This window comes from Pseudoflavonifractor sp. An44 (assembly GCF_002161675.1).
Taxonomy (GTDB): Bacteria; Bacillota; Clostridia; order Oscillospirales; family Oscillospiraceae; genus Enterenecus; species Enterenecus faecium.
The window spans coordinates 57,167-114,654 of the sequence record NZ_NFIH01000003.1 but is presented as its reverse complement, the minus strand read 5'-3'; the positions used below and the strand labels follow the sequence as shown (position 1 = coordinate 114,654).

The following is a 57,488-nucleotide window of genomic DNA, read 5'->3' as shown; positions in this document are numbered from 1 at the left end:
CTGCTCCAGCAGGTCTCGGCCAAAGTAGAGGGCCGCCAGAGCATAGCACACCACCGCCGTGTGGTAGCCAATGCTCACCAGCATCATGTCGATGGTGCCGGACACCACCGGTACCCCGTCCCGGTTCATGTAGTACACCTGGGCGGGCTGGCCTCCGGTGGCGGAGGGGGTGACGTTGCTGAAAAAGAACCCGGTGCACGAGTAAAAATAGCACCGGCGGAAGGGCTGGGCACAGCCCAGGGCCCCCAGCACCAGCCGGGTGGCCCCGGCCTCACAGGCGATGAACAGGGCCATCACCGGAAGGGCCAGCAGGAGCATCCGCACATCCGCCCGGGCCATGGCCGCCGCCAGCTCCCGGGGGGACTGCTGGCTCAAAATGGTGTAGGCGGTGGCACACAGCAGCAGGCCCATGACTCCAAACCACACCAGCTGTTTTTTGCTCCCCAGCTTCATGCGTACACCTTCTCTCCGGCCAGCTGCTCCACCACGGCGCATACCGCCGCCCGGCACATGGTGTTGGAGGCCTTCTCCATGGCTCGGCGCATACTGGCCAGCCCTGCCTCGTCGTACAAAGTGCTCTCAATGGCCCACAGGCAGGCCTCCTCCTCCTTGTCCGCCAGGCGGGCCATCCCCGCCTCCAGCAGGAACCGGGCGTTCTCCCGCTCCTGGTCCAGGAAGGGGGCCCACACCAGCATGGGCAGGCGGCTGGCAATGGCCTCAAAGACGGTGATGCCTCCGGGCTTGGACAGCATCAGGTGGGCCCGGGCCATGTACTGGTCCACCTGGGTGGTGAAACCCACCACCTCAATGTTCTCATATTTCCCGTGGAGGCGCTGATACAGCTTCTCATTGCGCCCGGTGAGAATGGTCACGTGGACCCCGGGCAGGTCGTTGAGCTGCTCATAGAAGCGGTCCCGCCGGGGCATCAGCCCCAGGCCGCCCCCCATGATGAGCAGTTCCCGCTGGCCCCGGTTGGGTTTCCCTCCGGTGAACTGCTGGCCCACGGGAATGCCGGAGACCAGAATCCGCTCTGCCTCCACCCCCTTCTCCACCAGCCCCTGGCGCACCTGGTGCGAGGCCACCAGATAGCAGTCGGTGCCGGGGTGGATCCACTCGCTGTGGCTGGTCACGTCGGTGATGCAGGTCACCAGGGGCATCACGCCCCCCTCCCGCTTGTACCGGGCCACCACCGAGGAGCACACGGGATGGGTGGACACCACCACATCCGCCCCCGTCTCAAAGAGCAGCTCTTCCAGATACTCCACCCACGCCCCGGCCAGGGGCATGTCCCCCTCCACGTTGCGGGTCAGGCGGTGGAACAGGTTATAGAGACCGCCGCCGTACTTCACCAGCCACCCAAACATCCGGTAGATGGTGGGGGCCAGCTCGGGCATGGCGTAGTCAAAAAAATCCACGGTGTGCACCTGGTGCCCCTCCCGCTCCAGCTGCTGCTGCAACGCTTGGGAGGCAGACCAGTGCCCCATACCAAATTTTCCAGTCAAAATCAGGACGTTCATGCCTTTGTTCTCCTTCATCCTAGTTCTCTCCTAGTGTACCAAAGGCATCTTAGATTTTCCCTCAGACCCGGTTAAGGTTTCCTTAAGGAGTGGTAAAAACTTCTACAAGATCCTCCAAGTTCACCCATTCGATGGTCTCCGGCGGAGTATCCTGGCAGCACACGGAGGCCCACCACCCCTCCCCCTCGTAGCTCTTGTGGGGACAGGGAGGGGGCACAGGCACCTTCCGGGGCGGGTACAGGGGGGTGTCTCCCAGCTTGCAAAAGCTCTCTTTCAGGGTCCACAGGCGGGTAAAACTCCCGTCGGTGCCGTCAAAGAGGGGCATTTCCTCCTCTGCAAAACAAAAGGCGGGCAAGCCGGGCCGATGGGACTTCACCAGCTCAATGTCCACCCCCACAGGACACTCCGACAGGGCGCACAGGGCGTAGCCCCCCGAGTGGGACAGAGACAGCCAGCGACCCTCCCCGGGGATGAGGGGCTTGCCCCGATCACTGTACTCCAGCTCCGGCAGCTCTCCCCAGCCGTACTTGCGGGCGGCTAAACGCAGCAGCGGGCGGCTGAGCTTACGCCCGTCCTCCCCTTTCACGCCATAAATTTTCGTGGACATATCCACACCTCTCTCCATAAAAACAGCCTGCGAACCACACCGATTCGCAGGCTGTGTCTTGGTTTCATACTATCCGGGGATTGGGCGCTTGTCAAGAGATGACTCTCACCCGGATGATGCCGTCAATGGCACGGATGTCGTCAATGACGCTCTCTTCTACGGCAGACCCCACATCCACCAGGGTGTAGGCGAAGTCCCCCCGGGACTTGTTGGTCATGTTCTCCACGTTCACCCCGTCGCCGGAGAGCTGGGCGGTGATGTTGGCCAGCATGGCAGGGATGTTGCGGTGGATGATGCACAGACGCTGCACCCCGGACCGCTCCATCTCCACGTTGGGGAAGTTCACGGAGTTTTTGATGTTGCCGTTTTCCAGGAAGTCCCGCAGCTGCTGGGCGGCCATGATGGCGCAGTTGTCCTCGCTCTCGGGAGTGGAGGCGCCCAGGTGGGGAATGGGCACCACGTTGGGGGCCAGGGTAATGGTATTGTTGGGGAAGTCGGTGACGTAGCGGGCCACCTTGCCGCGCTCCAAAGCGGCCATCATGGCCTCGTCATCCACCAGCTCGCCACGGGCCAGATTGACCATGCGCACCCCGTCCTTCATCTGGGCAATGGTGTCGGCGTTGATGGTGTGGCGGGTGTCGGGGGTATAGGGCACGTGGATGGTCACATAGTCGCTGACCCGGTACAGCTCGGCCACATCCTTGACCACATGCACGTGGCGGTCCAGGCGCAGGGCGGTGTCCACCGACAGGAAGGGGTCATAGCCGTACACTTCCATTCCCAGGGACAGGGCCGCATTGGCCACCAGAGCGCCGATGGCGCCCAGGCCGATGACACCCAGGGTCTTGCGGTACAGCTCGGGGCCCACAAAGGCGGACTTGCCCTTCTCCACGGCAGCGGCCACATCGGTGTCGGGGGTGGCGGCCTGGGCCTTCACCCATTCCACGCCCCCCACCAGGTCCCGGGAGGCCATGAGCAGGGCGGCAAGCACCAGCTCCTTCACGCCGTTGGCGTTGGCCCCGGGGGTGTTGAACACCACAATGCCCTTCTGGGCACACTCGGCCACCGGGATGTTGTTGGTGCCTGCCCCCGCCCGGGCGATGCCCCACAGGGTGTCGGGGAAGGGGTAGTCGTGGAGTTTGGCGGAGCGGACCAGAATGCCCTCCTCCCCCTCCACGCTGTCCCCCACCTGGTAGTCGGCGGGGAACTGGTTGAGCCCAACTTGGGCAATTTTATTCATGGTTTTGATACGAAACATGATGGTTCCCCCTGTCTCAGCCGTTGACCTGGTCAAAGGCCCGGATGAAGTCCGCCAGCTTCTCCACCCCTTCGGTGGGCATGGCGTTGTAGATGGAGGCCCGCATGCCTCCCACATTGCGGTGGCCCTTGAGGTTGACAAAGCCCGCCGCCGTGGCCTCGGAGACAAACTTGGCGTCCAGATCGGCGTTTCCGGTACGGAAGGTGACGTTCATGTCGGAACGGCTCCCCTTCTGGGCCGGGCAGGTGAACAGCTTGGAGTCGTCCAGCACGTCATAGAGCAGCTGGGCCTTGGCGTGCTTGATCTTTTCCATGCCTTCCACACCGCCCCGCTCTTCCAGCCACTCCAGCACCAGCCCCAGCATGTAGATGCACCAGCAGGGGGGCGTGTTGTACATGGAGTCCTTGTCGATCATGGTCTTATAGTTCATGATGAGGGGGGTGTAGGGCAGCTCGTGGCCCGCCAGGTCCTCCCGGACAATGGCGATGGTGAGACCCGCCGGGGCCAGATTCTTCTGAGCGCCGCCGTAGATGATGCCATACTTGGACACATCCACCACCCGGCTCATGAAGTCGGAGGACATGTCGCACACCAGAGGCACGTTCCCGGTGTCGGGCACATACTGCCACTCGGTGCCGTAGATGGTGTTGTTGGCGCAGTAGTGGAAGTAGCTGGCCTCCGGGTCCAGCTTCAGCTGGTCCTGGGTGGGAATATAGGTGTGGTTTTGGTCCTCGCTGGAGGCGGCCAGATTGATCTGGCCGTACTTTTTGGCCTCCTTATAGGCAATGTTGGAGAAGTTTCCGGTAACGGCATAGTCCGCCTTCCCCGTCCTGCCAATGAGGTTCAGGGGCACCATGGAGAACTGGCCCGAAGCACCCCCCTGCAAAAACAGCACCTTATAGTTGTCAGGCACATGGAACAGGCGAATGAACCGCTCCTTGGTGTCCTGAAAAATCTTGTCAAAAACCTTAGATCGGTGGCTCATCTCCATCACTGACATGCCGGAGCCCTGATAATTGGTGATCTCTGACCCGGCTCGGGTGAGGACTTCCAGCGGGAGCATGGAAGGGCCTGCGGAAAAGTTGTATACACGTTGATTGCCCATGAGCAGTTTCTCCTCTCTGAGATTTTTCACACTATCATGTTATCGCTTTAGTGTGTTATATGACATTATAGTTCCAGGAAGGACATCTGTCAACGTCAAAAACACATCTGTGGTCTTTTTGGCAAACTCCCCTCGAATTGACGATCTCTCCCTGTCTTTTTTGTACAAAGCACCCATGGTTTTCGGGCAGCATCCCAGTGTATGCCGAGAGAAAGGAACCGTTGCATAAAAAAGCCGCCCCCAGGTTTCACTGGGAGCAGCTTTCTCGTGCTCTGCCAAAGCCTCGCAGAGTTTTCCCGCCCGCAGGCGGGAAAATAAATTGAAATCCTGTTATTTTCACGCCACATGTGCCGGGAAAATAACACTTCTCATGGGAAATGGGGTGACTTTTTCGTAAGAAATCGAGCCCCATTTCCCATGCAATCCCCGTTCATTTTGGAAGGCCCATCCGGGCCTTTCAAAATGGGCTCAGCCCGGAGGCCAGGTCATATCCCGGCCGGACAGGACGTGGAAGTGCAGGTGATGCACGCTCTGGCCCGCCTGCTCGCCGCAGTTGGACACCACACGGTAGCTGTCCAGGCCCAGGTCCTTTGCCACCTTGGCGATGACGGCCAGCATGTGGCCTGCCAGGGCGGCGTTGTCCTCGCTAACCTCTGCCACAGAGGCGATGTGCTGGCGGGGAATCACCAGGAAGTGGGTGGGTGCCTGGGGGTCGATGTCGTAGAAGGCCACGCACACCTCGTCCTCATACACCCGCTTGGAGGGAATCTCCCCCGCTGCGATCTTACAAAAGAGGCAATCAGACATGGTATCAACTCCTTTTCGATTGCATTTTACGGGATTGCTTACAGGCCCAATTTCATAGAGACAACGTTATCCACCATAGCCAGGGCATTGTCCCCCATCAGGGGGTCTTTGCCGCCGTTCCCATTCCGTCAGGCCGGAATGGGGCCCTTGATTTTATTTTGCTTGGGCGAAGTGAATTCGCCCTGCGCCAATTGCGGCCACAGGGCCGCAATTGACACGCCGAGGGCGTGGCTCGCTTGCGCTCGCTGGGCGGCGGCTTACAGCCCCAATTTCATAGAGACAACGTTATCCACCATAGCCAGGGCGTTGTCCACCATGAGAGGATCCTTGCCGCCGCCCATGGCGGAGTCAGGCTTGCCGCCGCCGGAGCCGCCAGCGATGGCGGACACCTGCTTGATGATGTCGCCGGCCTTGATGCCCAGGCCCACGGCCTCCTTACCGCAGGCGGCCACAAAGGTGATCTTGCCGCCGTTGACGGCTGCCAGCACGGCCACCACGTTGGCGGCCTTGTCCTTGATGGCATCGCCCATCTGGCGCAGGCGGTTGCCGTCGGCGTCGGGCACGGTGGCGGTGATAACCTTCAGGGGGCCCACGTCGTGGGCGCCGAAGAGGATGCGGTCGGCCTCGCCAGCGGCTTCCTTGCTCTTGTACTGCTCAATGGCCTGACGGGCGGCCTTCAGGTCGGCCACCTGCTGCTCCAGCTTGGCAGCCAGGTCGGCGGGGTTGGTCTTGAGAATCTGGGCAGCCTGGAAAATGAGCTCCTGATTGCGGTTCATGGCCTCCAGGGTCAGCTTGCCCACGGTGGCCTCGATACGGCGCACGCCGCTGGCCACGGAGCCCTCGGACTTGATGCGGAAGGTGCCCACCTTGGCAGTGTTGTCCAGGTGGGTGCCGCCGCAGAACTCCATGGAGAAGTCGCCCATCTCCACCACGCGCACCACGTCGCCGTACTTCTCGCCGAACATGGCCACAGCGCCCTTCTGCTTGGCCTCCTCAATGGGGAGCACCTCGGTGATGACGGGGTAGCCGTTCAAGATGGCGTCGTTGACCAGCTTGTCCACCTGGGCCAGCTCCTCGGCGGAGATGCCCTCGAAGTGGGTGAAGTCGAAGCGGATACGGTCGGGCTCCACCAAAGAGCCAGCCTGATGCACGTGGTCGCCCAGCACCTTTTTCAGGGCGGCATCCAGCAGGTGGGTGGCGGAGTGGGCACGGCGGATGGCCTGGCGGCGCTCCACGTCAATGGCGGCGGTGACAGTGTCGCCCACTTTCAGCACGCCCCCGGTGAGCTTGCCGTAGTGCATATACTTGCCGCCCTTGTTCTTCTGCACGTCGTGGACGGTGAACACGGCCTCGCCCAGGGTGATGGTGCCGTGGTCGCCCACCTGGCCGCCCATCTCAGCATAGAAGGGGGTGCGATCCAGCACCACGATGCCCTCCACGCCGCTCATCATCTCCTCGGCCTGGACGTTCTCCACCACCATGGCCAGCACCTTGGCGTCGTCGATGGTGTTGTGGTCGTAGCCCACGAATTCGGTCTCGGGCAGTTCCTTGCCGAACTCGATGCCAGCCCAGCCCAGATCGCCCAGGGCCTCACGGGCCTTACGGGCGCGGACCTTCTGCTCCTCCATGAAGGCGCGGAAGCCGGCCTCGTCCACGGTCAGGCCCTCGTCCTGGGCCATCTCGCTGGTCAGGTCGATGGGGAATCCATAGGTGTCGTAGAGCTTGAAGGTGTCCTCGCCGGAGAACACGGTCTCGCCCTTGGCCTTGTGCTGGGCCAGCATGTCGGAGAAAATCTTCAAACCGCTGTCGATGGTCTTGGCGAAGTTCTCCTCCTCCACCCGGATGACCTTGGTGATATAGCTCTGCTTCTCCACCAGGTCGGGGTAGGCGGTGGCGTTGACCTCGATGACGGTGTCACACACCCGGTACAGGAAGGGGTCGTTGACGCCCAGCAGCTTGCCGTGGCGGGCGGCCCGGCGCAGCAGACGGCGCAGCACATAGCCACGGCCCTCGTTGGAGGGCAGCACGCCGTCGCAGATCATCATGGTGGCGGAGCGGATGTGGTCGGTGATGATACGCAGAGACACGTCACGGCTCTCGCTCTGGCCGTAGTGGGCCCCGGTGATCTCGGAGACCTTGTTGGTGATGTTCATCACGGTGTCGGTGTCAAACAGAGAGTTGACGTTCTGGCACACACAGGCCAGACGCTCCAGGCCCATGCCGGTGTCGATGTTCTTCTGAATGAGCTCGGTGTAGTGGCCCTCGCCGTCGTTGTTGAACTGGGAGAAGACGTTGTTCCACACCTCCATATAGCGGTCGCAGTCACAGCCCACGGTGCACCCGGGCTTGCCGCAGCCGTACTCCTCGCCACGGTCGTAGTACACCTCGGAGCAGGGGCCGCAGGGGCCGGAGCCGTGCTCCCAGAAGTTGTCAGCCTTGCCGAAGCGGAAGATGCGCTCGGCGGGGATGCCGATCTCCTTGTTCCAGATCTCGAAGGCCTCGTCGTCATCCTGGTAGATGGAGGGGTACAGGCGGTTGGGGTCCAGGCCCACCCACTCGGGGCTGGTCAGAAACTCCCAGCACCAGGTAATGGCCTCCCGCTTGAAGTAGTCGCCGAAGGAGAAGTTGCCCAGCATCTCAAAGTAGGTGCCGTGGCGGGCGGTCTTGCCGATGTTCTCAATGTCACCGGTGCGGATGCACTTCTGGCAGGTGGTAACACGGCGGCGGGGGGGCTCCTGCTCGCCGGTGAACCAGGGCTTCATGGGCGCCATGCCGCTGTTGATGAGCAGCAGAGAGGCGTCGTTCTGGGGAATCAGGGAAAAGCTGGGCAGACGCAGGTGTCCTTTGCTCTCAAAGAAGGACAGGAACATCTCACGCAGCTCGTTGACCCCGAAGGGCTTGGGGTTGCTCATGGGTCTATACCTCCATTTTAAAAATTAACAAAATAAAAGCCCTTGCCAAACCACAGGGGCAAAGCCTACGCTTCACGGTACCACCCTGTTTATCCTCGGCAAGGACATCTCCAGTCATCCGATAACGGGGATGGGCCGCCCTGCTCCTCGCAGGAGACGAAACGGAGTGGCGCAGAGAAACCGCACTTGCCGGGGGCTCTCACTCTCCCCCCTCGCTTTGGGCCGCTGGTGGCTCTTTGGCTCCGCCATTGTCTTTAGCTGTTACATTTTATCACATTCTTGCCAGATGTCAAGGCAAGGGGCGGGATTTCCCCGCCCTTTGCTATTTGATTACGCCACATTGTCCGTCCACATCTCGCACTGGCTCATCACCGTCTGAATGGCATCCTCCACCCCTTCCGGGGGGTATTTGTACCGTCTCAACAGGCGTTTTACCATCTTTCGCATCCCGGCCCGGGCCGCTTCCTTCTTCTGCCAGTCAATGGTGCGGCTTTTGCGCAGCACCTCGGTGAGTTCCCGGGTCAGGGTCACCAGCTCCTCATTGGAATAGAAATCTTTCACCGCCTGGGGCTTGGTGAGGGCGTCGTAGAAGGCCAACTCCTCCTGGCTCAGGCCCAGCTGCTCGCCCAGCTGGTGGGCCTGCCGGATGTCCTGGGCCATCTTCATCAGCTCGGCGATGACCTCTTCATTGGTGATGAGGCCGTTGATGTAGCGCTTCATCAGCTCTTTCATCCGCTGGGAGAACTGCTCGGATTTGACCACGTTGGTACGGCGGTACAGGGTCACCTGCTCCGCCAGCAGCTTTTTCAGCAGCTCCACGGCCAGGTTTTTCTCCTTCATCCGGGCCACTTCCTCCAGGAATTTGGGGTCAAAGAGGGAGAACTCCGTGTCCGCATCGGAAAACAGGTTGATGACCCCCTCACTCTGGATGGAGTGCTTCAACAGCTCGTTGATGCGGGCGTTGACCTCCTTCAAGGAGTATTTCTTGCCCTCGCCCCCCATGGTCAGGCGCACCAACATGGTGCGCACCGCCTCAAAATAGGAGGCTTCGGCGCTGTCGTGGCGCTCCACCAAACTGGAGCACAGGGACAGGGCCTGACGCAGCAGCAGCGCCTGCTTGATGTACACGTTGGGGGTGCGCTCCTTCTCGGGCAGGTTCTGCTCGTCTCGCACCTTGCCCAGCAAAAAGTCTGTGCCCCCGGCAATGACCCGCCCACGGGCCAAATCGTCCCCAGTAAAGAAGGCGGAATAGTCGTAGCCATGGAACAGGTCCCGGCACACCTCCAGCTTCTCCAGGAACTTGGGGTAGGCAGTCTGTTTGATGTCGGGGTCCCCGTAGTTCTTCCGATCTCGGGCGGTGTAGTCGTTCATGGCCTGTTTCAAGGCCCCGGCAATGCCCACATAGTCCACCACCAGGCCGCCTTCCTTGTCTCCAAACACCCGGTTGACCCGTGCGATGGCCTGCATCAGGTTGTGGCCTGCCATAAACTTATACACGTACATGGTGGCCAGAGATGGCACGTCAAACCCGGTCAGCCACATGTCCACCACAATGGCAATCTTCATGGGGGAGTTGTTGTCCTTGAACTTCCGGGCCAGCTCCTCCTTGTGGGCCTTGTTGCCGATGACCTTCCGCCACTCCTCATCGTCTCCGTTGCCCTGGGTCATCACCACCCCCACCTTTTCCGTCCAGCCGGGGCGCAAATCCAGGATTCGCTGGTAGATTTTCATAGCGATGGGGCGGGAGTAGGCCACGATCATGGCCTTGCCTGTGAGCAAATCCGCCCGGTAATTCTCATAATGGTCCAGAATGTCGTCCACCAGAGAGTTCACCGTCTCGTCCGCTCCCAGAATGGCCTCCAGCTTGCCCAGCTCCTTTTTGCTCTTTTCAATCACCGCCGGGTCGGCGTTCTGGGCCAACAGGTCATACTCGGCGTCGATGAGCCGCAGGGTGTTCTCGTCCAGCTTCAAGTGGATGACCCGGCTCTCATAGAACACCGGGCGGGTGGCCCCGTCCTCCACCGCCTGGGTCATGTCGTAAATGTCGATGTACTCCCCGAACACCTCCCGGGTGCTCCGGTCCTTGGAGGAGATGGGGGTGCCCGTAAAGCCGATGTAGGTGGCCCCGGGCAGACTGTCCCGGATGAGGCGGGCAGTGCCCACCACCGTGCGGGCCTCCAGGGTTCCGTCCTCCCGCTTGTGGGTCACCACCTTGTCCGTCAGGCCGTATTGGCCCCGGTGGGCCTCGTCGGCCATGACCACAATGTTGCGCCGCTGGGACAGGGGGCGGTCGTACGCCTCAAACTTCTGCATGGTGGTGAAGATGATGCCGTTGGCCTGGCGGTTCTCCAACAGCTCCCGCAAATGCTCCCGGCTCTCGGCCTGCTGGGGCGTCTGGCGCAGGAACTCCCGGCAGCGGCAAAACTGCCCATAGAGCTGGTCGTCCAGGTCGTTGCGGTCGGTGATGACCACCACCGTGGGGCTCTCCAGGGCCTGCTGGAGCAGATGGGCATAAAAGACCATGGACAGGGACTTTCCGCTGCCCTGGGTGTGCCAGAATACGCCGCCCTTGCCGTCGGTCTGGGTGGCGTGCTGGGTGGAGGCAATGGCCTTGCGCACGGCGAAATACTGGTGATACCCCGCCAGGATTTTAAAGGTCTTTTCCCCGTCCAGATTAAAGCAGATGAAGTTTTTCAGGATGTCCAGAAGCCGCTCTTTTTGAAAGATACCCTCAAAGAAGGTGTCAAACTGGGCCGCCTTGGTGTTCTCATAGCTGCCGTCCTTGGTTTTCCACGCCATGAAGCGGTCCTCACCGGAGGTAATGGTGCCCGCCTTGGTGGTGAATAGGTCGCTGATGACGCACACCTGGTTGTAGATAAACAGGGAGGGGATCTCGTGCATGTAGTTGCGCAGTTGGCGGAAGGCTGCCGAGGCGTCCGTCTCCTCCCTTGAGGGGGATTTCAGCTCCATCACCACCAGGGGCAAGCCGTTGACGAACAGCACCACATCCGGGCGCTTCTCCGAGTTCTCCACCACCGTCCACTGGTTGGCCACCACAAAGTCGTTATTTTCGGGGTCTTGGTAGTCCACCAGATACACCAGGGCCGAGCGCTCCTCGCCCCCCTCCCAGAACTTCACCGGGACGCCGTTTTGCAGGTAGTCGGTGAAGGTGATATTTTTCTGTAACAGGGTGCCCGTGTCGAAGGTGCGCAGCTTGTCCACCGCCTCCTGGATGGCCGCCTGGGGCAGTCTGGGGTTGAGGCGGGCCAGAGCAGACCACAGCCCGTCCTCGTAGAGGGGGCTGTGGTAGTCCCGCTCCACGTCGGGGCCGTAGAGGTGGGTATAGCCCAGCTCGTCCACGAACAGACGAACCACGGCGTTTTCATAGTTGGCTTCGGTGTAGGGCATGGTGGGTCACCTCACTTTGTCAGCATTAACAAAGCTAACATTTTCTTCGTATTTCTATTATAAAAATTATCAAACATGGTTACAAAGTGTTGTCTATTTTCCCGCACAAGATCGCTAGTCCATTCTTGTCCATTTTCACCATAGATAAATAAAATAAACTGAGATAGTTCCTTGGAAATCATATCTGTCTCATCCATTGTCACATCAGGGAATAAAAAACATAGACCATTTATTGCCTGTACATCCTGTTCTAAGCATTTATGCGTCAATAGACTTCTCTCCATACATGAAAATCTCAGATTACCTACTTCTTTACTTTCAAACAGGTTGTGAATCCCCCAATACTTCGTCTGCCAATTCAAAATATTTTGATTTTCTGGTACTGAAATATATTCTGAGAATTCTTTGAGTCCTTCCATCGCATGGAATGCATTTATTCTTTTCTCATATAGTGCTATTTTATCTTGTCTATTTGCTATTTTTTGAGGCACCTGAACCGCAGACCACACAGCCGCAACTGTTCCCACTGCGCTTATCAACGATGAAACAGCCGAGATAGAGTCCCAATCCGGTTCCAATTCTGGTGCATATACGATTCTCCATCCTGCACAAGCCATCGATATAACAACAATACATCCCCCAATACACAGAAAAACTAGTATTCCTTTAATCCAGTTCCACCAGTTTCGTTTTATACGACTGACACAGTTACTCCAGGCGAAACCGTTCTTTTCTCTCTCCTTTTTTAATTTGTCTTTTTCTTCCTCCATTTTACTGCACCTCATTTGCTGACAGTTCGCCGGACATCAGTTTTGGAAGTAACGAATCACGAATTGCACTTAATTTTTTATTTTCCTCTTCCAATACCTTTATTTGATTAAACAGTGGAGATACCGTAGAAGCAAATGATTCTATAACCAAGTCATTAGGATACAATATCTGCATCTGTTTAATAAGTTTTGAGTTAACTGCCGTAGCTATTGACGACGTACTCCCCAAAGTTTGGAAGTTGAAGTTTTTCAGGAAACAATACAGGTAAGGAACTAATATATCATCGCTCGTCTTAAAGTGTGCAATCGCTTCATTGGTAGCCATTGTTCCGTGAGTAATGGCTACTCTTCCCACCGTCAATTTAAAACTAAGTATCACTGTATTGTCGGGAACAATTTTAATATTATGTTTTTCAATCGCTGAATGGGTTAAACGTTCAGATGTATCAGATATGTATACCCCGCACTTACCCATATCGGATATAGATACCCATTTAATATCTGTTTTTTCTAAACTAAACCACTCTTTTTCCTTCCTTGGTGGTGTTTTCCCTATCGAAATATCAAATATCGAATCAGCTCTTTTGACGGTCCATCCTTTTGGAATCAGCCCCAACTCGCTTTCCACAAACTCCCCATCCTGGAACAGCTCAAAGTCCACAAACCAGCTTTTGAAGATCGCTTGGGCCTGCTGTTGGAGATTGGCGTTGATTTTGTTGTTTAGGTCAATTTTATGGTCTAATACAGATAGCATCTGTACCAACAAGTCTTGTTGATCTCTCTGTGGCACTGGAATTTCCATGTTGGCAAACGTTTGAGCATTGATGTTTCCACGAGTGCTACCTGTATTAAATGAATTAACCCAATCTTTGTATAGTTGGCTCTGGCAATAATACTTAATATACCTGGGGTTTACCATTTGAGGGTCAATACTAAACTTGATAAGAAATCCAGCGTAAACCAATTCCCCATCAGAACCATCATAAAAATAATTTCTTCCTGTACTTCCACCAGTTCTTGCAAAAACTATGTCATTCGGTTGTAGAATATACTGCTGGGCCTTTGCATCATCGACCGAAACCAAGCCACTCTTATTTAATCTACCGTCGTCTGTAATATCCGTGATTCTCAGATATGTATACAGTGATTCATCAAATGGTACTGCCGATGCAGGAATTCCATATTTACCTTTTCCATCTATACATAAATCTTTTAACTTTTTAATTTGTAACTCACACTTCAAACCCAATCCCCCCAAGTTTCTCCCGGATTTCCTGCTCCAACTGGTGGGACTGCTCAAACAGCTGGGACAGCTCACGTGTCAGCCGCTCCATTTTCTCCTGGAAGGGCTCGCCGTCCTCCTCCTGCTCCTCAATCCCCACATACCGCCCGGGGGTGAGAATGTAGTCCTGCTGGGCAATCTCCTGGATGGTGGCCACGGCGGAAAAGCCCTTGACCTCCTCCAGGGTGCCGTCTGCGTAGGCGTTGTAGGCATCCGATAGCTTTTTAATATCCTCGTCGGTGAGCTCCCGCAGCTTCCGGGTCACCATGGTACCCAGCTTGCGGGCGTCCAAAAAGAGGGTCTTTCCCTTCTGCTTCTTGTTCCGGGCCAAAAACCACAGGGAGACGGGAATCTGGGTGGTATAGAACAGCTGGGACGGCATGGCCACAATGCACTCCACCAAGTCCGCCTCAATAATATGTTTGCGGATGTCCCCCTCTCCCCCGCTCTGGGAGGACAGGGAGCCGTTGGCCAGCACCATACCCATGCGCCCGTTGGGGGCCAGGTGCCAGATCATGTGCTGGAGCCAGGCGAAGTTGGCGTTGCCCGCCGGGGGCGTGCCGTACTGCCAGCGCACATCGTCCAGCAGCTTGTCCTGCCCCCAGTTGGACAGGTTGAAGGGGGGATTGGCCATGATGAAGTCCGCTTTCAGCTGGGGGTGGCAGTCGTCAAAGAAGGTGTCGGCGTTGTACTTGCCCAAGTCCGCCTCGATGCCCCGGATGGCCAGATTCATCTGGGCCAGCTTCCAGGTGGTGGGGTTGGAATCCTGGCCGTAGACAGAAATGCGGTCGATGTTGCCCCCGTGGTTCTCAATGAACTTGGCGGACTGGACGAACATGCCCCCGGAGCCACAACAGGGGTCATACACCCGGCCGTTGTAGGGCTGCAAAATCTCCACCAGGGTTTTCACCACGCAGGCGGGGGTGTAGAACTCCCCGGCCAGCTTGCCCTCCTGCTCGGCAAACTTGGACAGGCAATATTCATAGGTGCGGCCCAGCAAATCCTTGCTGGAGCCGTGCTCCACCATCTGAATGTTGGTGAACAGGTCCACCACATCCCCCAGCCGCCGCTTGTCCAGCTCCGGGCGGGCGAAGTTCTTGGGCAGAATGTCCTTCAATCGCTTGTTTTCCCGCTCGATGGCACGCATGGCGTCGTCAATGACAGCGCCGATCTCGGGGGTATGGGCCGCGGCGGCCACCACATTCCACCGGGCCTCCTGGGGCACATAGAAGATGTTCTCGGAGGTATACTCGTCCCGGTCCTCTTCAAAGCCCTCGCCCTCCTCCACCAGCTCCTGATATTTGGCCTGGAAGCGGTCGGAAATATATTTTAAGAAAATCAAACCCAGCACCACGGATTTGTACTCGGAAGCGTCCAAGTTGCCCCGCAGGACGCAGGCGGCGTCCCAAATCTGCTTTTCAAATCCAATGCCGGCGGTGTGTTGTTCTGCCATGGCAGGTATCCTCCCAAATTCATAGCTTGTCGATTTGTCTCATTATACCAAACACCCGGAGACTGGGCAAGAACTCCACCTTGATAACCGCATCCAACAGGGGCATAATAGAGAAAAAGGAGGTTGCTGCCATGAACCGCACGTTATTTGTCAACGGCCCCATTCTCACCATGGAGTCCCCCGTGCCCACCGATGCCCTGTTAGTAGAAGATGGGCGTATTGTCGCCCTGGGCACCGACGCCCTCAACACCACCGGAGCCACCAAGGTGGACTTGCAGGGGGACGCCCTGCTGCCCGCTTTTGTGGACCCCCACAGCCACCTGTCCGCCGCCGCCAACAGCCTGCTGCAAGTGCCCCTGGGGGAAGTGTGCGACTTTGCCCAGCTGGAGGAGGCGGTGGCCGGATTCATCCGGGACAACCACATCCCCGCCGGACAATGGGTGTTCGGCCAGGGCTACGACCACAACCACCTCACCGAGCACGCCCACCCCACCCGTGAACTGCTGGACAAGGCCGCCCCCAATAACCCGGTGGTCATCCAGCACGCCTCGGGACATATGGGGGTGTTCAACTCCGCCGCTCTCCACCAGCTGTTCCTTACCGGGAGTACCCCCGACCCGGAAGGGGGCACCTTTGGCCGAAACGGTGGGGAACTCACGGGGTACGCGGAGGAAAACGCCTTTGTCAGCAACCTCCGTAAGGCCCCCATGCCCGGGTTTGACCAGTTGAAAGAGGCCTTTGCCCGAGCCCAGCACACCTACGCCGCCCACGGCATCACCACCGCCCAAGAGGGCATGATTGCCGCGGAACTCTTCCCCCTCTATCAAGGATTGTTAGCCCAAAACGCCCTGACCCTGGACGTGGTGGGCTATCCCGGCGTGGCCGACCTCCACGCCGCCCGGGTGGCCTTCCGGGACAGCAGGAACGGCTACCACCATGGCCTGCGGCTGGGTGGTGTGAAAATCTTCTTGGACGGCTCCCCCCAGGGGCGCACCGCCTGGCTGCGCACCCCCTACCAGGGGGAGAGCGAGTACCGGGGCTACCCCACCATGACGGACGAACAAGTGGAGCAGGCCCTCACCCTGGCGGCTCAGGAAGGGGTGCAGATTCTGGCCCACTGCAACGGCGACGCCGCCGCCCAGCAGTACCTGGACATGGGGGCCAAAGTCATGCAGAGCCACCCCAACCTCCGGGATGTACGCCCGGTGATTATCCACGCCCAGCTCATTGGGGTGGACCAGCTGCCCCAGGCCAAGGCGTTGGGGTTCACCCCCTCCTTCTTTGTGGCCCACGTGTACCACTGGGGGGACATCCACCTGCAAAACCTGGGGGCCAAGCGGGCCGCCGCCCTCTCCCCCGCCAAGGCCGCCCTGGATTTGGGGATGCCCTTCACCTTCCACCAGGACACCCCCGTCATCCCCTGCGACATGTTGGAGACTATCTGGTGTGCCGTCAACCGGGTGACCAAAAACGGGGTGCAGTTGGGCCCCGAGCAGCGGATTCCTGTGTACGAGGCGTTGAAGGCGGTGACCGTTCACGCCGCCTGGCAGTACAGCGAGGAGAAGGAAAAGGGCTCTCTGGCGGTGGGCAAGCAGGCCAACCTGGTGCGGCTGTCCGCCAATCCCCTGGAGGTACGGCCTGAGGCTCTGCGGGAGGTCTCTGTGGTGTCCACCTGGAAGCAGGGAGAAGTGCTGTACCAGGGTTAAAAAAATTTTTTCCTGTAGTGAATGGATTTCCCTTCGTGAATCGTATGAGATGACCATGCGGGAGCTGCGGGACCTGTTGGCCAGCCTCCAGGCGGAATACCCGGACATTACCCCGCCCTCGGTGGACGAGACGGGCAGCGGCTGCGGCAACGGAAATGGGCACAAACACGGAAATGGAAACCACGAATAGACAAAGAGCCCGGAAGGGAGCGGTTTCGCTCCCTTCCGGGCTCTTTCGTATGCTGTTTATCGGATAACCAGTTCGTCTCCCTGGCGGTCCACGGTGATGGTGCTGTCGGGGGTGACCTCTCCGGCGATGATCTTGCGGCCCACCAGATTCTCCACGGTGTGCTGCAAGTAACGGCGCAGAGGCCGAGCGCCATACATGGGGTCGTAGGCGGACTCCAGCACCAGGTCCTTGGCGGCGTCGGTGAGGACCACACGCAGCCGCTTGTCCTCCAGACGGCGGTTGAGGCTGTCCAGCTGCAAGTCGATGATGTGGAAAATGTTGTCCTTCGTCAGAGGCTTGTAGAACACGATCTCGTCCAGACGGTTGAGGAACTCAGGCCGGAAGGAGCGGCGCAGCAGCTCCTGCACCTGATTCCGGGCCTCCTCGCTGATCTCCCCGTCGGGCTGGATGCCGTCCAGCAGGAACTGGCTGCCCAGGTTGGAGGTCAAAATGATGACGGTGTTCTTGAAGTCCACGGTGCGGCCCTGGCTGTCGGTGATGCGGCCGTCGTCCAGCACCTGGAGCAGCACGTTGAACACGTCGGGATGGGCCTTCTCCACCTCGTCGAACAGAATGACGGAGTAGGGATGACGGCGCACCGCCTCGGTGAGCTGGCCGCCCTCCTCATAGCCCACGTATCCGGGAGGGGCTCCGATGAGGCGGGACACGGAGAACTTCTCCATGTACTCGCTCATGTCAATGCGCACCAGGTTCTTCTCGCTGTCAAAGAGGGCCTCGCTGAGGGTCTTGGCCAGCTCGGTTTTACCCACGCCCGTGGGGCCCAGGAACAGGAAGGAGCCGATGGGCTTGTTGGGGTCGGCGATGCCGGCCCGGGAGCGGAGGATGGCCTCGCTCACCAGCCGCACAGCCTCGTCCTGACCCACCACACGCTGGTGGAGAATGTCCTCCAGATGCAGCAGCTTCTCCCGCTCGCCCTCCATGAGCTTGGCCACGGGGATGCCGGTCCAGCGCTCCACAATGCGGGCGATCTCCTCTTCGGTGACCTTATCCCGGAGCAGATGATTCTCCTTCTGGTTGGCGGCAATGGCCTCCTCCTCTTGGAGCTGCTTTTGCAGGGCGGGGATGGTGCCATATTGCAGCTGGGCAGCCTTCTCCAGGTCGTACTCCCGCTGGGCCTTCTCCAACTGGGCGTTGGCCTGCTCCAGGTCCTCCCGCAGCTTCTGCACCTTGCCAATGGCGTTCTTCTCGTTCTCCCACTTGGCCTTTCCGGCGTTGAACTCGTCCCGCATCTCGGCCAGTTCCTTCTGGATGTCCGCCAGACGGGCACGGGACAGCTCGTCCTCCTCCTTCTTCAGGGCGGCCTCCTCAATCTCGTGCTGGATGATTTTACGGGAGATCACGTCCAGCTCGGTGGGCATGGAGTCCATCTCGGTGCGGATGAGGGCGCAGGCCTCGTCGATGAGGTCGATGGCCTTATCGGGGAGGAATCGGTCGGTGATATACCGGTCGGACAGGGTGGCGGCGGCCACGATGGCGCCGTCGGTGATCTTCACGCCGTGGAACACCTCATAGCGCTCCTTCAGGCCACGGAGAATGGCCACAGCGTCCTCCACCGTAGGCTCGTTGACCATGACAGGCTGGAACCGGCGCTCCAGAGCGGCGTCCTTCTCAATATACTGGCGGTACTCGTTGAGGGTGGTGGCGCCGATGCAGTGCAGCTCGCCCCGGGCCAGCAGAGGCTTCAACAGGTTGCCAGCGTCCATAGCGCCCTCGGTTTTCCCGGCGCCCACAATGGTGTGCAGCTCGTCGATGAACAGGATGATGCGTCCCTCGGACTTCTTCACCTCGTTCAAAACGGCCTTTAACCGCTCCTCAAACTCGCCCCGGTACTTGGCGCCTGCAATCAGAGCGCCCATATCCAGGGCAAAAATGGTCTTGTCTTTCAGGCCTGCGGGCACATCGCCTTTCACGATACGCTGGGCCAGGCCCTCGGCAATGGCGGTCTTACCCACGCCAGGCTCGCCGATGAGCACGGGGTTGTTCTTGCTCTTGCGGGACAAAATGCGGATGACGTTGCGGATCTCGTCGTCTCGGCCAATGACGGGGTCCAGCTTGTTCTGCCGGGCCCGCTCCACCAGGTCAGTGCCGTACTTTTTTAGAGCCTCATAGGTCTCCTCGGGGTTGTCGCTGGTGACCCGCTGGTTGCCCCGCAGGGCGGCCAGGGCCTGCATCACCTTCTCCCGCTCCAGGCGGTAGGTGGTGAGGGTGGGCTTGATGGTGCTGTCGGCCTTGTCCATCAGGGCCAGCAGCAGGTGCTCCACCGACACATACTCGTCCTTCATGCTGGTGGCCACTTCCAGAGCGGCGTTCATGGCCTGGTCCACACCGGAAGAGATATACACCTGGTCGGCTCTCCGGCCAGAGCCGGACACCTTGGGCAGCTTCTCCACCTCGTGGCGCAGGGCGGCGTCCAGAGACTCCACCGTCACCCCCATGTGGGTCAGCAGCTGAGGCACAAAGCCTCCCTCCTGCTCCACCAGGGCGCAGAGCAGATGCACCTGCTCAATCTGTTGATTTCCATATTCCGTGGCCAGGGTCTGGGCGGCCTGCACCGCCTCCAGGGACTTCTGGGTAAACTGATTCATATTCATAAGGCTACACTCCTTTGCATGGGGTGCTTGGGAGCCCCTCGACTCCCGCCCCAATCTGTTGTTTGACCTTAGTATACCTCTTCGCTAGGAAAAATCATGAACAGAGTGTAAACAATTAGCACTCTCTTTTCGAGAGTGCTAATTTTCTTTCTATTCCAGATAGGCCACCCCATACAGGCCAAACTCCTCCACGGTATATCCCGCGTCTCGGAAGGCGTCATAGCTGCTGACATGGATGATATAGGCGGTATTTGGGTCCAAATCGTTCCCATCCACTCCGAAGGTGTAGCGGCCAAAGGAGGAGACGCTGAGGTAGGGAGAGGGGTAGTTTGCATACTCCACGGTCTGGGCAAACTCCGGCTGTGGGGTCTGGTCATAAAAGAGGATGTGGGAGTAGACCACCGTGGAGTCCACCGCCACCGACTCAAACCCCTGCTCCTTGACATACGCCACCGCATCCCCCACCCCGTAGCGGAACTGGACGTCGATGTCGTCGTTATAGGTGGTGAAATAGGTGTTCACAAACAGCCCGAAGGCCACGGCATACACCGCCACCACCCCCCAGGGCAGCACCGGGTGGGCCTTACCAAAACCAAACACCCAGTCCACCCCAAAAGCCAGCAGGACCAGCAGGTAGAGGTGGAGGGAATTGGCTTTGTTGATGTTCCGATAGTCCAGGGACAGGCTCACCAAGGCGGCGCAGGCAAACCCCAACAGCAGCAGGCCCTCTCCGGTAAATCGGCGCTCCTTGGCGCCCCGTACCGCCCGAATGGCCATGCGCACGCCGCCCAGGATCATAAAGGGCCAACTGAACCGATAGAACATGCCATATTGGGGCAGGCTGTTCCAAATAAGTCCGTCCCCCTCCCCGAACACCATCTCCCCCAGGGTCTGGTAGGCCTCCAGGGAGAAGAGGTTGCGCCAATCCACCTCGGAGGTCCGCATGGACACCAGCCGGGGCACGGACAAAAACGGGGTGCGAATCTCCTCCAGCACCCCCAAATTCACCAGCACAAAGAGGAGAAGAGGCAAGGCCATCACAAACAGCAGGCCCACCGCCCCCGCCAGATAGGGGGTAAATGTTAATCTCTTCGTGTAGAGCAGGTAAAGGAGAAACGCCGCCAAAGTCAGGGGCAGCACCACCCAGAGGGTGGCGTAGGCGTACAGGGACAGGCCATAGAACAAGGCAGCCAGCAGCAGCCAGGGCGGGGAATCCAGCCCCCGCACCAGAAAATACAGCCCCAACAGCAGCAGCCCCGGGGCCAGATTGGACTCCAGTCCCCAGCGGCTGAGCATGATATGCCAGGGGCAGATGGCGGTGAGAAACAGCCCGATGAGGCCCACCCGCCGGGAGAAGAGCCGGGTGAGCAGCAGGTACACCACTGGGAGGCTCACACAGGCCAGAATGGCCTGGGGCAGGCGGATGGCCAACTCCGTGAGGCCCAGCAGGGCCACAAAGGGCATGGCCAGATAGCTCTCCAGCACATTCATGCCGCTGCCCCAGGAGATGAAGTAGCAGGGATTGGTGTACCCCCAGGAGTCCACCCCGTAGGTGAGCATGGAGTAGGCCTCATATCCGGCGTAGGCCTCGTCCTGGTTGAGCCCGCATGGCACCCCGCCCAGCTGCCACAGCCGCACCGCCACCCCAATCAAAACGAGAAGCAGGGGCAGCAGCCAAGTCCGCTGTGCCCCTTTTTCCAGTCGTATGCTCATTGGTTGCAGCTTCCGCAGTGCTTGGCGTGGTAGCGCACCACCAAGTCGCCCAGGGTGGTACCGTCCACCACGGCGGACACCGCCCGGTGAATCTCCTGCCACAGCTCGATGGTCACACAGTCCCCGCAGCGGTCACAGAAGCCGTCATCGGTGGCGCACTCCACGGGGGCCAAATCCCCCTCCAGAGGCCGGAGAATGTCGCCCACGGTGTACTCCTCCGGGTGACGGGTGAGAAGATAGCCCCCTCCGGCACCCCGCACCGAGCGCACCAGCCCAGCCCGGGACAAAGGTGTGACGATCTGCTCCAGGTATTTATCGCTGAGGTTTTGCCGCCCCGCCACATCCCGCAGGGAAACCGGGTTGTCCTCCCCGCCGTGGGCAGCCAGGTCCACCATCAGCCGCAGGGCGTACCGCCCTTTTGTGGAAATCTTCATATCCATACCCCCATAGTCCTTTGTCCTATAATACCATATGTTTGGTAGGATTTCAAGAGTGCTACCGGGGGTGCGTTCCATCTATTCTTAATAAAAGGAAGTTTTCCCCCAGCGGAGCGTCTTTGGAAGGGCGGTGAGAATCGGTATGCCCCCACCTGAAAAGGGGCAAACTTCTCTTGACGATTGGCTTTCCATTGGAGTATCATGGAGAAAACGATGCCAGGAGGGTGCGCCATGAAGAAAAAACCCGCTTTTTACCTGTTGGGCCTCGCCGCAGCCGGGGCCGGAGCCGCCGGAGGCATGGCTGCCGTGGGCAACCGCCTCTATGCCAAAGCCATGACCCCTCAGACCCGGGAGCCGGACTACCAGGACCCCAACGAGCCCCAGCGTGAGGGCCGGGCCTGGGCCAGAAAAGCCGAGGGCTTCCGCTCGGCCACCATCCAGGCCATTGACGGGCTCATCCTCTGGGCCGCTGTGGTGCCCGCTGACACCCAGACCCACCGCTGGGCCATCTGCGTCCACGGCTACCACGACACCCACGAGGCCATGGGTGCCATCGGCCTGCACTACCACCAGGAGGGCTGGAACGTCCTGATGCCCGACCAGCGGGGCCACGGCGAGAGCGAAGGCGACTACGTGGGTTGGGGCTACGACGAGCGGCTGGACCTGGTGGGCTGGATCAACTACATTCTCCGCCGGGACCCTGACGCAGAGATTCTCCTCCACGGTGTATCCATGGGGGCCGCCACCGTCCTTCTGGCCACCGGCGGGGCCTTGCCGGAACAGGTGAAGGCGGCGGTGTCCGACTGCGCCTATACCACCATCGAGGCCCAGATGCACCACGTGCTCCAGAACTTCCGGGAGGAATACATCCACGCCCCGGTGCCTATGCCCACCTCCGCCCTCTTCTCCATGCTGCGGAAAACCGCCCTGCGCCGGGCTGGATATGACCTGCGGGACGCCGCCCCCATCCAGGCGGTGGCCCAGTCCAAAACCCCCACCCTGTTCATCCACGGCGTGGAGGACGACTTTGTCCCCTCCTCCATGATGGGAAAGCTGTACCAGGCCGCCAAGTGCCCCAAGAGCTTTTTGTGGATGCCCGACGCCGGACACGCCAACGCCGTGGGCACCAACCCCCGGCTGTACTGGACGGCGGTGGACACCTTCCTGCAAGATTATTTCCCCACCGGAGATTGATTCCTTCCCCGGCCCACTCCTGTGGGTCGGGGAAGTTTTTTCTTTTTCTCAATTACCGATTGACAAGGTAGGTAAAAAGGCGTATCATATAACCAACCAATTCAGTAGGTTTTAATTCGATGCATCAGGAGGAATCCGTTATGGCACATATCTATACATCTGCCCATCAGCTCATCGGTCACACCCCGCTGTTGGAGTTGACCCACATTGAGGAGAAACTGGGCCTAAAGGCCAAGATTCTGGCCAAACTGGAGCTATTCAACCCCGCCGGGTCGGTGAAGGACCGGGTGGCCCTGACCATGATTGAGGACGCCGAGGCCAGCGGGGCTTTGAAGCCCGACTCGGTGATCATCGAGCCCACCTCGGGCAACACCGGCATTGGACTGGCCGCTGTGGCCGCCGCCCGGGGCTATCGCATGATCGTGGTGATGCCCGACTCCATGTCCATGGAGCGCCGCCTGCTCATGACCGCCTACGGGGCCGAGCTGGTGCTCACCCCCGGGGCCAAGGGCATGGCCGGAGCCATTGCCAAGGCCGACGAACTGGCCGCCGAGATCCCCAACAGCTTCATCCCCGGCCAGTTTGTCAACCCCTCCAACCCCAAGGCCCACCGGGAGACCACTGGGCCGGAGATTTACGACGACACCGACGGAAATGTGGACATTTTCGTGGCTGGTGTGGGCACCGGCGGCACCATCACCGGGGTGGGCGAGTATCTGAAGTCCCGCAACCCCAAGGTGCAGGTGGTGGCAGTGGAGCCCTCTGACTCCCCCGTCCTCTCCGGCGGCCAGGCTGGCCCCCACAAGCTCCAGGGCATCGGGGCAGGCTTTGTGCCTGAGGTGCTCAACACTCAGGTTTATGACGAGGTGTTCCCTGTCACCAGTGAGGAGGCCTACGCCGGCGGGCGACTCATGGGCCGCAGCGAGGGCGTGCTGGTGGGCATCTCCTCCGGTGCCGCGCTCCACGCCGCCATCGAGGTGGCCAAGCGCCCGGAAAACGAGGGCAAAACCATTGTGGTCCTCCTGCCTGACACCGGGGACCGGTACCTGTCCACCCCCATGTTTACCGAATAAAGAGATAGGAAAGGAATCCTACCATGCAGATTTACGCTGATAACGCCGCCACCACTCGCCTGAGTGACACGGCGCTCAACGCCATGCTCCCCTACCTCCAGGGCGAGTACGGCAACCCCTCCAGCCTCCACTCCGTGGGCCAGCGGGCCCAGGAGGCCCTCACCGAGGCCCGCGCTCGCATTGCCGCCCGGCTGGGCTGCCAGCCCACCGAGGTGATTTTCACCTCCGGGGGCAGCGAGGCGGACAACCAGGCCATCCGCTCTGCCGCCGCCTTTGGCAAGCTCAAGGGCAAGACCCACATCATCTCCACCGCCTTTGAGCACCACGCCGTCCTCCACACCTTGGAGGCCCTGGAGAAGGAGGGCTTTACCGTCACCCTCCTGGACGTCCACGAGGACGGCATGGTGTCCGCCCAGCAGGTGGAGGAGGCCATGACCCCGGAGACCTGTCTGGTGACCATCATGTACGCCAACAACGAGATCGGCACGGTGCAGCCCATCGCCGAGATTGGGGAAGTGTGCCGCCGCCACGGGGTGCTCTTCCACACCGATGCCGTCCAGGCCGTGGGCCACCTGCCGGTGAACGTGGCCGAGCAGAACATTGACCTTCTGTCTCTGTCCGCCCACAAGTTCCACGGCCCCAAGGGCATCGGGGTGCTGTACGCCCGCCGTGGTGTGCCCATCTTCCCCCTCATCCACGGCGGCGCCCAGGAGCGGGGCCGCCGGGGCGGCACCGAGAACATCCCCGCCATCGTGGGTATGGCTGCCGCTCTGGATGAGGCCTGCGACCACCTGGAGGAGGACACCGCACAGCTCTGCGCCCTGCGGGAGCGACTGATTGCGGGGCTGTCCAACATTCCCCACTCCGTGCTCAACGGCCACCGGGAGCACCGACTGCCCGGCACCGTGAACTTCTGCTTTGAGGGCATCGAGGGCGAATCTCTCCTGCTGCTGCTGGACGACAAGGGGGTATATGCCTCCTCCGGGTCCGCCTGCACCTCCGGCTCCCTGGACCCCAGCCACGTGTTGCTGGCCATTGGGCGCCCCCATGAGATCGCCCACGGCTCTCTGCGGCTCTCCCTCTCCCCGGACACCACCCAGGAAGAGGTGGACTATATGGTGGAGGCCGTCACCGATGTGGTGGCCTATCTGCGCTCCATCTCCCCGGTGTGGCGCAACCTGGAAGCAGGCATTCAAGAATTTATCATCCAGTGAGGTATTTACTATGGCTTTATACAGTGAAAAGGTAATGGACCACTTCCGCAACCCCCGCAATGTGGGGTCCATGGAAAACCCCAGCGGCGTGGGCGAGGTGGGCAACGCTAAGTGCGGCGACATCATGCGCATCTACCTGAAAATTGAGAATGACATCATTGTGGACGTGAAGTTCGAGACCTTCGGCTGCGGCAGCGCCATCGCCTCCTCCTCCATGGCCACCGAACTCATCAAGGGCAAGCCCGTGTCCGAGGCCCTCACCCTCACCAACCAGGCGGTGGTGGAGGCTCTGGACGGACTGCCCGCCCAGAAGGTGCACTGCTCCGTGCTGGCCGAGGAGGCCATCAAGCTGGCCTTGAAGGACTACTACGACAAGAACGGCATCGAGTACGACCACAGCCAGTTCCCCTGCTGCGACAGCTGCGGCCACTGCCACGCCCACTAAGGCCCCATGTTGGTATCCACCCGAGGCCGCTACGCCCTGCGGGTGATGGTGGACTTGGCCCAGCACCAGAGCCAGGGCCCCATCCCCATGAAGGATGTGGCGCAGCGGCAGCAGATTTCCCTCAAGTACCTGGAGAAAATCCTCCCGGTGCTGTCCAAAAATGGTTATATTGTGGGCACCCACGGCAAGGGGGGCGGCTATCAGCTCACCCGGGCCCCTGATGAATACCGGGTGGGGGATATCCTTCGGCTCACCGAGGGGGACTTGGCCCCGGTGGCCTGCCTGGAGGCGGGGGCGGCCCCCTGCCAGCAGCGGGACACCTGTCCCACCCGCTCGATGTGGTGCGAGTTGGGGCGGCGGGTCAATGAGTACCTGGACAGCGTCACCCTGGCGGATTTGATGAAATAAACAGCTGCGGGGCAGAAGACTGTAAGTCTCTGCCCCGCAGCTGTTTTTAGTCGCTCACGATCATCACCACCAGCGTTCCCCGCTCCACAGTAATCCGGGCAGGGCCGCCCAAAAATTCGTTGCTCACCCCCAGGGGCACCTGGACGGTCATGGTGGCCCCGTGCAAGGGGTACTTCAATCCCTCCAGGGTCACTCCATGGGCGGGCTCGCCCAGACAGAAGATGGACAGGGTACGCCCGGTCTCTCCCTCCAGCTCCAGGGTGCCGTTGTGCACCGCCGTCACCGTCATGCCGGGGCCCACCAGCTTTCCCTGGCCTCCCTGCTCCACGAGGCCGCACAGCAGCTGCACGTTGGCCAGGGTGTGGTCCAACCTTCCACCTAAGGAGCCGTAAATGTGGAAGTTGCGGTATCCCCGGCTCCATCCTTCGCTGAGGGCCAGGGCGGTGTCCGTGTCGTCCTTCTCCGCCGGGTGGCGGACGATGTGGGGGTGGGGGGGCACATAGCCCAGGGAGTCAAAGTCCCCCACCACCAGGTCCGGGTCCACCCCATGGGCCTGCATCTGGCGAAAGCCTCCGTCAGCGGCAATGCACAAATCCCCGGGCTGGACGTCCGGCCACTGAGTTCCGTACTCTCCTGAGGCAAAAATATAACAAATGGACATGGTTCTCTCCTCGTTTCTCAGTCTTGACCCAACCGTTCCAGCAGCACTCGCCGCACGGTCTGGGGGTCTGCCTTCCCCTGCAATTTCCGCATGGTCTGGCCCACCAAATAGCCGAAGGCCTTTTCTTTCCCGCCCCGCCAGTCCGCCACCGACTGGGGGTTCTCCTCCAGAACCTGGGCCACAGTGTTCTCCACCAGTTCCACATCCTGCACCTGCTCCAAGCCGTGGGCAGACACGTATTCGTCCACATCTCCGTCGGTGTCAAACACCGCTTCAAATACCTTCACCGCCGTGTTCCGGTTCAGTTTTCCCTCACCTACCAACTGTATGAGCCGGGCCAGGGTCTTGGGAGTGATGGTCAGCCCCTCCGGGCTGAGTCCCCGGGCAGACAAGGCCCCCAGCACCTCTCCCATAATCCAATTGGCCCCCTGCTTGGGAGGCGTACCCAGGGCAATGAGTTCCTCAAAGAACCGGGCCAGGGCCGGGTGGCTGGTGACCATCTGGCAATCGTAGTCCGGCAGCTGGTACTGCTGGGCGTAGCGTCTCCGCTTCTCCTCCCCCAGCTCGGGCAGGTGGTCTCGGATGTCCTGGATGTACTCCTGGGACAGCACCACCGGTGGCAGGTCCGGCTCGGGAAAGTAGCGATAGTCCCGGGCCTCCTCCTTGGAGCGCATGGAGAAGGTCTCCCCCCGCTCCTCGTCAAAGCGGCGGGTCTCCTGCACCACCCGCTCCCCCCGCTCCAAAAGGGCCATCTGCCGCTGGCTCTCATATTGAATGGCCCGGGCAATGGCCTTAAAGGAGCCCAGGTTCTTCATCTCGGTGCGGGTGCCCAGGGTGTCCCGCCCCACCGGGCGCACGGACAGGTTTACATCGCACCGCAAGGAGCCCTCCTCCATCTTGCCGTCGGACACACCCAGGTATTGCAGCCGCTCCCGCAGCAGCTCCAGATAGGCCACCACCTGCTCCGGGGTGCGAAAGTCCGGCTCGGTGACGATCTCCAACAGGGGCACCCCGCAGCGGTTGAAGTCGCACAGGGTCTCCCCGGTCTCAGGGTCGTGGTATAGCTTCCCGGCGTCCTCCTCCATGTGGATTTCGTGTATGCCGATGGTGGTCCCCGCCACCTCCACCCGTCCACAAGTGCACAGGGGGGCGTACAGCTGGCTGATCTGGTACCCCTTGGGCAAATCCGGGTAAAAGTAGTTTTTCCGGTCAAAGCGGCTCACCGGGGTGATGGAGCAGCCCAGGGCCAGCCCCACCTTCACCCCGTACTCCACCACCTTCTCGTTGAGCACCGGCAGCGCCCCGGGCAGGCCCATGCACACGGGGCAGCACTGGCTATTGGGGGCAGCGCCAAAGGCGGTGGAACAGCCGCAGAAAATCTTACTCTCGGTGGACAGCTCCACATGGGTCTCCAGACCCATGATGATTTCCCAATTCATCGCCCTTCGCCCCCTCTCGGTACGCTTTTATGATGGTCCGTCTCCTGCTGGTAGGCATAGGCGGTGTTGAGCAGCATCGGCTCCCCAAACCGGGGCCCCATGAGCTGGGCTCCCACGGGCAGCCCCTGCCCGTCCACCCCGCAGGGCATGGACAGGGCGGGCACCCCCGCCAGATTGGCGGGGACGGTGTACAGGTCGGACAGATACATCTTCATGGGGTCTCTGAGGCTCTCCCCCAGCTTGGGTGCGGTGTTGGGGGTGACCGGGGTGAGGAGCACATCACAGGCGGCAAAGGCCCGCTCCAGGCCGACCTTCACCTGCTCCTTCACCGCCAACGCCTTTTTGTAGTAGGCCTCGTAGTACCCGGCACTGAGCACAAAGGTGCCCAGCAAAATGCGCAGCTTGGCCTCTTTGCCAAAGCCCTGGCTGCGGGTGTTCTCATACATCTGGGTGAGGGTTTTGTACTCCTCCGCCCGGAATCCGTACTTTACTCCGTCATACCGGGCCAGATTGGAAGAGGCCTCCGCCGAGGCCAGCACGTAATAGGCGCCAATGACCTGTTTCAGCTCCGGAATGGACACCTCTGTGAGGACAGCCCCCCGGTGCTGGAGCACCTTTGCCACCTCCTGCACCCGCTGGGCCACTTGAGGGTCCAGCCCCTCCCCGAAGCACTCCATAGGCAGGCCCACCCGCAGGCCCCGAATATCCCCGTTGAGGGAGGCCAGCAGCCCTCCATAGTTGCCGTCCACGGTGGTGCTGTCCCGGCGGTCCTTCCCCTGGATGAGGTCCAGCACAGCGGCGCAGTCGGCAGCGTCCCGGCACAGGGGCCCCACCTGGTCCAAGGAGGAGGCGTAGGCCACCAGTCCATACCGGGACACGGTGCCGTAGGTGGGTTTTAACCCTGTGAGACCGCAGTACCCCGCAGGCTGGCGGATGGAGCCCCCGGTGTCGCTCCCCAGGGCGTACCAGGCAAAGCCCGCCGCCACCCCGGCGGCGCAGCCGCCCGAGGACCCGCCGGGCACCCGGCTCTCGTCCCAGGGGTTACGGGTGGGGCCAAAATAGGAGGTCTCGGTGGTGGAGCCCATGGCGAACTCGTCCAAGTTCCCCTTGCCCAGGCATACGCCCCCGGCATTTTGTACCTTCTCCACCACGGTGGCATCATAGGGGGGCATATAGCCCGCCAACAGCTTGGAGCCGCAGGTGGTTTTTATCCCCTGGGTGCACAGGTTGTCTTTTAACAGGAGAGGCACCCCGTACAGGGGCGAAAGCCCCGGTTTCAGGCCCTTTTGGAGGGTTTCCGCCCACTCCATGGCCTGCTCTTCCAAAACCGTGATGCAGCTGTTCAGGGACTTGTCCCTCTGGGCGATCTCCTCCAGAGCCGCCTTTGTGGCCTGGGGGATGGTCACGTCTCCCGCTGCGATGGCCCGGCCCAGCTCCAGGGCGGTGAGATGAGTGAGATTCATGCTCCGTCCCCCTCTCCCACGCTTCTGGGGGTCACCACATACCCGTCCCGCACCTGTGGGGCGTTTTCCAGCAGCTTGTCCCGGTCCAGGGAGGGCGCCACCCCGTCCGGGCGGAAGGGGACGGCGGGGGGAGCCTCCGCTGCTTCTCCATCCTCCACCTGGGAAAGGGCCTGTAGATAGCCCACCATCTGCTCCAGCCGTCCGGCCAGCTTCCCCTCCTCCTCCGGGGTGAGAGAGAGCCGGGCCAGGCGGGAGAGCTTGCGCACCTGCTTGCTTGTCTCTTCCATGGGTGTCCCTCCAAAAAAGACGCCCCAAGCCGTGAAACAACCACAGCTGGGGCTTGTTTTGGATATTTTACACCCGACCTGTGGGCTTTGTCAATGCGCGGCCACACTCTAGTCAGGGGCGTAAGTTTATGGTACACTAGAGGCAAGAAGATCACCGGAGAGGAGCCGACTGTATGTTATCTTGGGAGCAGCTCAACGAGACCTGTCAAGCCTGCCGCCAGTGTCCCCTGGCGGAGACCCGCCACCACGTGGTGTTCGGGGTGGGACCCCAAAACGCCCCCATTATGCTGGTGGGCGAGGGCCCGGGGGAACAGGAGGACTTGCAGGGCATCCCCTTTGTGGGCCCGGCGGGTCAGCTGCTGGACGACATGCTCTCCCTCATCGGCCTGAGCCGGGAGAAAAACGTGTACATCGCCAACATCGTCAAGTGCCGCCCGCCCCACAACCGGGACCCGCTGCACACCGAGCAGGACGCCTGCATCGGCTACCTGCGCAACCAGGTAGCCCTGCTGCGCCCCAAGATCATCGTCTGTCTGGGCCGCATCGCCGCCCAGCGGCTCATTGACCCCGGCTACAAGATCACCCAGCAGCACGGCCAGTGGGTGGAGAAGGCCGGGGTGGCCATGACCGCCATCTACCACCCCGCTGCTCTGCTCCGGGACCCCTCCAAGAAGCCGGACACCTTCGGGGACCTGCGGGCCATCCGCTCCAAGGCCCGGCAGCTGTGCCCCCAGGTCTACGACTCCTCCTCGCTCTGAGGCAGCAGATTCATAATGGAGATCTCATAGGCGGTGCGGGTCTGGCGCTCCCCCTCCACCATCTTGTGGTATTGACGGCTCTGGAGCCGTCCCTCCAGGCGCAGCCGGTCCCCCACCTCCATCTGGGCGCAGCGGTTTGCCACCGACCCCCAGGCGATGCAGGGTAAGTAGTCCGCCCGCCCATAGGGGCGGTTCACCGCCAGCAACAAATCGCAGATCTCCCGGCCCAAGGGGGTACGGCGGGCCACCGGGGGCTTGCACAGGGCGCCCGCCAGCAGCAGGTGGTTCTCCCCTTCCCGGCAGTGGGCCTGGAGCACCTCCCGCACCAGCATGGTGATGACCAGGCGGCTGCCCTGCCCCGAGCGGTTGTTGTAGGAGCGCACCTCGCCCCCCACCTCCAGCCAGTTTCCCGGCTGCCACAGCTCCTCTTGGGGCTGGGACACCACCAGATTCACCACGTCCTCGGCTCCCGACAGGCGGGGCACCCGGAAGGGCACCAGGTAGTAGTCCACCCCGTGGTTGTGGTGGGACAGCTTGGGAACGGCCAGAACTTCTCCCCGCAGCATCCCCTGATTTTCTCCTTTTACTTGGCTCATGACATCACACTCCATGGGTAAAATCTGTTGGAGTGTATGCGTCCGGGGGCCAGAGTATGACCGTTGACATTCCCAGACACGTCAGTATAATATATGGCATACCCCTATAAAGGAGGGCTGCATATGGAGGTACAACTGACACGCAAGCAGTTCCGACGCTTGCTGGACATGGTGTATATCGGCAACTGGGTGCTCAACTCCACCCGGGGCGACGACCGTTTTGAGGACTACGACCAGGTGGAAAGCCTGCTCTTTGCCCAGGCCGCCCGAGAGGGCATGGAGCCCTTGGCGGAGGTGTACCACGGCGAGATCGTACCCTCCAGGGCCTTTGCCGAGGGCGGGATTCACGAGGCCATCATGGAATATGAGAACAACGTGTTCTTCGACATTCTGGCCGAGGACCTGGCCCGGCGGGATATGAACTATGTGCCCATCGACGAGAGCAACCAGCAGGAGCTCATGGAGCGCATGGACGCCTATATCGACGAATTTGAGGCCCACGGCACCGAAAACATCACCATTGAACATTGAAAAACTTCCACAGTCCAGGGATGGGCTGTGGAAGTTTTTTAGCTTCTGGAGGAAGGCTACCCCCTCCTGGGCTCCCCCTCTGGGGCTACTCCGGCGGGGGCGGCGTTCCTGTCGCCAAAGGCCACCGCTGCACTCCTTGTTGCGCTGGGGTAGGGGCCGTGGCTTGCCCGGCCCGTGGGTGCCTCGATGTTGCCCTAGAAAATTCGGGAGGGGCAAGCCCCTCCCCTACGCCCGGCCAACCAGCGAATGGGAGGAATCCTGCCAGGAGCACGGCCTGGAGTACACTACGGTCAATCCCCCCAAGGAGCTGACGGAGGCGGTGGACCAGGCCATGGAGGAGCTGATTGAAGCCCAGGTGGGTGAGATTCAATATTACTTAGACGAGTGAATAAATAGCAAGAGTGCGGGAGAAAGTCGAACTTCCTCCCGCACTCTTATTTTGTGTCATACCTTACAGTTTGTATCTGCCATATTATCTATCTTGCAATTTTTCCAATGCGTTTAAAATTTCTTTTACGTCCTCATTTTCAGGATATTTTAGACGCAATCTTTCTATTTTAGGTATCGTAATTTGCACCTCCTGAGCAGCTTGCTTTTCAGCCAGGTTATACAGCCCCATGGCGTATTGAACATTCATCTCCTCGTTGTCAGAGTACATACGGTATAACTTTTCTAAATGTCGTATCGTTTCTAGGACTTCCCCAACCGCCTGTCTATCAGAAAGGTTCACCAGCCCCTTAGCATACTCAAGGGCTATCTTCTGGTTCCCTGAATACTGCTCATGTAACTCCGCTAACCGCTCTATCGTGGCTTCCGCTTCCGCTACATCTTGATCACAGGACAGGTTGAATAGCCCCCAGGCATACTGGAGAGCAATTTCCTCATTCCCACAATACCGTTCCTGTAGTGCCCTTAGCCGCTCTACAGTGACTTGCGCTTCCTCTACCTTCTGATCACAGGACAGGTTGAACAGCCCCTTGGCATACTCTAAGGCAATCTCCTCACTCCCAAAATACCGTTCCTGTAGCTCCTTTAACCGCTCTACAGTGACTTCTCTTCCCTCCAATTCCTGCTTATTGGTTAGATTGAACAGCCCCCGGGCATACCGGAGAGCAATTTCCTCATTCCCATAATACCGTTCCTGTACTTCCCTTAACCGCTCTACGCTGGCTTCCGCTTCCGCTACATCTTGATCACAGGACAGGTTCACCAAACCTTTGGCATATGTAACGGCAATCTCTTCATTCCCAGAATACCGTTCCTGTAGTTCCCTTAATCGCCCCATGGTGGTTTTTACTTCCTCTAACTCTTGCTTGGCGGTCAGGTTTGCCAGCCCCTGGGCATATGCAAGGGCAATATCCTCATTCCCATAATACCGCTCCTGTAGCTCCCTTAACCCCTCTACGCTGACTTCCACCTGCTCTAATGCTTGCTTGGCGGTCAGGTTCACCAGACCCTGGGCATATGCAAGGGCAATATCCTCATTCCCATAATACCGTTCCTGTAGTTCCTTTAACCGCTCTACGGTGACTTCTCTCCCCTCTATCTCTTGATCACAGGATAGGTTGTACAGCCCCTGGGCATACAATAGTGCATCCACTGGTAGCTTTCCACCTACTTCCCACAATCTCTTTAGCCTATCAACTGCGAGTACATTATGTGTATTTGAAAGCCCTGCCACATTCACCCACATCATCCCATATATCCTTATCGTCCCCGTGAAAGGGCAGAGCATATTCTTCCAAAATGCCTCCATATCCTCCAGTTTATCATGATAATCCAAATACATATGAAACACAAACGCCACAATTCTCCCCTTTGCCTGCCACCCATCCGGGAAGAGCAACTGCAACACTTCTGGCTCCTCCAGGTGCTGGAGCACAAAATACTCCCCCAACAGGTCCGGTTTTAGTCCAGCCAGTTCTGTTCCTTGGAGCAATCCCGCCTGTCGAAGCATTTTTTTCTCCAATTTCGCACAATTGAATGCATTTGCCTGGACCTGAACCTCACTCCACAGATGGGGATATTCCTGGGCCACTTGCTCCGGGGTAATCCCATCCCAAATGGTAGCCACCAGACGCAATTGACAAAATACTTCGGACAAGTCGTACAATTTTGGTCCTAGTTTCTCCTCAAAATACTCATTTTCCCGTTGCAGCACATAGTCCAGAACCGCCTTCTGTCCCCACTTCTCTGGCTTTTCTCCATTGGCCCATGCATCGGTGAGAAACATAGCATACAGGGGGCGGCGCAATTCTGGGTCCGTGGTTTTCAAGGTGTCCAGAAGCTGCTGGCCCTTGGCTTCTGGCAGGTTCTTTCCCACCGTGGCCGCAAAATCTGTCATGATGCAGAGAAGTTCCTCCTCCTGCAAAGGCTCCAGCTGTAAAAAAGGCTCCCTCCAACAGGATTGGCGGACAAGGGTAACCCGACCCACCTCGGCTCTTAATCCACTCCCCCAGGAGCTGCTATCCAGATTTGCACCGTCCCGCTCCAACAGGAGAAGCCGCACCGGGACCAGGTGGGGCTTCTGGGCCAGTTGTTCCATCCAGTGTCCCAGGGGCCCCAAATAGGCCTGGGCATAGTCCACCACCACCAGGGTCTTGGTGGGGATGGGCAGGGTGTCCAAGTGGTCCATATGGGCGGAGTTGAGCCACAGCACGTTCCACCCCGAGGCCTCCATCTCCCGCCCGAACTCATACACCAGGCGGCTTTTCCCTGCGCCGCCCGCTCCGGTCACTGCCCACCAGCGAAAGGCCACATGCTCCTGTCCGCAAAATTCCCGCAGCTGCTCCAGTTCCTTCCGTCTGCCATGGAAGGAGACCGACCCACTTTTGTAGTGAAAGCGGCTGCTGGGGCTCTGGTCGGGTAACGCCCCCACGTGGGTGGACAGGGCCTGATAGGCAGTGGGGTTCCGGTCCTCCAGCAGCTTTTCCAGGATAACCCGAACCGCCTCGTGCCGCCCCTTTGGATAAAACAGGGCACGGATTCCCCACTGGTCCCTCAGCTGCCTGGCCCGTGCGGCGGCATCCTTCTTATTTGTGCGCTCCAAAATGGCATAATGGGTCACCCCGGGATGCAGCTGTACCACTTCCTGCAACAAGTTCAAATATTCATCTGCTTTCAGGCTGCATCCCAAAAACAGCAGCATTTTCCCCGAAAACCACGCCTGTAGATTGGTTACCATGGGAGTCCCCGGCTGGTAGGCCTCCTCATACTGCCGCTTTCCAAAGATGATGGAGGAATACTCCAGGGTTTCGCTTCCGATGTCCCCGTGGAGCTTCAGCAGGCCGTGGCGCTCTCCCTGCCGCAATTGGTCTTGCAATTCCTGGCGGTTGGGCAAAATCTTCGTGTCAAACTGACACCCTTGCATGTGGTACACCGTCTCCAGCACCCGGTCAAAGTTGGTGGTCACCGCAGGCTTTCCTGGAAACAGCAGGGGCAGCAACCAGACGCTCTGATGGTGCAACTTCTCCTTGTGCTCCGGGATTTTGGCGGCGGAGAACAGCTCCAGCAGATGATCTGCCATCCCTCCTTCTCCCCAGTAATCTTCCAGGGCCTGTGCCGCCTCCAGCAGCTGGGGCCTTTCCCCCTCTACCATATCTAAAATATCGCTTTTTGTCTCCGGTACTGCCACCTGTTCCGCCAGTCCTTTCAGGGCCTTGGGCCACAGAGGATAGCCAGGCACGGACAGGCCTGCCCCCACAAAGGGAATCAGTTTGCCACAGTCCCGTTTGATATGGTCATAAACCATTTTATTATCGGGATAGCAGTTCATAATTTCCATAAAAGTGATGGCTGCCATGGCTCGATTTCCTCCTGTCTGTACCGTCTATTTTATCCATTTTACACCATGGCCATCCCACACGCAAGGTTTGACAAAAAAGAATGCGGAAGGTCCTACAGAAGACCTTCCGCATTTCATTTTTTGATTTTTTATTTCTTCTTCCGCTTCTTCTCAAAGAAGTCCCGCACCGGGGTTGCCGGAGCGGGGGACCCTTCCCCCATGGTGCGGGCGTACTCCTTCAGAGCGTCCCGCTGCTCATTGGTGAGGTTGGTGGGCACCTGTACTTTGATGAGCAGGTACTGGTCGCCCCGGCCCCGTCCGTGGACATTGGGCACACCCTTGCCCCGCAGGCGGATGGTGGTGCCGGGTTGGGTCCCGGCGGGCAAGTTGTACTTGACCTTGCCGTCAATGGTGTCGATCTGCAACTCGGCGCCCAGAGCGGCCTGGGTGAAGCTCACCTTCTGCTCCAGGTACAAATCGTACCCGTCCCGCTGGAAGCGGGGGTCGGGAATCACCGAGATGTTCACCAGCAGGTCTCCGGCGGGGCCGCCGTTTTGGCCCTCGTTGCCCTGGCCGCGCATGGAGATGGACTGTCCATCGTCGATGCCGGCGGGGATCTTCACCTTGATCTTGCGGGGGCGGCGCACCTGGCCGTCTCCGTGACAGTCGGGACAGGGCTGGTGGATGATCTTACCGGTGCCCCGGCACTTGGAACAGGGGGCGGTGGTGGTAAAGGCGAAGCCGCCTGCACCCCGCTGGATGCGCACCTGGCCGGTGCCGTGGCAGTCGGGGCAGATCTCAGCGGTGGTGCCGCTGGCACAGCCCGAGCCGTGGCAGGTGGTGCAGTTTTCGGTGCGGTTGAGGCTGATCTCCTTCTCCACGCCTCGCATGGCCTCCTCAAAGGTGATGGTCATGTTGACACGCAGAGAAGCCCCCCGCTTGGGGGCGTTGGGGTTGGCCTGGCGCTGACCGCCGCCAAACCCGCCAAAGCCGCCGCCGAAGAAGGAGCCGAAGATGTCGCCCAAATCCACGTCGCCCATGTCGAACCCCCCGAAGCCGCCGCCTCCAAAGCCACCGGCTCCGAAGTTGGGGTCCACTCCGGCGTGACCGAACTGGTCATACTTGGCTCGCTTGTCCTTGTCGGACAGCACCTCATAGGCCTCGTTGACCTCCTTGAACTTCTGCTCTGCCTCTGCATTGCCCGGGTTCAGGTCAGGGTGATACTGCTTGGCCAGCTTGCGGTAGGCCTTTTTCAATTCATCGTCCGAGGCGGTCTTGGACACGCCCAGGACCTCATAATAGTCACGTTTTTGTTCTGCCATTGTATGTCGTCACCTCACTGGGCAGGATAAATAAACCTGCCACAAGCGGGGTGGTTTGATGCACCCCGCTTGTGAAACCCGGTCAATTACTTACTTGTTGTTGTCGTCGTCCACGACCTCGTAGTCGGCATCCACCACATTGTCGTCGCCGCCGTTGTTGGTGGCGCCAGTGGCACCGCCGGCAGCGCCGCCCATGTCGGGGCCGGGCTGAGCGCCAGCCTGGCTATACAGCTTCTCGCTGACGGCGTAGAACGCCTTAGTCAGACCCTCGGTGGCGTCCTTGATGGCCTGGGTGTCGGTGCCCTTCAGGGCCTCCTTGACACGGTTGAGCTCGCCCTCGATGTTGGCCTTGTCGCCAGCATCCAGCTTGTCGCCCATCTCCTCCAGGGTCTTCTCGGTCTGGTAGACCATCTGGTCGGCCTGGTTACGGGTGTCCACTTCCTCCTTGCGGCGGGCGTCCTCAGCAGCGAACTGCTCGGCCTCCCGCACGGCCTTCTCCACGTCCTCCTTGGACATGTTGGTGGAGGAGGTGATGGTGATGTTCTGCTCCTTGCCGGTGCCCATATCCTTGGCGGTGACGTTGACGATGCCGTTGGCATCGATGTCGAAGGTCACCTCGATCTGAGGCACACCGCGGCGGGCGGGAGCGATGCCGTCCAGGTGGAAGCGGCCCAGAGTCTTGTTGTACTGCGCCATCTCACGCTCGCCCTGGAGCACGTGGACCTCCACGGAGGTCTGGTTGTCGGCGGCGGTGGTGAAAATCTGGCTCTTCTTGGCGGGGATGGTGGTGTTGCGCTCGATGAGCTTGGTCATCACGCCGCCCATGGTCTCAATGCCCAGGGACAGGGGAGTGACGTCCAGCAGCAGCAGGCCCTTGACGTCGCCCACCAGCACGCCGCCCTGGATGGCAGCGCCCATGGCCACGCACTCGTCGGGGTTGATGCCCTTGAAGCCCTCCAGGCCAGTGATCTTCTTCACGGCCTCCTGGACAGCGGGGATACGGCTGGAGCCGCCCACCAGCAGCACCTTGTGCAGGTCGCTGGACTTCAGGCCGGCGTCGTTCATGGCCTGGCGCACGGGGCCGGTGGTGGCCTCCACCAGGTGAGCGGTCAGCTCATTGAACTTGGCACGGGTCAGAGTCAGCTCCAGGTGCTTGGGGCCGGTGGCGTCAGCGGTGATATAGGGCAGGTTGATGGAAGTGGAAGTGACGCCGGACAGCTCGATCTTGGCCTTCTCGGCGGCCTCCTTCAGGCGCTGCATGGCGACCTTGTCACCGGTGAGGTCGATGCCCTCGGCCTTCTTGAACTCAGCGGCCATCCAGTCCATGATGCACTTATCGAAGTCGTCGCCGCCCAGACGGTTGTTACCGGCGGTGGCCAGCACCTCGATGACGCCGTCACCGACCTCCAGCACGGACACGTCGAAGGTGCCGCCGCCCAGGTCGTAGACCATGATCTTCTGGTCGCTCTCCTTATCCACACCGTAGGCCAGAGCGGCAGCGGTGGGCTCGTTGATGATACGCTTGACCTCCAGGCCGGCGATCTTACCGGCGTCCTTGGTGGCCTGACGCTGAGCGTCGGTGAAGTAGGCGGGGACGGTGATGACGGCCTCGGTGACGGTCTGGCCCAGGTAGGCCTCTGCGTCCGCCTTCAGCTTTTGCAGGATCATGGCGCTGATCTCCTGGGGGGTGTACTTCTTGCCGTCAATGTTCACCTTGTAGTCGGAACCCATCTCACGCTTGATGGAGATCACGGTGCGGTCGGGGTTGGTGATGGCCTGGCGCTTAGCCACCTGGCCCACCATGCGCTCGCCGTCCTTGGAGAAGGCCACCACGGAAGGAGTGGTGCGGTTGCCTTCGGCGTTGGGGATGACGACGGCCTCGCCGCCCTCCATGACGGACACACAAGAGTTAGTCGTACCAAGGTCGATACCAATAATCTTAGACATAATAATTCCTCCTAAATATATGGCAAATATGTTTTTACAAAGGGTAATATATGAATCAGTTGGCCACTTTTACCATGGCAAACCGAATGACCTTATCCCCGCAGGTAAAGCCCTGCTGGAACACTTCCACCACCGTGTTCTCCTCGGCGGCGTCGTCCTCCACATGCATCACGGCATTGTGGCGGTTGGGGTCGAAGGTCTCGCCCAAAGCGGGAATCAGCTCCACACCCAGGCCGCTGAGGGCATCCTGAAGACCCTTCATGGTCATCTCCACGCCCTTGGCGTAGGCCTCGTCGGTGGTCTGCTGCTTCAAAGCCCGCTCCAGGTTGTCGTACACCGGAAGGAAGGCGGCCACGGTCTGGGCCTTGGCATTGGTCCAGGCGCTCTCCTTCTCCTTGGCGGTGCGCTTGCGGTAGTTGTCGTACTCGGCGGCCAGGCGCAGGTATTTCTCCTGGGCCTGGGCCAACTGATCATCCGCCTTGGGCGCTCCGGTCTCCGGCTGGTCGGCCTTTGGGGCCTCGGGCTGGGTGTCGGGCTGCGGCTCTTCCACCAGCTCCTCTTTCTCCACCTGGGGCTCCAGGTTTTCCTTGTTCACGTTTTTCTCATCCATGGGGTACTATTCCTCCTTTTCGCCAATGGCTGGGGGCAGTTCTCCCTGTCCAAAGAGCTTGGACAGGCCGTCTGCCACGTAGGACAGCTTGGCGGCCACCTTGGCGTAATCCATGCGGGTGGGCCCCACCACACCGATGACGCCTTTCATGCCGTCTCCGATGTCGTAGCTGGCCAGCACCACGCTGGTATCCTTTAATTCATCGGCCACGTTCTCGGGCCCAATGAGGATTTTGGTGTTGTCTTCACTGAGGGCGGGCAGGTCCAGCACGTTGGCCAGGGCCTGCTCCTCATTGAGGTAGCTCATGAGCTTCTGGGCTTTGTCCACGTCCCGGTACTCCGGGTGGTCTAAAATGTGGCTGGTTCCGGCGGTGTACACCGGGCCGTGCTCCAGGGCGTCCAGCACCTCCATGGCAAAGGACACCACCAGGGAGATGAGGCCATAGGCACTGCCAGCCGCGTGTTCCGCCACCCGCATCAGTTCGGGGGTCAGCTCCTCCAGGCTCTTGCCCACAAAGGAGGCGTTGAGCAGGGTGGTGAGCATTTGCAGCTGGGGCTGGGACAGGTCGGTGGGCAGGCGGATGAGCTTGTTTTTCACCACGTTGCTGTCCGTCATCACCACCACGATGAACGAGTTGGTGTCCACCATGATGAGGTCATAGCGTCGGATGGTGGTGCGCCGCCGCTCCCCCGCCAAGGCAAAGGCGGGATAGTTGGTCAGCTGGGACACCATGCGCCCGGCCTGGTCGATGACCTTGTCCAGCTCCTGCATTTTCAAATGCAGGGCGTCGTTGATCTGCTTCGTCTCCTCCAGACTCAGCCGCTGTTCCTCCATCAGCTCGTTGACGTACAGCCGATACCCCTTGGGGGACGGCACCCGTCCGGCGGAGGTGTGGGGCTGCTCCAGATACCCCATCTCGGTGAGGTCGGAGAGTTCATTTCGAATGGTGGCGGAGGATACCTTTAAATCCGCCAGTTCCAAAATCGCCTTGGAGCCCACCGGCTCGGCGGTGCGGATATAGCTTTCCACCACAGCCCGCAAAATTTTCTTTTTTCGTTCTGTCAGGTCCAAGCGGCATCCTCCTGTTCTCTCGTATTAGCACTCACTATCCCCGAGTGCTAAAGATACTGTACCACCACCCCCGTGAATTGTCAATAGTTCAGTTGTAAATTAAATGTGAATGGAAATGGGGGATAAAACACACAGGGTTTTTTGCAGTATTCCAGGCCGATTGCTAACAATTCCCGGAAGAGCGGGGTAATTTCACATTTGAGTCTTTTCATCAGCGGCCATTCGTAGTAAAATATGTATATCTATGTCTATGTTCACCTAGGAGGTCAACCGCTATGGAGCTTTTCACCGCTGCCACCGCCACGCCCTCCGCCTCTCCCAACCTGTTTGAGCGAATACAGCAGGGTTGGGACAGCGCGGTCACCGGGGTTGGCTGGTTCTTCACCAATCTCTCCCCCGCCTTTGTGTTTGCACTGATGGGGATGGCCATTGTGGTGGCCTTTTTCGTGTATTACTGGTACTGCCTCAAGCCCCGGGCCAACTCCCTGGAGTGGATTGCCATGTCCGAGGCCCAGTCCCGGCGCAAGTCCATGAGCCTCACTCTGCCCTACACCCCCATGGAGCGGTGCGACTGGATTCCCCTGGTGTTGGTGACGGTGATCTACGCCATCACCGCCTTCTTCCAGCTGGGCAGTATGTCCGCCCCGGAGTCCTACGTGAAGTTCCAACAGGGGGACTCCTACACCTTCTCCTTCTCCCAGCCGGTAAAGGTGGACGAGATCTCCTTCTACACCTCTCTGGGCACTGGCACCTACCGTCTGGAGTACACCAACAACGGCTCGGACTGGAAGTGGGTGGACCTGGACCAGAACTACGCCACCTTATTTAAATGGGAGACCGTGGACTTAAACCAGATTCCCGAGGGCATGGACGTGGCCCCCATCACTCTGGAGGCCACCACCTTCCGCATCACCGCCACCACCGCTGACCGGACAGAAGGTGTGTGGCTGGCCGAGCTGGCCCTGTGGAGTGACGGCGAGCCTCTCACCCCCGATCACGTGGACGTGGGGGCTGAGGCCCTGTTTGACGAGCCGGAGGAGTGGACCACCAAGCAGACCTATATGAACTCCTCCTACTTCGACGAAATCTACCACCCCCGCACCGCTCTGGAGCATCGGAACAACATCTACCCCTATGAGGTCTCCCACCCGCCCCTGGGCAAGCTCATCATGTCCCTTGGCATCGCCCTCTTCGGCATGGTGCCCTTTGGCTGGCGATTTATGGGGACCCTGTTCGGGGTGCTCATGCTGCCCATCCTCTATGTGTTCCTGAAAAACTTCTTTGGCAAGACCCCGGTGGCCTTCTGCGGCACCTGTCTCTTCGCCTTTGACTTCATGCACCTGGTACAGACGCGCATCGGCACCATAGACACCTACGGGGTGTTCTTCATCCTGGTGTCCTACTACTTTATGTACCGCTGGCTGTGCTGCCCCGTGGGCTCTTCCCTGCGGAAAACCGCTGTGCCCCTGTTCCTGTGCGGACTGTTCTGGGGCATCGGCTGCGCCTGCAAGTGGACGGTGATCTACGCCGGGGCCGGTCTGGCAGTGATGTGGCTGCTGGGCCTGGTGTTCCGATACCGGGAGTGGAAGCTGGACCCCCAGGGCTTCGACTTCATCAGCTTCGTGCTGAGCACCACGTCCCTGTCCATCATCTTCTTTGTGCTCCTGCCCTCGGTGATCTACACCGCCTCCTACATCCCCTACGCCACTGCCCAGGGCAATCTCACCCTGGACAACCTGCTGAATGTGATGTGGAGCAACCAGGAGTTCATGCTCTCCTACCACCAGGGCGTCCACTCCACCCACCCCTACCAGTCCAGCTGGTATCAGTGGATTTTTGACGCCCGGCCCATCCTGTACTATCGGGACCTGGATTTGGCCAACACCGAGGGAGTCAAGAGTCTGTTTGCCTCCTTTAACAATCCCCTGGTGTCCTGGGCAGGCCTGCTGGCCTTCTTCGCCGTGCTCATCCAGACCATCCGCCGCAAGTGTGGACGGGGACTGTTCATCCTCATCGCCATTCTCTCTCAGTTCCTGCCTTGGCTGCCCATTGGCCGCACCCTGTTTGCCTATCACTACTTCCCCACCATCCTGTTCCTGGTCTTCGCCATCGCCTATCTGATGAACGACATGCTGGACCGGCACAAGAAGGGGGCCACCCTGGCCGTCTACGGCTTCACCGGGTGCACCGTGGCGGTGTACGCCATCTTCTACCCCGCCCTCACCGGACTGTATATCCCGCTGTGGTACAGCGAGGTGTTCCTGCGTTGGTTCCCCAGCTGGCCTCTATAATCCAAAGAAGTCCAAGGACTTCTTTGGAGAAGGTTTTGCATGGCGGATGTGGCTCGATTTCTTACGAAAAAGTCACCCCATCCGCCATGAGAAGTGTTATTTTCCCGGCACATGTCCGTGAAAATAACGTGATTCCGATTCTTTTCCCGCCTGCGGGCGGGAAAACTCTGCGAGGCTGATTCCCTGTGTATCTCTGTGATTCCCATACCCACACCCGTATTTCCTTTGACAGCACCGCTTCCCTGTCTGACATGATGGCCGCCGCCGTACAGGCGGGGGTCCAGGAGCTGTGCATCACCGACCACTGCGACCTGCTGGACGGAGACGGCAAGCCCACCCTCACCTTCCCCTGGCAGGAGGCTCTGGACCAGTACCACACCCGGGGGGACGCTCCCCTCACCGTGCGCCTGGGGCTGGAGCTGGGCTCCGCCCCCTACAATCCCCAGGCTGCCCGGGCCATTCTGGCCCAGGCCGGGGAGGAGCTGGACTTTGTGCTGGGCTCCCTCCACAACTGGATTGGGGCGCAGAACAACCAGGATTTCTACTTCACCAACTTCACCGCTGACCCCGGCCTGTGCCGCCAGGCGGTGGAAAACGCCCTCAGCCACACCTGGGCGCTGGTGAAGGAGTACCCGGATTGCTACGACTCCCTGGCCCACATCAACTATCCTCTGCGCTATATGGCCCGGGACGGACAGCACCTGACCCTGGAGCCCTTCCGGGACCAAGTGGAGGAGATCTTCCGCCAAGTAGCCGCCAGCGGCCACGCCCTGGAGGTAAACACCTGCCGGGGCATGTCCCTGGAGGAGTGGCTGCCTCTGCTGCGCTGGTTCAAGGACTGCGGGGGCGAGTATGTCACCGTGGGGTCGGACGCCCACCAGCCCGAGCACATGGCCCTGGGGATTCCCGAGGCCCTGGAGCTGCTGCGGGAGGCCGGGTTCTCCCACGTCACCACCTATCAGGGCCGCCGCCCTGTCTGTCACAAACTTTAAGGAAAAGGAGTCCTGAACATGAAAATTTCCATTGGCAGCGATCACGGCGCCTTCGCCATGAAAGAGCACCTCAAGCAGTACCTGACCGAACAGGGCCACCAGGTGGTGGACTGCGGCACCTACTCCACCGACAGCTGCGACTACGCCGATTTTGCCAAGGCTGCCGCCCAGCTGGTGGCCAGCGGCGACTGTGACCGGGGCATTGTCATGTGCACCACTGGCATTGGCATCTCCATCGCCGCCAACAAGGTCCGGGGCATCCGGTGCGCGCTGTGCAGCGAGCCCTATTCCGCCGAGATGACCCGCCGCCACAACGACGCCAACATGCTGGCCATGGGCGGCGCTCTCATCGGCCCCAACATGGCCGACCGCATTGTGGACGTGTTTTTGGGCACCGAGTTTGAGGGCGGCCGCCATGCGCGCCGTGTGGGTAAGATCATGGCCATCGAAAATGAGGCCTAATTTCCCAAACCCATCAAAAAGAGGTGTGAGCTTGGCCCACACCTCTTTCTTTATTTCACCCTCATGATGTTCTCATACCGTGTTTTTGCCGACTGATGCCCGCCAAAATACCGCCGCCAGAGTTCCCGGCGCTCCTCCCAGGTTCTCACCTGCTGTTGCAGTCCCTCCACATACTCCAACACCTTGCGGTGATACACCATCTCATAGGTGTGCCGGGCCTTTTCCGGTGTGATGTGGAACGCCCTGCCGATGGCCCGAAAGCTGGCGTTCTCCTCCTCCCGCATGGTGACCATGCGGGAAATCTCCTCTTCTCCCAGCTTCACCGGACAGGGCGGCAGTTTCTCTAACATCTCCTGGGGTGTCCCCGGCTCCCCCGCCCGATATGCCTCCAAAATCTCCCCATAGGTCTTGTCCAGATACCCACAGGCATAGGGATAATTTTGATAGCATTCCATGGCGGTGGAAAACACATTCCGCACCTGTGCGGTGTTCTCGTGGCCCAGGGCAATGGCTATGTGGCGAAGGTACAAGCGCACCTGTCGCACCTTCATTTTGGTGTACTGCTGCCGAACACGGGCGGGAGAGACACCCAATTGGCTGGCAATGGCGGTAAAACTCTGGTTTTGCTGCTCCCGGAGCAGCAAAATCTGATAGCCTGTTTTGTCCTCCTGTAAGGTGCTGTATGGAATGTCGTCCTGATAAAAATGATGTTCCATCGTTCTCGCCCCCTTCCTCTCCATTCTAGCAAAGGGAAGGCAACTTTTCCAAAACCGTTTCCGTGTTATTTACAACACACAAACCGTGTTATACAATACAAATGAAACGAAATCTACACTTAGGCGGGTGGTCGTGTGCTACGATTAAAACAACTGCGTGAGGAACGTCATCTCAGCCAAGCAGGGCTGGCTCTAAAACTCAATCTGTCTCAATCTACCGTCAGCGCCTACGAAGTGGGGGATCGAACCCCAGATTTGGAAACCCTCGTGGCGATTGCTCAATTTTTCGGCGTATCTCTGGACTATTTGGCCGGACTCACTGAGCAAAAGCGTCTCATGGCACAGAGCGATTTGACCCCGGAGGAGCTGGCACACCTGTATGCTTACCGCCAGTTGAATAGCCGCCAACAAGAGCGGGTGGAGGCTTATATGGATGGTCTGCGGGACAGAGGTTAATTTTCATCCACAGAACGCATAAAGGAGGAAGCAGGTGCTTCCTCCTTTTTCTCTTCCCTGCCCCCGGGCCGGAGAGATTGACCGTCTAACCTCACAGTCTCAGGCTTGCCAGCCTGGTGGGGACGCTCCCCGCTGGGGGTTCCTTTCTGCTGCCAGAAAGGAACCAAAGACCACCAAAGGCGGGGCCTTCCCCCGCCTTGTGGAATCCATCCCGCGGTACTGGGTGGAGGGTGCGCCCTTCTCTTCTCGGCCCTGGACTAGTTCATGCCACATAGATGGCTTTCCGTTCTATGGTTTCCACCTACTCCTCTGCTTGTGCTTCCTTCTACCCCCAGGGCCTTACCTTGGTAAGCCGCTGTTCCCAGCGGTCGGTGGCCTGGCTTCCGGCGGCGGGAACGCCGCTTCTCCAAGGTAGGCCCGGATATGGAAACCACCCAGCCATAGGGCCAGCCGCCCAGGGTGGCCTGGTGTGGTGGCAGTACTAGGAGCCACAGCAAGGGTGACGGGCCGAACCTAGACTTGACGCAGGCCCAGCCCCGTACCCCAGGGAGGTCCTTAGGGGGGAACGCCCTAAGCGATTCTTTCCCCGATTTCTCATCGGGGAGAAATCGGGCCCAGCGGAGCGTCCCCGGCGGGGGCGCTGGTCCGCACACGAGAAATCGGAGAAGCAAAAGTCCTTCATCCGCCCCGTGTCTTAGTTCTCCCCCTTCCTCTTCAAACGAAAAGCAACCATTTTCGGCTGCGAATCCAAAATGCAGCTAAAAACGGTTGCTTTTAAAGTTCAAAAAGGCCGGTGTCCGAAGACACCGGCCTTTTGAAACCTTATTGGGGCTATTTCTTAGTACATGCCGCCCATATCGGGAGCGGGAGCAGCGGGAGCGGGAGGCTCGGGCTTGTCGGCCACCAGGGCCTCGGTGGTCAGCAGGGTGGCGGACACAGAGGCGGCGTTCTCCAGAGCGGAACGGGTCACCTTGGTGGGGTCCACGATACCGCAGGAGATCATGTCGCAGTACTCCTCCTTGTAGGCGTCGAAGCCGTAGCCCACCTGGCCAGCGGTCTTCACCTTCTCCAGCACCACGGAGCCGTCGATGCCAGCGTTGGTGGCAATCTGCTTCATGGGCTCAGCCAGAGCCTTGGCGATGATCTTCACGCCGGTCTTCTCGTCACCCTCCACGGTGTCCAGCAGGGCCTCCACGGCGCCGATGGCGTTGACGTAGGCAGTGCCGCCGCCAGCCACAATGCCTTCCTCCACGGCGGCACGGGTGGCGTTGAGGGCGTCCTCAATGCGCAGCTTCTTCTCCTTCATCTCGGTCTCGGTGGCAGCACCCACGCGGATGATGGCCACGCCGCCAGCCAGCTTGGCCAGACGCTCCTGGAGCTTCTCCTTGTCGTACTCGGAGGTGGTGTTCTCGATCATGTGACGGATCTGAGACACACGGGCGGCGATGTTCTCGGTGGCGCCAGCGCCGTCCACGATGATGGTGTTCTCCTTGGACACCTTCACCTGACGGGCAGTGCCCAGCATGGTCAGGTTGGCTTCCTTCAGGTCCATGCCCATGTCGGTGGACACCACGGTGCCGCCGGTGAGGATGGCGATATCCTCCAGCATCTCCTTGCGGCGATCGCCGAAGCCGGGGGCCTTGATGCAGCACACATTCAGGGTGCCGCGCAGCTTGTTGACCAGCAGGGTGGACAGGGCGTCGCCCTCCACGTCCTCGGCGATGATCAGCAGCTTCTTACCGCTCTGCACCACCTGCTCCAGCAGGGGCAGCAGCTCCTGGATGGAGGAGATCTTCTTATCGGTGATGAGGATATAGGGGTCGTCCAGAACGGCCTCCATCTTCTCGGTGTCGGTGACCATGTAGGGGGTGATGTAGCCACGGTCCAGCTGCATGCCCTCCACAACCTCAGAGTAGGTCTCGGCGGTCTTGGACTCCTCCACGGTGATGACGCCGTCGTGGGAGACCTTCTCCATGGCCTCGGCGATCAGAGCGCCGATGGTGTCGTCGCCGGAAGAGATGGCGCCAACACGGGCGATGTCAGAGGTGCCGGAGACGGGCTTGGAATTCTTCTTGATCTCCTCGATGGCGGCGGTGGTGGCCTTGGCAATGCCCTTCTTCATGACCATGGGGTTGGCACCGGCGGCCAGGTTCTTCAGACCCTCACGGATGATGGCCTGAGCCAGCAGGGTGGCGGTGGTGGTACCGTCGCCGGCCACGTCGTTGGTCTTGGTGGAAACTTCCTTGACGATCTGAGCGCCCATGTTCTCGAAGGGGTCGTCCAGCTCAATCTCCTTGGCAATGCTCACACCGTCGTTGGTGATGAGGGGAGTGCCAAACTTCTTATCCAGCACCACGTTGCGGCCCTTGGGACCCATGGTGATCTTCACGGTATCAGCCAGCTGGTTGACGCCACGCTCCAGAGCGTGACGGGCTTCCTCGCCGTAGCAAATAATCTTAGCCATAATTCAATTACCTCCGTAAGAAAAACTCAATTAGTCCTCGACAATGGCCAGAATGTCATTCTGACGAACAATATTATACTCCTCGCCGTCCACTTTGACTTCGGTGCCGGAGTACTTGCTGGTGAGCACCTTGTCGCCCACCTTCACGGTCATGACGACTTCCTTGCCGTCCACCACGCCGCCGGGACCAACGGCCACAACTTCGGCCATCTCGGGCTTCTCCTTGGCGCTGGCGGTGAGAATGATGCCGCCCTTGGTGGTTTCCTGGGCCTCCATGGCCTTCAAGATCACGCGATCTGCCAGAGGTTTCAGAGTCATAATTGGTTCCTCCTTATATCAATCCAATGGTTTACGGTTTCATGGGTTAGCACTCATTTTACCCGAGTGCTAACTCTAGATAAGATAATAACTGTTTCACTCCAAAAAATCAACCCCTATTTTTGAGAAATAGAGGTTGAGTGAAAAAAATTCATCTTTTGTTCACAAGGCGACAGGGAGAGTGCTAATTTGCCTCTTCCATCCGGGGCTGATAACTGAGGCCCTGGGGGTAGAAGAAATTCACCTTCTTGTCGGATAGGCGGATGTGGTAGCGCTGCTCTCGCAGCACCTCTCCGTCCACCACCGCCACCAGGGGCTGGGGAGCGGTGATGGTGAACTCGGTGCCCTCCACCGCCGTAATCAAATCCGGGTGCTGACGATAGCGGCCCTTGGCGTACTCCCCCACCAGGCGGAAGAAGGTTCTGCGGCTGACCTTGGGCACCACCAGCATCTCCAGCCTGCCGTCGTCGGGGAGGTTGTCCCCCACGGGCATAAAGCCGCCGCCGTAATAGCGGCCATTGCACACGCATACAATGGCAGTCTGACCCTGGTAGGCGTACTCCCCCGCCTCCACCTGGGTCTGGCGGCTAATACCTTTAAATAAGACATTGGCCACCAGCGAGAGGATGTAGGCCCCAATGCCCCGCACCAGGGGCAGACGGCGGTACTTGTGCACGTCGGCGGCAATGCGGGCATCCACTCCCGCACAGAAGATATCCACCCCCAGCTTGCCGTTGCACTCCATCAGGTCAAGGGCCACCTGAGGGCCTCGGCTGAGCTCCTCCAGCTGGGAAAACTTCTCCTTGTTCTCCGGGCCGAAGATTTTCAAAAAGTCATTGCCGGTGCCCAGGGGCACGTTGGTCACCGCCACATGGTCAAAGCCCGCTGCCCCGTTGATGACCTCGTTTAAGGTGCCATCCCCGCCGCAGGCGTAAATGCGCAGGGGCTCGCCCCGCTGGGCGGCGGCCCGGGCGATCTCACAGGCCTCCTCCTGGCGCTGGGTGTGCACCACTTCACAGTCCAGGTCCAGCTCCTGAATCTGGTCCAGTAACTCATTTTCGTTCCCCGCTTTTCCGGCTGCGGGGTTGACGATAAATAAATGTTTCATCCCATTCTCTCTCCATCACTTCACGCCGTACTGGAACAGGTCGCACTTGAGCATGCCGTTGTACAGCTTCCGCTTCTTGTCCGCCTTTTTCCCGTAGGTGCGCTCAAACTCGGTGTGAGAGGACAGAATGGACACCTGCCAGCCGTCGGGGAACTTGTCCATGGCCCGGCCAAAGGCCCGGTACAGCTCCTCGGCCTCCCGCTTCTCCATCAGCCGCTCGCCGTAGGGGGGATTGGTGACCACTCGTCCCCGCAGGCCGCCCCAGTGGAACCGGGTGGCGTCCGCCACTTCAAAGGACACCACGTCGTCCACCTCGGCCAGCTGGGCGTTGTGCTGGGCCAGCTCCACCGCCTGGGGGTCGATGTCGCCGCCCCAGATCTCGTAGTTTCCGTCAAACTCCCCGTCCATGGCCTCGTCGGCGGCGTCCAGCCACAGCCCGGAGGGCAGCTGGGTCCACTTCTGGGAGGAGAAGGAGCGGCCCAGGCCAGGGGCCCGGTTCTTGGCGATGAGGGCGGCCTCAATGGCGATGGTACCGGAGCCGCAGAAGGGGTCGCAGAAGGGGTCCTTTCCCTTATAGCGGGACAGGGCCACCATGGCCGCCGCCAAAGTCTCCTTCAAGGGAGCGGCCACGCCCTGGGCCCGGTAACCCCGCTTGTACAGGCCCTCGCCGGAGGTGTCCAGCATCAGGGAGGCCCGGTCCTTGAAGATGGCAAACTGGACCTGGTACAGCACCCCCGTCTCCGGCAGGGTCTCCAGCCCGTACACCTTGCCCAGCCGCTTGGCAATGGCCTTTTTCACCATGGCCTGGCAGGTGGGCACGGCGTGGAGGGCGGAGTTGATGGCGTAGCCCTTCACCGGGAACTTGCCCTCCCGGGGGATGAACTCCTCCCAGGGCAGAGCGTAGGTGCCCTCAAAGAGGGCCTCAAAGTTGGGGGCCATAAACTCCCCCAGGAGAATGAGCACTCTTGCGCCGGTGCGCAGGTTCAGATTCAGCCGGGGAATGTCCTTCTTGGTGCCGGTGCACAGCACCCGGCCGTTTTCCGCCCGCACGTCGGCAAGGCCCAGCTTCTTCACCTCATAGCTCACCAGGCTCTCCACCCCCAGCAGGGTGGGAATGACAAATTGCAGTTTCCCGTCCATATTCCATCCTCTCCGGGGGTTTCCCCTGTCGTCTTCAAATGGTCATAATCTTTTTTATTATACCCAATTTGACACCCCATGACAAGGATAATAATTTTTTGATATTTTGCTTAATGGTTACAAATTGTAGTGGTATCGCTGAAAGGCATGTGCTATACTACCCCCAAAGGAGGTGACCAGTATGGACACTGTTTATCAAATTGTCTGGCTGGCGCTGCTGATTATCTTCGCGGTCGCCGAAGCCGCCACCGTGGGCCTGACTTCCGTGTGGTTTGCCATCGGTTCTCTGGGTGCGCTGGTGTGTGCCCTGGCCGGAGGAAACATCTGGCTGCAACTGGGCATTTTCATTGTGCTCTCCCTGGTGTGTCTGGTGGCCCTGCGCCCCCTGGCAAAAAAATATCTGAATAACCGGGTGGAGCCCACCAACGCTGACCGGGTCATTGGGCAAGAGGCCCGGGTCACCCAGGACATTGACAACATCCAGGGCACCGGCGCCGTCACCATCGGCGGTGTCACCTGGACCGCTCGCAGTGAGCACGACACCCCCATCCCCGCCGGGGCCATGGTACGGGTGCTGCGCATAGAAGGTGTCAAAGTTATGGTTGAAAAGAGTAAGGAGGAAGTTAAATGAACGATTTGTTGGCTATTGCCATCCCGGTGGCCGTGATCATCATCATTCTGCTGGTCATTGCCGCCAACGTCAAGGTAGTCCCCCAGTCCAAGGCCATGGTTGTGGAGCGTTTGGGCGCGTTCCGTGCCGTGTGGAGCGTGGGTCTCCACTTCAAGATTCCCTTTATTGAGCGCGTGGCCAAAATGGTCTCCCTGAAAGAGCAGGTTGTGGACTTTGCGCCCCAGCCCGTCATCACCAAGGACAACGTCACCATGCAGATCGACACCGTCCTGTATTTCCAGATCACCGACCCCAAGCTGTATACCTACGGCGTGGAGCAGCCCCTGAGCGCCATTGAGAACCTCACCGCCACCACCCTGCGTAACATCATCGGCGACCTGGAGCTGGACCAGTCCCTCACCAGCCGTGACCACATCAACACCCAGATGCGCTCCATTCTGGACGAAGCCACCGACCCCTGGGGCATCAAGGTCAACCGCGTGGAGCTGAAGAACATCATGCCTCCCCGGGACATTCAGGAGTCCATGGAGAAACAGATGCGTGCCGAGCGCGAGCGCCGGGAAGCCATCCTCCAGGCCGAGGGCCAGAAGCAGTCTCAGATTCTGGTGGCTGAGGGCGAGAAGCAGTCCGCCATTCTCCGGGCTGACGCCGCCAAGCAGGCCAAGATCATGCAGGCCGAGGCCGAAAAGACCGCCCGTATCCTGGCCGCCGAGGCGGAGAGCGAGGCCATTTTGAAGGTGCAGCAGGCCACCGCCGACGCTTTGAAGCTGTTGAACGAGGCCGCCCCCAACTCCGAAGTGCTCCAGCTCAAGGCTCTGGAGGCCTTCCAGAAGGCCGCCGACGGCCGGGCCACCAAGATCATCATTCCCAGCGAGATTCAGGGACTGGCTGGCCTGTGCGCCTCTGCCAAGACGGTGTTTGACTCCGTCACCCCCAATCCCGCCGCCCCGGCTCCCACCCAGAAGGCTCCTACCCCCAAGCCCTGAGGAAGGCCAGGACTTCCCCATAAGACAACACCCACAGCAACGCTCCTGGAATCGCTGGGATTCCAGGAGCGTTTATCGTGTCGAACCAGTTCGACACGATTCTCAAAAATGCCAGCATTTTTTCGAAGAGTTACAGCCCGCTGCATGCATAATCGGGTCAAAGGACGACCCGATTCCACACTGGCGGGCTGAGAAGTGTTTTTTCCGATGCACATGTCCCCGGAAAAAACGGATTTTAATTTATTTTCCCGCCAGCAGGCAGGAAAACTCTGCCGAGGGCTTTTTGTCGCTGCGATTTGTCGTTATCCATTTTATTTTGACGTTGCCGTCACAAAACCCCATTTTCAATACATGTATAGAGGAAGGTGACACGGAATGTTGTATGACGTTGTCCCCATTCAGACCCGTTATCGAGGCATTGGGCGGTGTCTGGACGGTGCCGATTTTTACCCCAACGAGTCCAAGAAAGAGTTTTCCCAGCTGCTGGACCAGTACGCGCAATCCCTGGACCAGTGGCAGAATCCCCCTTCCCAACAGGGGCTGGCCAAAATGATGGAGCTTTGCTCCCTGCTGCGGCAATTCCATTTCCCCTGTGAGGTGATCGTGTACGACTCCACCCCCTTGGAGCGGGCTTACGGCTATGGGCTGGAGTTTCTGGGGGTGGACGTGGCCCACAATCTGGAGGAGTCTCTGCTGTATGGTGAAGTGCCCAACGAAGCGGAGGAGTTTCTCAACGAGCACGGCCTGTGCCCCCGCACCGAGGATGTGGCACAGATTCTCCCGCTGCTGGACTGCGACGATGACGAGAAGGACTGGGCCCCCTGCTATGTGTACGCCGTCTCCATCCAGAGAAACACCGGCCCCCGGGACATTCCAGATATCTACCGGAAGCCCCTGCAAAAGGAGATCATGCACCTGCATTTTGACAGCGTATACCGGGACCTGTCCATGGTGTCCTATGAGTTCTCCTTTGACCACCTGTCCCACGACTTTCCCAAGGTCAACAGCCTGACCATGTACGCGTTCCTCATGTACGTCATCTCCCAGGAGGAGAGCCCGGACAAACACCTGACCATCTGCAACTACCTGACCTTCATGGAGCCCACGATCCTGGGGGCAGATGCCCTCATCCACTGGCACCTCACCCGTGCGCTGGAACTTGACCCGGGAAACCGGGAGGTACTGCGCTGGATTCTCTCGGTCTATGACAGAAACCCGGACTGTCCCTTCTCCCAGGCGCAGCTGGAGGAATACCGCCGGACCCTTAAAGGCACACAAACAGGAGGAGATAATCTATGAATGTACGCTTACACGGAATTCTCCCCGAAGGACTGGGGATGCACTTTATGCACCATGGAAACCGGATGGATTTGTCCCCGGACACTCCGGTGGAAGTAGACGTGGCGGAGGGTGAGACCCTCACCCTGGTCCAAGACCCGCCCTTAACCAGCAAATGGAAGGTCTTGGCCGCCCTGGGCATTGTGATCACCGCACCATTACAGGCTGCCCTGCATTTCGGCGACACCAAATGGGATGACGTGATGCCCTACCGCCTGGGGGCTGTGCTCCGCCCCACCAAAGACGGCTCTTGCACCGTCCAAGTCACCAAGTCGAACAAAGCCCTGCATCCCCCCAAGCTGGAGATCACGGGGGATGGGGTGGCCCTGGAAAAGTCCACCTGTGAGCCGGTTCCCCAAGTGCTCCATCAGGCATTTTTCATCCATATGTGCCGTGTGTTTGGGATGCTCCTGTGGGCCCTGGTCCTGTTTGGTGCACTCTTGTATGTTGCCGTAACGCATCAGATTTATGGGGCCGCAGCCATCTGCGCCGTGGTAGCTCTGGCCCTGGTGCTGGTGTGCGGGTACATCGGCATGGATAGCCGAAAGGTGCTCCGCCAAGATCTGGAGCGTTTGGGGAAAATTGGCGGGAAACACGCAAACACATAAGGAGGTCTGACATGACTGATCTCAACACCGCTCTACAGGATGTCTATGCTTCCGTGATTCGCCGCTTTCATGTGGATTTACCCAATAAAAAGGTAGAATTTGATTTGGAATCCACCGACTACGGCACTACCACCACCCACAAACTCACCTTTATAGGCTGTATCTCATGTCTGTGGGTGGAAAAGAGGAAAGACGACAGCACCTTTGATTTTCAGGCCTGCAACTACTACGAATTGACCTCGGTCCTGGTCCGTACCACCACCGCCACCTCCACAGACCCATGGCTCCAGCAATATCCCCTGGAATACAACATTGCGGTGGAAATTTGGGAGTCTGCGCTGCTGCTCCACGCCCAAGAGGTGTGTATGGATGGATTTCATTTTCCCATTCCCGAATTGGACAAGGTTACCGGATAGGAGGTGCACCATTGCTACAACTCCAACGGGACAAAGACGGCCTTCAAATCCCTTTGGGCCGCGCCTCTCAGCAGGAAAAAGCGGCCCTGATGGACCGCATTCTTGCCGCTCTGTCCGACTCTGACCATCTGCAATTTCTCATTTGGATGAGCGGACTAGAAGGAACCTTGGATGATGTTCTAAAAGACATCCCCACCCAAAACTACCACTATGACCGGGAAGAAACAGGCCGCTTCTTCACCAAAAAGCTGGCAACTCTTCGTCTCTGGACCCGCCACAAGGAGGACATGGTCACTCTGGCCACCTATTTTGGCGCTTTGAATGAAGGCTATATCCATGTGGACGTGCTGGACTCTGGAGACGAGGTGGATATCTCCACCCTTCCCCAGGAAACTTTGGAGGCATATGTCTTACCCAAACGGCGATTGGCATTTGTGGTAGAGCCGGACGGTGACCTGCTCCAGGTCCAGTATTGTCGAGACGCCGCAGACTTCCACGCCATTGCCGCCGCCATTCATCCCATGCACACCTGAATTTCGGGAGGACGATGATATGCAGCAATTACAGTTGAAACATATCTACAAGTATCCGGCATACGATCTGGTGCCCTCCCCCGATGGCAAATTTCTAGCCGTGTCAGGGGATCGGTGTATTCGCATCTTCTCTCTTCCCGCCCTGGCTCTGGAGAAAACCATTTATGTGCGCGACCCCAGCTCCATGGCCTATCTACACGACGGCTCCCTGCTGATCCTCAATACCACCGGGGGCTTGTTCCACTGGCGGGACAACACCCTCCACTCGCTGGGCCATTGGCCGGATCACCTGTGGAGGGAACGGCCCATCTTCCGCTGTGGGCCGGACAGCGTCGTCTTGGGGTACGATGAGGGCGTGTGTCGGTACTGCCTTTCCACGGGACAGTTTACCCCCATCTATACCTGCCCAGACAAATTCCTGTATTTCGCCGGGGTGTCAGATGGTCTGCTCCACTTCCTGATCCATGATAGGGGAAAAAACTGGGACTTTCCCTCCTATGTGGTGATGGACCCACAGGGTACGATACACAGCTGTTCGCTGGTAGACCGCAAAATTGACTGTCGGAACACCTCACGGCCAGGAATTGTAGACGGGGGATATCTTGCCATGACCTTCTTCGGTAAACACCCCATCTTAGGGGGAAGTGTCCTGTATCTCATTTCCCCGGATGGTCATACCACGGAGATTGACTTACCGAAACATTTCCGCTGTTCCCCCTGTATCTCTGTGGTGGGCTCCAGCCGCTATCTGGCCATTCCCAACGACTTTCACCATGATCTCACCATTCTGGACCGCAAAGATGTGAGCACCCGGTTTTATATTTCCACGGAGGAGTTGCACCACACCAGTAAAATCACCTGGCTCTCCGACTGTCTCTTCTTGTCTGATACGGAATTTTTGGTCGGGACTTGGACCAGATTGTTCCGGTATGAGATCACAGAACAGCCCTAACCTATTTGTGAGGTGTTCCCTTTGATTCGTTTCATCACTCCCCAAGGGGACCATAACCTCTATCTGGAACAGCAAAAACTGCTGGCACAGGCTGAGGCCCAACCCGGTCCCGAGCCCCTGCTCCGTCTGGCGTTGCTGTTGGATTTCCCACCCATTGCAGACTATGAATCCGCCATAGAACTTCTGTGGCAGACTTGGCTTCAATTCCAAGATGCCAGGGCCATCCTCCTAGGGGCCTACATGGGCCTGATGGAGGGCTCTGGCATTGGAGCGTCCTTTTCTGCTGTATTGCAGGACGGGCTATCCCAGGCCTCCCCCAAGCTCCAAGCCTGTGGGGCATACCTGCTGGCCAAACAAATCCAAATGTGGTCCACCGGAGAGACTGCCCAGGCGACTGCCCTTTTGGAGCGGTCCATTTCCCTCTGCCCAGACACCGTGACTCCCTATCTGGATTTGGCTCGGCTGCGCCCCCGGCAACGTCAGACACTGCTGGAAACGGCCCGGACTAAGGTACAGCGGGTGTACTCCGTATCCCAGCTGGAGGAAATGCCGCTGGAAGCACTTCTCTCTCCAGACCGGATGATCGACGAAATTCTAGGTATCGAATGTAGCGAAATCACGGTTCCAGAAATCAAATAATTTACTTGTTTCGAGAATTTCTGGTCTTCCTAGCCCAGAAGTGTCTAGACTTACGAAACCTGTGACCGCATGCATAACCACAACCAGGCAGGAGAACCCAAAACGTTCTCCTGCCTGGTTGCTTTTACTTTTCTCTTGAACTGTATCTCCCTCACTCTACTCCCGGCTCGCTGGGCTGAGGACTCACCTCCGGCGTGGGGGTGGTCTCCGGCTCCGGGGTGGGAGTGGGTGTGGGCGCAGGCGTGGGTGCCGGGGTGGGTGTCGGCTCCGGGGTAGCAGTGGGGGCCGGAGTTGTCTCCGGGGTGGGCTGGGTCAGATACTCCTCCAGGCACAGCCCACTCTCATACACCTTCGTGGCCAGCTCTACCCCCAGGTAGCGCACGTGCCAGGGCTCGTACTGGTACCCGGTGACCCCCTCCTTCCCCTTGGGGTAGCGGATGATGAATCCGTACTCGTGGGCGTGGGCGGCCAGCCACTTCCCCGCCGGGGTGTTGCCGTAGTTGTTGTTGATGCTACCAATGTCAAAGGCCAATCCCGTCTGGTGCTCCGAGTGCCCCGGCCAGGCGGAATAGGTGTTGGCCGCCGCCACCCCGTCTGCGGCGGCATACTTGCGGTACAGCTTGTCCTGATAGTCAAAGGAGCGATAACCGCTGAGCAGTGGCATGGAGAACCCGGCGTTTCTCGCCCCCGCCTGGAGGCGGCTGAGGGCGGCGCTGGCGGTGGCGTTATACCCTCCATAGCTGCGGGGCAATGCATAGGTCTTGTTCACCAGCAGCACCCCCTTGAGGTAGGTGGGCTGCACCGTGTCATAGTAGCGGT

52 protein-coding genes (2 of these 52 running past the window's edge) are annotated in these 57,488 nt (G+C 59.4%); 22 read left to right on the top strand and 30 right to left on the bottom strand.

Annotated features, from left to right (window positions below; genetic code table 11):
• The 11 genes from B5F98_RS02490 to B5F98_RS02440 all read right to left on the bottom strand — a co-directional run.
• Positions 1-453: the start of a lysylphosphatidylglycerol synthase transmembrane domain-containing protein gene (locus B5F98_RS02490; RefSeq protein WP_158099755.1), read on the bottom strand. 618 nt of this gene lie to the left of the window's left edge; 453 of the gene's 1,071 nt are visible here — the first part of the coding sequence; it begins with the start codon at positions 451-453; its stop codon lies beyond the left edge, outside the window.
• Positions 450-1,535, bottom strand: coding sequence for a glycosyltransferase (locus B5F98_RS02485; RefSeq protein ID WP_087369467.1), 1,086 nt, complete (start codon positions 1,533-1,535; stop codon positions 450-452). The genes B5F98_RS02490 and B5F98_RS02485 overlap by 4 nt, the downstream gene beginning before the upstream one ends.
• A 64-nt stretch (positions 1,536-1,599) precedes the next feature.
• The gene (locus B5F98_RS02480; protein ID WP_158099754.1) at positions 1,600-2,124 is read right to left on the bottom strand and encodes a 4'-phosphopantetheinyl transferase superfamily protein; all 525 of its coding nucleotides are present in this window, start codon (positions 2,122-2,124) and stop codon (positions 1,600-1,602) included.
• Positions 2,125-2,215: 91 nt separating this feature from the next.
• A complete protein-coding gene (locus tag B5F98_RS02475) occupies positions 2,216-3,382 on the bottom strand; it encodes a phosphoglycerate dehydrogenase (RefSeq protein ID WP_087233415.1) in 1,167 nt (388 codons plus the stop codon).
• A gap of 16 nt (positions 3,383-3,398) precedes the next feature.
• A complete protein-coding gene (serC, locus tag B5F98_RS02470) occupies positions 3,399-4,487 on the bottom strand; it encodes a 3-phosphoserine/phosphohydroxythreonine transaminase (RefSeq protein ID WP_087369465.1) in 1,089 nt (362 codons plus the stop codon).
• 468 nt (positions 4,488-4,955) lie between these two features.
• Positions 4,956-5,294: a histidine triad nucleotide-binding protein gene (locus B5F98_RS02465; RefSeq protein WP_087369464.1), complete on the bottom strand. Its 339-nt coding sequence runs from the start codon at positions 5,292-5,294 to the stop codon at positions 4,956-4,958.
• A 257-nt stretch (positions 5,295-5,551) separates the two neighbouring features.
• A complete protein-coding gene (alaS, locus tag B5F98_RS02460) occupies positions 5,552-8,206 on the bottom strand; it encodes an alanine--tRNA ligase (RefSeq protein WP_087369463.1) in 2,655 nt (884 codons plus the stop codon).
• A gap of 330 nt (positions 8,207-8,536) precedes the next feature.
• Positions 8,537-11,614, bottom strand: coding sequence for a type I restriction endonuclease subunit R (locus B5F98_RS02455; RefSeq protein WP_087369462.1), 3,078 nt, complete (start codon positions 11,612-11,614; stop codon positions 8,537-8,539).
• Positions 11,615-11,625: 11 nt separating this feature from the next.
• Positions 11,626-12,384, bottom strand: coding sequence for a hypothetical protein (locus tag B5F98_RS02450; protein ID WP_087369461.1), 759 nt, complete (start codon positions 12,382-12,384; stop codon positions 11,626-11,628).
• A gap of 1 nt (position 12,385) precedes the next feature.
• Positions 12,386-13,627, bottom strand: coding sequence for a restriction endonuclease subunit S (locus tag B5F98_RS12895; protein WP_158099753.1), 1,242 nt, complete (start codon positions 13,625-13,627; stop codon positions 12,386-12,388).
• Positions 13,617-15,119, bottom strand: coding sequence for a class I SAM-dependent DNA methyltransferase (locus B5F98_RS02440; protein ID WP_087369460.1), 1,503 nt, complete (start codon positions 15,117-15,119; stop codon positions 13,617-13,619). The genes B5F98_RS12895 and B5F98_RS02440 overlap by 11 nt, the downstream gene beginning before the upstream one ends.
• A 131-nt stretch (positions 15,120-15,250) precedes the next feature.
• Here B5F98_RS02440 and B5F98_RS02435 point away from each other — a divergent pair, with 131 nt between their 5' ends.
• A complete protein-coding gene (locus B5F98_RS02435) occupies positions 15,251-16,825 on the top strand; it encodes an amidohydrolase (protein ID WP_087369459.1) in 1,575 nt (524 codons plus the stop codon).
• 49 nt (positions 16,826-16,874) lie between these two features.
• On the top strand, positions 16,875-17,015 hold the full coding sequence (locus B5F98_RS12890) for a hypothetical protein (protein ID WP_158099752.1): 141 nt from the start codon (positions 16,875-16,877) through the stop codon (positions 17,013-17,015).
• Between the two features lie 56 nt (positions 17,016-17,071).
• Here B5F98_RS12890 and clpB read toward each other — a convergent pair whose 3' ends face one another.
• The 3 genes from clpB to B5F98_RS02420 form a co-directional block, all read right to left on the bottom strand.
• Positions 17,072-19,666: an ATP-dependent chaperone ClpB gene (gene clpB, locus B5F98_RS02430; RefSeq protein WP_087369458.1), complete on the bottom strand. Its 2,595-nt coding sequence runs from the start codon at positions 19,664-19,666 to the stop codon at positions 17,072-17,074.
• A 150-nt stretch (positions 19,667-19,816) separates the two neighbouring features.
• The gene (locus B5F98_RS02425) at positions 19,817-21,379 is read right to left on the bottom strand and encodes a glycosyltransferase family 39 protein (protein WP_087369457.1); all 1,563 of its coding nucleotides are present in this window, start codon (positions 21,377-21,379) and stop codon (positions 19,817-19,819) included.
• On the bottom strand, positions 21,376-21,813 hold the full coding sequence (locus B5F98_RS02420; RefSeq protein WP_087233459.1) for an Rrf2 family transcriptional regulator: 438 nt from the start codon (positions 21,811-21,813) through the stop codon (positions 21,376-21,378). Before B5F98_RS02420 ends, B5F98_RS02425 begins: the two co-directional genes overlap by 4 nt.
• 234 nt (positions 21,814-22,047) lie before the next feature.
• Between B5F98_RS02420 and B5F98_RS02415 the strand changes: the two genes are divergently transcribed.
• The 5 genes from B5F98_RS02415 (at position 22,048) to B5F98_RS02395 (ending at position 26,150) form a co-directional block, all read left to right on the top strand.
• The gene (locus tag B5F98_RS02415) at positions 22,048-23,010 is read left to right on the top strand and encodes an alpha/beta hydrolase (protein WP_158099751.1); all 963 of its coding nucleotides are present in this window, start codon (positions 22,048-22,050) and stop codon (positions 23,008-23,010) included.
• Positions 23,011-23,150: 140 nt separating this feature from the next.
• Positions 23,151-24,083 carry a cysteine synthase A gene (gene cysK / locus B5F98_RS02410; protein ID WP_087369455.1) on the top strand — a complete coding sequence of 311 codons (933 nt, stop codon included), beginning with the start codon at positions 23,151-23,153 and terminating at the stop codon, positions 24,081-24,083.
• A gap of 23 nt (positions 24,084-24,106) precedes the next feature.
• Positions 24,107-25,297: a cysteine desulfurase NifS gene (gene nifS / locus B5F98_RS02405; protein ID WP_087369454.1), complete on the top strand. Its 1,191-nt coding sequence runs from the start codon at positions 24,107-24,109 to the stop codon at positions 25,295-25,297.
• A gap of 10 nt (positions 25,298-25,307) precedes the next feature.
• Positions 25,308-25,742: a Fe-S cluster assembly scaffold protein NifU gene (gene nifU, locus B5F98_RS02400; RefSeq protein ID WP_087369453.1), complete on the top strand. Its 435-nt coding sequence runs from the start codon at positions 25,308-25,310 to the stop codon at positions 25,740-25,742.
• 6 nt (positions 25,743-25,748) lie between these two features.
• Positions 25,749-26,150, top strand: coding sequence for an RrF2 family transcriptional regulator (locus B5F98_RS02395; protein ID WP_087369452.1), 402 nt, complete (start codon positions 25,749-25,751; stop codon positions 26,148-26,150).
• Between the two features lie 46 nt (positions 26,151-26,196).
• Here the strand turns inward: B5F98_RS02395 and B5F98_RS02390 are convergent, their stop codons facing one another.
• From B5F98_RS02390 to gatC, 4 genes are read right to left on the bottom strand one after another with little or no spacing between them, the layout of a single operon-like run.
• On the bottom strand, positions 26,197-26,811 hold the full coding sequence (locus B5F98_RS02390; protein ID WP_087369451.1) for a thiamine diphosphokinase: 615 nt from the start codon (positions 26,809-26,811) through the stop codon (positions 26,197-26,199).
• A gap of 17 nt (positions 26,812-26,828) precedes the next feature.
• Entirely contained in the window at positions 26,829-28,250 is a 1,422-nt protein-coding gene (gene gatB / locus B5F98_RS02385; RefSeq protein WP_087369450.1) for an Asp-tRNA(Asn)/Glu-tRNA(Gln) amidotransferase subunit GatB, read from the bottom strand.
• Positions 28,247-29,713 (bottom strand): Asp-tRNA(Asn)/Glu-tRNA(Gln) amidotransferase subunit GatA, encoded by a 1,467-nt coding sequence (gene gatA / locus B5F98_RS02380; RefSeq protein ID WP_087369449.1) that lies wholly within the window; start codon positions 29,711-29,713, stop codon positions 28,247-28,249. Before gatA ends, gatB begins: the two co-directional genes overlap by 4 nt.
• Positions 29,710-30,000 carry an Asp-tRNA(Asn)/Glu-tRNA(Gln) amidotransferase subunit GatC gene (gatC, locus tag B5F98_RS02375; protein ID WP_087369448.1) on the bottom strand — a complete coding sequence of 97 codons (291 nt, stop codon included), beginning with the start codon at positions 29,998-30,000 and terminating at the stop codon, positions 29,710-29,712. The genes gatA and gatC overlap by 4 nt, the downstream gene beginning before the upstream one ends.
• A gap of 173 nt (positions 30,001-30,173) precedes the next feature.
• Here gatC and B5F98_RS02370 point away from each other — a divergent pair, with 173 nt between their 5' ends.
• Positions 30,174-30,758 (top strand): uracil-DNA glycosylase, encoded by a 585-nt coding sequence (locus B5F98_RS02370; RefSeq protein WP_087233489.1) that lies wholly within the window; start codon positions 30,174-30,176, stop codon positions 30,756-30,758.
• Here B5F98_RS02370 and B5F98_RS02365 read toward each other — a convergent pair.
• Entirely contained in the window at positions 30,737-31,354 is a 618-nt protein-coding gene (locus B5F98_RS02365; RefSeq protein WP_087369447.1) for a single-stranded DNA-binding protein, read from the bottom strand. The genes B5F98_RS02370 and B5F98_RS02365 overlap by 22 nt on opposite strands.
• A gap of 123 nt (positions 31,355-31,477) precedes the next feature.
• Here B5F98_RS02365 and B5F98_RS02360 point away from each other — a divergent pair, with 123 nt between their 5' ends.
• Positions 31,478-31,885: a hypothetical protein gene (locus B5F98_RS02360; protein WP_087233495.1), complete on the top strand. Its 408-nt coding sequence runs from the start codon at positions 31,478-31,480 to the stop codon at positions 31,883-31,885.
• A gap of 178 nt (positions 31,886-32,063) precedes the next feature.
• Entirely contained in the window at positions 32,064-32,273 is a 210-nt protein-coding gene (locus tag B5F98_RS02355) for a hypothetical protein (protein WP_143482714.1), read from the top strand.
• An 84-nt stretch (positions 32,274-32,357) separates the two neighbouring features.
• On the opposite strand, the gene B5F98_RS02350 is transcribed toward B5F98_RS02355, so the two are convergent.
• The 5 genes from B5F98_RS02350 to hrcA form a co-directional block, all read right to left on the bottom strand.
• Positions 32,358-35,687, bottom strand: coding sequence for an SIR2 family protein (locus B5F98_RS02350; protein WP_087369445.1), 3,330 nt, complete (start codon positions 35,685-35,687; stop codon positions 32,358-32,360).
• A gap of 131 nt (positions 35,688-35,818) precedes the next feature.
• Positions 35,819-36,991, bottom strand: coding sequence for a molecular chaperone DnaJ (dnaJ, locus tag B5F98_RS02345; protein WP_087369444.1), 1,173 nt, complete (start codon positions 36,989-36,991; stop codon positions 35,819-35,821).
• A gap of 90 nt (positions 36,992-37,081) precedes the next feature.
• Entirely contained in the window at positions 37,082-38,938 is a 1,857-nt protein-coding gene (gene dnaK / locus B5F98_RS02340; protein ID WP_087369443.1) for a molecular chaperone DnaK, read from the bottom strand.
• A 55-nt stretch (positions 38,939-38,993) separates the two neighbouring features.
• Positions 38,994-39,548 (bottom strand): nucleotide exchange factor GrpE, encoded by a 555-nt coding sequence (grpE, locus tag B5F98_RS02335; RefSeq protein WP_087369442.1) that lies wholly within the window; start codon positions 39,546-39,548, stop codon positions 38,994-38,996.
• A 6-nt stretch (positions 39,549-39,554) separates the two neighbouring features.
• A complete protein-coding gene (gene hrcA / locus B5F98_RS02330) occupies positions 39,555-40,619 on the bottom strand; it encodes a heat-inducible transcriptional repressor HrcA (protein WP_087369441.1) in 1,065 nt (354 codons plus the stop codon).
• 275 nt (positions 40,620-40,894) lie between these two features.
• On the opposite strand from hrcA, the gene B5F98_RS02325 reads away from it, so the two are divergent.
• From B5F98_RS02325 to rpiB, 3 genes are all read left to right on the top strand, one after another.
• Positions 40,895-42,910 carry a glycosyltransferase family 39 protein gene (locus tag B5F98_RS02325; RefSeq protein WP_087369440.1) on the top strand — a complete coding sequence of 672 codons (2,016 nt, stop codon included), beginning with the start codon at positions 40,895-40,897 and terminating at the stop codon, positions 42,908-42,910.
• Positions 42,911-43,095: 185 nt separating this feature from the next.
• A complete protein-coding gene (locus tag B5F98_RS02320) occupies positions 43,096-43,902 on the top strand; it encodes a PHP domain-containing protein (protein WP_087369439.1) in 807 nt (268 codons plus the stop codon).
• Between the two features lie 18 nt (positions 43,903-43,920).
• Positions 43,921-44,364 (top strand): ribose 5-phosphate isomerase B, encoded by a 444-nt coding sequence (rpiB, locus tag B5F98_RS02315; RefSeq protein WP_087369438.1) that lies wholly within the window; start codon positions 43,921-43,923, stop codon positions 44,362-44,364.
• Positions 44,365-44,414: 50 nt separating this feature from the next.
• Here rpiB and B5F98_RS02310 read toward each other — a convergent pair whose 3' ends face one another.
• On the bottom strand, positions 44,415-45,080 hold the full coding sequence (locus B5F98_RS02310) for an AsnC family protein (protein ID WP_087369437.1): 666 nt from the start codon (positions 45,078-45,080) through the stop codon (positions 44,415-44,417).
• 135 nt (positions 45,081-45,215) lie between these two features.
• Here B5F98_RS02310 and B5F98_RS02305 point away from each other — a divergent pair, with 135 nt between their 5' ends.
• On the top strand, positions 45,216-45,536 hold the full coding sequence (locus B5F98_RS02305) for a helix-turn-helix transcriptional regulator (protein WP_087369436.1): 321 nt from the start codon (positions 45,216-45,218) through the stop codon (positions 45,534-45,536).
• A gap of 838 nt (positions 45,537-46,374) precedes the next feature.
• On the opposite strand, the gene groL is transcribed toward B5F98_RS02305, so the two are convergent.
• The 4 genes from groL to B5F98_RS02285 all read right to left on the bottom strand — a co-directional run bounded on the left by groL (position 46,375) and on the right by B5F98_RS02285 (position 50,566).
• Positions 46,375-48,000, bottom strand: a complete 1,626-nt coding sequence (gene groL, locus B5F98_RS02300; RefSeq protein ID WP_087369435.1) for a chaperonin GroEL — start codon at positions 47,998-48,000, stop codon at positions 46,375-46,377.
• 30 nt (positions 48,001-48,030) lie between these two features.
• Positions 48,031-48,318, bottom strand: coding sequence for a co-chaperone GroES (locus tag B5F98_RS02295; protein ID WP_087232017.1), 288 nt, complete (start codon positions 48,316-48,318; stop codon positions 48,031-48,033).
• Positions 48,319-48,502: 184 nt separating this feature from the next.
• Positions 48,503-49,426, bottom strand: coding sequence for a diacylglycerol kinase family protein (locus B5F98_RS02290; protein ID WP_087369434.1), 924 nt, complete (start codon positions 49,424-49,426; stop codon positions 48,503-48,505).
• A gap of 15 nt (positions 49,427-49,441) precedes the next feature.
• Entirely contained in the window at positions 49,442-50,566 is a 1,125-nt protein-coding gene (locus B5F98_RS02285; RefSeq protein ID WP_087369433.1) for a class I SAM-dependent RNA methyltransferase, read from the bottom strand.
• A 181-nt stretch (positions 50,567-50,747) separates the two neighbouring features.
• Between B5F98_RS02285 and B5F98_RS02280 the strand changes: the two genes are divergently transcribed.
• From B5F98_RS02280 to B5F98_RS02245, 8 genes are all read left to right on the top strand, one after another.
• Positions 50,748-51,197 carry an NfeD family protein gene (locus B5F98_RS02280; RefSeq protein ID WP_087369432.1) on the top strand — a complete coding sequence of 150 codons (450 nt, stop codon included), beginning with the start codon at positions 50,748-50,750 and terminating at the stop codon, positions 51,195-51,197.
• Positions 51,194-52,183, top strand: coding sequence for an SPFH domain-containing protein (locus B5F98_RS02275; RefSeq protein ID WP_087369431.1), 990 nt, complete (start codon positions 51,194-51,196; stop codon positions 52,181-52,183). Before B5F98_RS02280 ends, B5F98_RS02275 begins: the two co-directional genes overlap by 4 nt.
• Positions 52,184-52,558: 375 nt before the next feature.
• Positions 52,559-53,482 (top strand): hypothetical protein, encoded by a 924-nt coding sequence (locus B5F98_RS02270; protein WP_087369430.1) that lies wholly within the window; start codon positions 52,559-52,561, stop codon positions 53,480-53,482.
• Positions 53,479-54,129: a hypothetical protein gene (locus B5F98_RS02265; protein WP_087369429.1), complete on the top strand. Its 651-nt coding sequence runs from the start codon at positions 53,479-53,481 to the stop codon at positions 54,127-54,129. The genes B5F98_RS02270 and B5F98_RS02265 overlap by 4 nt, the downstream gene beginning before the upstream one ends.
• A gap of 11 nt (positions 54,130-54,140) precedes the next feature.
• On the top strand, positions 54,141-54,545 hold the full coding sequence (locus tag B5F98_RS02260) for a hypothetical protein (protein ID WP_087369428.1): 405 nt from the start codon (positions 54,141-54,143) through the stop codon (positions 54,543-54,545).
• Between the two features lie 11 nt (positions 54,546-54,556).
• Positions 54,557-55,078 carry a hypothetical protein gene (locus tag B5F98_RS02255; RefSeq protein WP_087369427.1) on the top strand — a complete coding sequence of 174 codons (522 nt, stop codon included), beginning with the start codon at positions 54,557-54,559 and terminating at the stop codon, positions 55,076-55,078.
• Between the two features lie 19 nt (positions 55,079-55,097).
• Positions 55,098-56,030, top strand: coding sequence for a hypothetical protein (locus B5F98_RS02250; protein ID WP_087369426.1), 933 nt, complete (start codon positions 55,098-55,100; stop codon positions 56,028-56,030).
• Between the two features lie 21 nt (positions 56,031-56,051).
• Complete coding sequence (locus B5F98_RS02245) at positions 56,052-56,669, top strand: hypothetical protein (RefSeq protein WP_087369425.1); 618 nt, start codon at positions 56,052-56,054, stop codon at positions 56,667-56,669.
• A 151-nt stretch (positions 56,670-56,820) separates the two neighbouring features.
• Here B5F98_RS02245 and B5F98_RS02235 read toward each other — a convergent pair whose 3' ends face one another.
• Positions 56,821-57,488: the 3' portion of a M15 family metallopeptidase gene (locus tag B5F98_RS02235; RefSeq protein WP_206418058.1), read on the bottom strand. 367 nt of this gene lie beyond the right edge of the window; the window shows 668 of its 1,035 coding nt (coding positions 368-1,035); its start codon lies beyond the right edge, outside the window; it ends in the stop codon at positions 56,821-56,823.

What these genes read in the sequence shown, in the direction of transcription:
- gatC (WP_087369448.1), bottom strand. Translation starts at nt 30,000, where the DNA reads ATGGAAGAGACAAGCAAGCAGGTGCGCAAGCTCTCCCGCCTGGCCCGG.
- B5F98_RS02325 (WP_087369440.1), top strand. Translation starts at nt 40,895, where the DNA reads ATGGAGCTTTTCACCGCTGCCACCGCCACGCCCTCCGCCTCTCCCAAC.
- B5F98_RS02485 (WP_087369467.1), bottom strand. Translation starts at nt 1,535, where the DNA reads ATGAAGGAGAACAAAGGCATGAACGTCCTGATTTTGACTGGAAAATTT.
- B5F98_RS12890 (WP_158099752.1), top strand. Translation starts at nt 16,875, where the DNA reads ATGACCATGCGGGAGCTGCGGGACCTGTTGGCCAGCCTCCAGGCGGAA.
- B5F98_RS02275 (WP_087369431.1), top strand. Translation starts at nt 51,194, where the DNA reads ATGAACGATTTGTTGGCTATTGCCATCCCGGTGGCCGTGATCATCATC.
- B5F98_RS02395 (WP_087369452.1), top strand. Translation starts at nt 25,749, where the DNA reads ATGTTGGTATCCACCCGAGGCCGCTACGCCCTGCGGGTGATGGTGGAC.
- B5F98_RS02260 (WP_087369428.1), top strand. Translation starts at nt 54,141, where the DNA reads ATGACTGATCTCAACACCGCTCTACAGGATGTCTATGCTTCCGTGATT.
- B5F98_RS02290 (WP_087369434.1), bottom strand. Translation starts at nt 49,426, where the DNA reads ATGAAACATTTATTTATCGTCAACCCCGCAGCCGGAAAAGCGGGGAAC.
- B5F98_RS02440 (WP_087369460.1), bottom strand. Translation starts at nt 15,119, where the DNA reads ATGGCAGAACAACACACCGCCGGCATTGGATTTGAAAAGCAGATTTGG.
- B5F98_RS02265 (WP_087369429.1), top strand. Translation starts at nt 53,479, where the DNA reads ATGAATGTACGCTTACACGGAATTCTCCCCGAAGGACTGGGGATGCAC.
- B5F98_RS02310 (WP_087369437.1), bottom strand. Translation starts at nt 45,080, where the DNA reads ATGGAACATCATTTTTATCAGGACGACATTCCATACAGCACCTTACAG.
- cysK (WP_087369455.1), top strand. Translation starts at nt 23,151, where the DNA reads ATGGCACATATCTATACATCTGCCCATCAGCTCATCGGTCACACCCCG.
- B5F98_RS02365 (WP_087369447.1), bottom strand. Translation starts at nt 31,354, where the DNA reads ATGAGCCAAGTAAAAGGAGAAAATCAGGGGATGCTGCGGGGAGAAGTT.
- B5F98_RS02480 (WP_158099754.1), bottom strand. Translation starts at nt 2,124, where the DNA reads ATGTCCACGAAAATTTATGGCGTGAAAGGGGAGGACGGGCGTAAGCTC.
- rpiB (WP_087369438.1), top strand. Translation starts at nt 43,921, where the DNA reads ATGAAAATTTCCATTGGCAGCGATCACGGCGCCTTCGCCATGAAAGAG.
- B5F98_RS02370 (WP_087233489.1), top strand. Translation starts at nt 30,174, where the DNA reads ATGTTATCTTGGGAGCAGCTCAACGAGACCTGTCAAGCCTGCCGCCAG.
- B5F98_RS02455 (WP_087369462.1), bottom strand. Translation starts at nt 11,614, where the DNA reads ATGCCCTACACCGAAGCCAACTATGAAAACGCCGTGGTTCGTCTGTTC.
- dnaK (WP_087369443.1), bottom strand. Translation starts at nt 38,938, where the DNA reads ATGTCTAAGATTATTGGTATCGACCTTGGTACGACTAACTCTTGTGTG.
- grpE (WP_087369442.1), bottom strand. Translation starts at nt 39,548, where the DNA reads ATGGATGAGAAAAACGTGAACAAGGAAAACCTGGAGCCCCAGGTGGAG.
- B5F98_RS02250 (WP_087369426.1), top strand. Translation starts at nt 55,098, where the DNA reads ATGCAGCAATTACAGTTGAAACATATCTACAAGTATCCGGCATACGAT.
- B5F98_RS02475 (WP_087233415.1), bottom strand. Translation starts at nt 3,382, where the DNA reads ATGTTTCGTATCAAAACCATGAATAAAATTGCCCAAGTTGGGCTCAAC.
- B5F98_RS02270 (WP_087369430.1), top strand. Translation starts at nt 52,559, where the DNA reads ATGTTGTATGACGTTGTCCCCATTCAGACCCGTTATCGAGGCATTGGG.
- B5F98_RS02425 (WP_087369457.1), bottom strand. Translation starts at nt 21,379, where the DNA reads ATGAGCATACGACTGGAAAAAGGGGCACAGCGGACTTGGCTGCTGCCC.
- gatA (WP_087369449.1), bottom strand. Translation starts at nt 29,713, where the DNA reads ATGAATCTCACTCATCTCACCGCCCTGGAGCTGGGCCGGGCCATCGCA.
- B5F98_RS02435 (WP_087369459.1), top strand. Translation starts at nt 15,251, where the DNA reads ATGAACCGCACGTTATTTGTCAACGGCCCCATTCTCACCATGGAGTCC.
- B5F98_RS02360 (WP_087233495.1), top strand. Translation starts at nt 31,478, where the DNA reads ATGGAGGTACAACTGACACGCAAGCAGTTCCGACGCTTGCTGGACATG.
- dnaJ (WP_087369444.1), bottom strand. Translation starts at nt 36,991, where the DNA reads ATGGCAGAACAAAAACGTGACTATTATGAGGTCCTGGGCGTGTCCAAG.
- B5F98_RS02450 (WP_087369461.1), bottom strand. Translation starts at nt 12,384, where the DNA reads ATGGAGGAAGAAAAAGACAAATTAAAAAAGGAGAGAGAAAAGAACGGT.
- B5F98_RS02285 (WP_087369433.1), bottom strand. Translation starts at nt 50,566, where the DNA reads ATGGACGGGAAACTGCAATTTGTCATTCCCACCCTGCTGGGGGTGGAG.
- B5F98_RS02415 (WP_158099751.1), top strand. Translation starts at nt 22,048, where the DNA reads ATGAAGAAAAAACCCGCTTTTTACCTGTTGGGCCTCGCCGCAGCCGGG.
- gatB (WP_087369450.1), bottom strand. Translation starts at nt 28,250, where the DNA reads ATGAATTGGGAAATCATCATGGGTCTGGAGACCCATGTGGAGCTGTCC.
- B5F98_RS02280 (WP_087369432.1), top strand. Translation starts at nt 50,748, where the DNA reads ATGGACACTGTTTATCAAATTGTCTGGCTGGCGCTGCTGATTATCTTC.
- B5F98_RS02420 (WP_087233459.1), bottom strand. Translation starts at nt 21,813, where the DNA reads ATGAAGATTTCCACAAAAGGGCGGTACGCCCTGCGGCTGATGGTGGAC.
- nifU (WP_087369453.1), top strand. Translation starts at nt 25,308, where the DNA reads ATGGCTTTATACAGTGAAAAGGTAATGGACCACTTCCGCAACCCCCGC.
- groL (WP_087369435.1), bottom strand. Translation starts at nt 48,000, where the DNA reads ATGGCTAAGATTATTTGCTACGGCGAGGAAGCCCGTCACGCTCTGGAG.
- alaS (WP_087369463.1), bottom strand. Translation starts at nt 8,206, where the DNA reads ATGAGCAACCCCAAGCCCTTCGGGGTCAACGAGCTGCGTGAGATGTTC.
- nifS (WP_087369454.1), top strand. Translation starts at nt 24,107, where the DNA reads ATGCAGATTTACGCTGATAACGCCGCCACCACTCGCCTGAGTGACACG.
- clpB (WP_087369458.1), bottom strand. Translation starts at nt 19,666, where the DNA reads ATGAATATGAATCAGTTTACCCAGAAGTCCCTGGAGGCGGTGCAGGCC.
- B5F98_RS02350 (WP_087369445.1), bottom strand. Translation starts at nt 35,687, where the DNA reads ATGGCAGCCATCACTTTTATGGAAATTATGAACTGCTATCCCGATAAT.
- B5F98_RS02295 (WP_087232017.1), bottom strand. Translation starts at nt 48,318, where the DNA reads ATGACTCTGAAACCTCTGGCAGATCGCGTGATCTTGAAGGCCATGGAG.
- B5F98_RS02465 (WP_087369464.1), bottom strand. Translation starts at nt 5,294, where the DNA reads ATGTCTGATTGCCTCTTTTGTAAGATCGCAGCGGGGGAGATTCCCTCC.
- B5F98_RS02390 (WP_087369451.1), bottom strand. Translation starts at nt 26,811, where the DNA reads ATGTCCATTTGTTATATTTTTGCCTCAGGAGAGTACGGAACTCAGTGG.
- serC (WP_087369465.1), bottom strand. Translation starts at nt 4,487, where the DNA reads ATGGGCAATCAACGTGTATACAACTTTTCCGCAGGCCCTTCCATGCTC.